The 54876-nt window shown below is 65.5% G+C and carries 59 protein-coding genes and 5 pseudogenes (1 of these 64 only partly in view); 38 read left to right on the forward strand and 26 right to left on the reverse strand.

Annotation, left to right across the window (positions count from 1 at the left end; genetic code table 11):
• Positions 1-1607: 1607 nt before the first annotated feature.
• Complete coding sequence (locus C4K88_RS00010; RefSeq protein WP_146065567.1) at positions 1608-2288, forward strand: hypothetical protein; 681 nt, start codon at positions 1608-1610, stop codon at positions 2286-2288.
• A gap of 78 nt (positions 2289-2366) precedes the next feature.
• Here C4K88_RS00010 and C4K88_RS00015 read toward each other — a convergent pair whose 3' ends face one another.
• Positions 2367-2609, reverse strand: a complete 243-nt coding sequence (locus tag C4K88_RS00015; protein ID WP_104119623.1) for a hypothetical protein — start codon at positions 2607-2609, stop codon at positions 2367-2369.
• A 164-nt stretch (positions 2610-2773) separates the two neighbouring features.
• On the opposite strand from C4K88_RS00015, the gene C4K88_RS00020 reads away from it, so the two are divergent.
• From C4K88_RS00020 to C4K88_RS00045, 6 genes are all read left to right on the forward strand, one after another.
• Entirely contained in the window at positions 2774-3127 is a 354-nt protein-coding gene (locus C4K88_RS00020) for a hypothetical protein (protein WP_104119624.1), read from the forward strand.
• 276 nt (positions 3128-3403) lie between these two features.
• Complete coding sequence (locus C4K88_RS00025; RefSeq protein ID WP_104119625.1) at positions 3404-4825, forward strand: 3' terminal RNA ribose 2'-O-methyltransferase Hen1; 1422 nt, start codon at positions 3404-3406, stop codon at positions 4823-4825.
• Positions 4822-7377 (forward strand): polynucleotide kinase-phosphatase, encoded by a 2556-nt coding sequence (locus C4K88_RS00030; RefSeq protein WP_104119626.1) that lies wholly within the window; start codon positions 4822-4824, stop codon positions 7375-7377. Before C4K88_RS00025 ends, C4K88_RS00030 begins: the two co-directional genes overlap by 4 nt.
• Before the next feature lie 225 nt (positions 7378-7602).
• Positions 7603-8175 (forward strand): ArsR/SmtB family transcription factor, encoded by a 573-nt coding sequence (locus tag C4K88_RS00035; RefSeq protein WP_104119627.1) that lies wholly within the window; start codon positions 7603-7605, stop codon positions 8173-8175.
• Positions 8172-9461, forward strand: a complete 1290-nt coding sequence (locus C4K88_RS00040) for an MFS transporter (RefSeq protein WP_241521629.1) — start codon at positions 8172-8174, stop codon at positions 9459-9461. The genes C4K88_RS00035 and C4K88_RS00040 overlap by 4 nt, the downstream gene beginning before the upstream one ends.
• Positions 9462-9567: 106 nt before the next feature.
• Positions 9568-10317: a class I SAM-dependent methyltransferase gene (locus tag C4K88_RS00045; RefSeq protein ID WP_104120259.1), complete on the forward strand. Its 750-nt coding sequence runs from the start codon at positions 9568-9570 to the stop codon at positions 10315-10317.
• Between the two features lie 113 nt (positions 10318-10430).
• On the opposite strand, the gene C4K88_RS00050 is transcribed toward C4K88_RS00045, so the two are convergent.
• A complete protein-coding gene (locus C4K88_RS00050) occupies positions 10431-10871 on the reverse strand; it encodes an NUDIX hydrolase (RefSeq protein ID WP_104119629.1) in 441 nt (146 codons plus the stop codon).
• A 134-nt stretch (positions 10872-11005) separates the two neighbouring features.
• On the opposite strand from C4K88_RS00050, the gene C4K88_RS00055 reads away from it, so the two are divergent.
• The 3 genes from C4K88_RS00055 (at position 11006) to C4K88_RS00065 (ending at position 13022) form a co-directional block, all read left to right on the forward strand.
• A complete protein-coding gene (locus tag C4K88_RS00055) occupies positions 11006-11467 on the forward strand; it encodes a GNAT family N-acetyltransferase (protein ID WP_206604321.1) in 462 nt (153 codons plus the stop codon).
• Between the two features lie 62 nt (positions 11468-11529).
• Complete coding sequence (locus C4K88_RS00060) at positions 11530-11958, forward strand: nucleotidyltransferase domain-containing protein (RefSeq protein WP_104119631.1); 429 nt, start codon at positions 11530-11532, stop codon at positions 11956-11958.
• Positions 11959-12041: 83 nt separating this feature from the next.
• Positions 12042-13022, forward strand: coding sequence for a GNAT family N-acetyltransferase (locus tag C4K88_RS00065; protein WP_104119632.1), 981 nt, complete (start codon positions 12042-12044; stop codon positions 13020-13022).
• A gap of 616 nt (positions 13023-13638) precedes the next feature.
• Here C4K88_RS00065 and C4K88_RS00070 read toward each other — a convergent pair.
• The 3 genes from C4K88_RS00070 to C4K88_RS00080 form a co-directional block, all read right to left on the reverse strand.
• Complete coding sequence (locus C4K88_RS00070) at positions 13639-14592, reverse strand: manganese catalase family protein (RefSeq protein ID WP_104119633.1); 954 nt, start codon at positions 14590-14592, stop codon at positions 13639-13641.
• Positions 14593-14979: 387 nt separating this feature from the next.
• Positions 14980-15783 (reverse strand): type II CAAX endopeptidase family protein, encoded by an 804-nt coding sequence (locus C4K88_RS00075; protein ID WP_104119634.1) that lies wholly within the window; start codon positions 15781-15783, stop codon positions 14980-14982.
• 67 nt (positions 15784-15850) lie between these two features.
• On the reverse strand, positions 15851-16216 hold the full coding sequence (locus C4K88_RS00080) for a DUF4190 domain-containing protein (protein WP_104119635.1): 366 nt from the start codon (positions 16214-16216) through the stop codon (positions 15851-15853).
• 425 nt (positions 16217-16641) lie between these two features.
• Here C4K88_RS00080 and C4K88_RS00085 point away from each other — a divergent pair.
• A pseudogene (locus C4K88_RS00085) lies at positions 16642-16941 on the forward strand (GAF domain-containing protein); the annotation flags it as partial.
• Positions 16942-17147: 206 nt separating this feature from the next.
• Here the strand turns inward: C4K88_RS00085 and C4K88_RS00090 are convergent.
• The 3 genes from C4K88_RS00090 to C4K88_RS00100 form a co-directional block, all read right to left on the reverse strand.
• Positions 17148-17693, reverse strand: coding sequence for a hypothetical protein (locus tag C4K88_RS00090; RefSeq protein ID WP_104119637.1), 546 nt, complete (start codon positions 17691-17693; stop codon positions 17148-17150).
• Entirely contained in the window at positions 17690-17917 is a 228-nt protein-coding gene (locus C4K88_RS00095; RefSeq protein WP_104119638.1) for a helix-turn-helix transcriptional regulator, read from the reverse strand. Before C4K88_RS00095 ends, C4K88_RS00090 begins: the two co-directional genes overlap by 4 nt.
• Before the next feature lie 424 nt (positions 17918-18341).
• Entirely contained in the window at positions 18342-18539 is a 198-nt protein-coding gene (locus C4K88_RS00100; RefSeq protein ID WP_104119639.1) for a hypothetical protein, read from the reverse strand.
• A gap of 631 nt (positions 18540-19170) precedes the next feature.
• Here C4K88_RS00100 and C4K88_RS00105 point away from each other — a divergent pair.
• The gene (locus C4K88_RS00105) at positions 19171-19533 is read left to right on the forward strand and encodes a DUF2200 domain-containing protein (protein ID WP_104119640.1); all 363 of its coding nucleotides are present in this window, start codon (positions 19171-19173) and stop codon (positions 19531-19533) included.
• A gap of 185 nt (positions 19534-19718) precedes the next feature.
• Here C4K88_RS00105 and C4K88_RS00110 read toward each other — a convergent pair whose 3' ends face one another.
• Entirely contained in the window at positions 19719-20294 is a 576-nt protein-coding gene (locus C4K88_RS00110; protein ID WP_104119641.1) for a dihydrofolate reductase family protein, read from the reverse strand.
• Positions 20295-20470: 176 nt separating this feature from the next.
• Here C4K88_RS00110 and C4K88_RS00115 point away from each other — a divergent pair, with 176 nt between their 5' ends.
• From C4K88_RS00115 to C4K88_RS17655, 6 genes and pseudogenes are all read left to right on the forward strand, one after another.
• Positions 20471-20821: a hypothetical protein gene (locus C4K88_RS00115; RefSeq protein ID WP_104119642.1), complete on the forward strand. Its 351-nt coding sequence runs from the start codon at positions 20471-20473 to the stop codon at positions 20819-20821.
• Positions 20822-21229: 408 nt separating this feature from the next.
• Complete coding sequence (locus C4K88_RS00125) at positions 21230-21979, forward strand: dienelactone hydrolase family protein (RefSeq protein WP_241521630.1); 750 nt, start codon at positions 21230-21232, stop codon at positions 21977-21979.
• Positions 21980-22682: 703 nt separating this feature from the next.
• Positions 22683-23009 (forward strand): GYD domain-containing protein, encoded by a 327-nt coding sequence (locus C4K88_RS00130; protein WP_104119643.1) that lies wholly within the window; start codon positions 22683-22685, stop codon positions 23007-23009.
• Positions 23010-23089: 80 nt separating this feature from the next.
• Positions 23090-23584 carry a GNAT family N-acetyltransferase gene (locus tag C4K88_RS00135; protein WP_104119644.1) on the forward strand — a complete coding sequence of 165 codons (495 nt, stop codon included), beginning with the start codon at positions 23090-23092 and terminating at the stop codon, positions 23582-23584.
• Between the two features lie 135 nt (positions 23585-23719).
• Positions 23720-24406, forward strand: coding sequence for a DM13 domain-containing protein (locus C4K88_RS00140; protein ID WP_241521631.1), 687 nt, complete (start codon positions 23720-23722; stop codon positions 24404-24406).
• 316 nt (positions 24407-24722) lie between these two features.
• Positions 24723-24946: pseudogene (locus C4K88_RS17655) on the forward strand (flavodoxin family protein); the annotation flags it as partial.
• A gap of 127 nt (positions 24947-25073) precedes the next feature.
• Here the strand turns inward: C4K88_RS17655 and C4K88_RS17885 are convergent.
• Positions 25074-25487: pseudogene (locus C4K88_RS17885) on the reverse strand (DUF6855 family protein).
• A gap of 109 nt (positions 25488-25596) precedes the next feature.
• Positions 25597-26319: a TetR/AcrR family transcriptional regulator gene (locus tag C4K88_RS00155; protein ID WP_104119645.1), complete on the reverse strand. Its 723-nt coding sequence runs from the start codon at positions 26317-26319 to the stop codon at positions 25597-25599.
• A gap of 89 nt (positions 26320-26408) precedes the next feature.
• On the opposite strand from C4K88_RS00155, the gene C4K88_RS00160 reads away from it, so the two are divergent.
• The 4 genes from C4K88_RS00160 to C4K88_RS00175 all read left to right on the forward strand — a co-directional run bounded on the left by C4K88_RS00160 (position 26409) and on the right by C4K88_RS00175 (position 30244).
• The gene (locus tag C4K88_RS00160; protein WP_104119646.1) at positions 26409-27215 is read left to right on the forward strand and encodes a DUF4386 domain-containing protein; all 807 of its coding nucleotides are present in this window, start codon (positions 26409-26411) and stop codon (positions 27213-27215) included.
• 5 nt (positions 27216-27220) lie between these two features.
• On the forward strand, positions 27221-27820 hold the full coding sequence (locus C4K88_RS00165) for a hypothetical protein (RefSeq protein WP_104119647.1): 600 nt from the start codon (positions 27221-27223) through the stop codon (positions 27818-27820).
• Complete coding sequence (locus C4K88_RS00170) at positions 27817-28776, forward strand: NAD-dependent epimerase/dehydratase family protein (protein ID WP_104119648.1); 960 nt, start codon at positions 27817-27819, stop codon at positions 28774-28776. Before C4K88_RS00165 ends, C4K88_RS00170 begins: the two co-directional genes overlap by 4 nt.
• Before the next feature lie 703 nt (positions 28777-29479).
• Positions 29480-30244, forward strand: coding sequence for a hypothetical protein (locus C4K88_RS00175; protein ID WP_104119649.1), 765 nt, complete (start codon positions 29480-29482; stop codon positions 30242-30244).
• A gap of 109 nt (positions 30245-30353) precedes the next feature.
• Here the strand turns inward: C4K88_RS00175 and C4K88_RS00180 are convergent, their stop codons facing one another.
• Both C4K88_RS00180 and C4K88_RS00185 read right to left on the reverse strand, forming a co-directional pair.
• Entirely contained in the window at positions 30354-30734 is a 381-nt protein-coding gene (locus C4K88_RS00180) for a DUF6958 family protein (protein ID WP_104119650.1), read from the reverse strand.
• On the reverse strand, positions 30724-31113 hold the full coding sequence (locus C4K88_RS00185; protein WP_104119651.1) for an SRPBCC family protein: 390 nt from the start codon (positions 31111-31113) through the stop codon (positions 30724-30726). Before C4K88_RS00185 ends, C4K88_RS00180 begins: the two co-directional genes overlap by 11 nt.
• Before the next feature lie 131 nt (positions 31114-31244).
• On the opposite strand from C4K88_RS00185, the gene C4K88_RS17575 reads away from it, so the two are divergent.
• The 3 genes from C4K88_RS17575 to C4K88_RS00200 all read left to right on the forward strand — a co-directional run bounded on the left by C4K88_RS17575 (position 31245) and on the right by C4K88_RS00200 (position 32559).
• Positions 31245-31388, forward strand: a complete 144-nt coding sequence (locus tag C4K88_RS17575) for a hypothetical protein (protein ID WP_206604322.1) — start codon at positions 31245-31247, stop codon at positions 31386-31388.
• Between the two features lies 1 nt (position 31389).
• Complete coding sequence (locus C4K88_RS00190; RefSeq protein ID WP_206604323.1) at positions 31390-31674, forward strand: MarR family winged helix-turn-helix transcriptional regulator; 285 nt, start codon at positions 31390-31392, stop codon at positions 31672-31674.
• A gap of 387 nt (positions 31675-32061) precedes the next feature.
• The gene (locus C4K88_RS00200; protein ID WP_104119654.1) at positions 32062-32559 is read left to right on the forward strand and encodes a hypothetical protein; all 498 of its coding nucleotides are present in this window, start codon (positions 32062-32064) and stop codon (positions 32557-32559) included.
• 149 nt (positions 32560-32708) lie between these two features.
• On the opposite strand, the gene C4K88_RS00205 is transcribed toward C4K88_RS00200, so the two are convergent.
• Entirely contained in the window at positions 32709-33230 is a 522-nt protein-coding gene (locus C4K88_RS00205; protein ID WP_104119655.1) for a MarR family winged helix-turn-helix transcriptional regulator, read from the reverse strand.
• Positions 33230-33442 (reverse strand): hypothetical protein, encoded by a 213-nt coding sequence (locus C4K88_RS00210; protein WP_104119656.1) that lies wholly within the window; start codon positions 33440-33442, stop codon positions 33230-33232. Before C4K88_RS00210 ends, C4K88_RS00205 begins: the two co-directional genes overlap by 1 nt.
• A 335-nt stretch (positions 33443-33777) precedes the next feature.
• Between C4K88_RS00210 and C4K88_RS00215 the strand changes: the two genes are divergently transcribed.
• The 4 genes and pseudogenes from C4K88_RS00215 (at position 33778) to C4K88_RS00230 (ending at position 35121) form a co-directional block, all read left to right on the forward strand.
• Positions 33778-34107 carry a PadR family transcriptional regulator gene (locus tag C4K88_RS00215; RefSeq protein WP_104119657.1) on the forward strand — a complete coding sequence of 110 codons (330 nt, stop codon included), beginning with the start codon at positions 33778-33780 and terminating at the stop codon, positions 34105-34107.
• Positions 34104-34469 carry a DUF1048 domain-containing protein gene (locus C4K88_RS00220; RefSeq protein WP_104119658.1) on the forward strand — a complete coding sequence of 122 codons (366 nt, stop codon included), beginning with the start codon at positions 34104-34106 and terminating at the stop codon, positions 34467-34469. Before C4K88_RS00215 ends, C4K88_RS00220 begins: the two co-directional genes overlap by 4 nt.
• Positions 34470-34555: 86 nt before the next feature.
• Positions 34556-34798, forward strand: a pseudogene (locus tag C4K88_RS17665) (P-loop NTPase family protein); the annotation flags it as partial.
• Positions 34799-34893: 95 nt separating this feature from the next.
• On the forward strand, positions 34894-35121 hold the full coding sequence (locus C4K88_RS00230) for a hypothetical protein (RefSeq protein ID WP_167398935.1): 228 nt from the start codon (positions 34894-34896) through the stop codon (positions 35119-35121).
• Between the two features lie 302 nt (positions 35122-35423).
• On the opposite strand, the pseudogene C4K88_RS00235 reads toward C4K88_RS00230, so the two are convergent.
• Positions 35424-36095: pseudogene (locus C4K88_RS00235) on the reverse strand (Type 1 glutamine amidotransferase-like domain-containing protein).
• A 222-nt stretch (positions 36096-36317) separates the two neighbouring features.
• Positions 36318-36608: a Rid family hydrolase gene (locus C4K88_RS00240; RefSeq protein WP_306418587.1), complete on the reverse strand. Its 291-nt coding sequence runs from the start codon at positions 36606-36608 to the stop codon at positions 36318-36320.
• Between the two features lie 397 nt (positions 36609-37005).
• Here C4K88_RS00240 and C4K88_RS00245 point away from each other — a divergent pair, with 397 nt between their 5' ends.
• Positions 37006-37629, forward strand: coding sequence for a hypothetical protein (locus C4K88_RS00245; protein ID WP_146065568.1), 624 nt, complete (start codon positions 37006-37008; stop codon positions 37627-37629).
• A gap of 337 nt (positions 37630-37966) precedes the next feature.
• On the opposite strand, the gene C4K88_RS00250 is transcribed toward C4K88_RS00245, so the two are convergent.
• The 3 genes from C4K88_RS00250 to C4K88_RS00265 form a co-directional block, all read right to left on the reverse strand.
• Positions 37967-39220: an RNA polymerase sigma factor gene (locus C4K88_RS00250; RefSeq protein ID WP_104119661.1), complete on the reverse strand. Its 1254-nt coding sequence runs from the start codon at positions 39218-39220 to the stop codon at positions 37967-37969.
• Positions 39221-39233: 13 nt separating this feature from the next.
• Positions 39234-39584 (reverse strand): YciI family protein, encoded by a 351-nt coding sequence (locus tag C4K88_RS00255; RefSeq protein WP_104119662.1) that lies wholly within the window; start codon positions 39582-39584, stop codon positions 39234-39236.
• Positions 39585-40056: 472 nt separating this feature from the next.
• Positions 40057-40410: a YciI family protein gene (locus C4K88_RS00265; protein WP_104119663.1), complete on the reverse strand. Its 354-nt coding sequence runs from the start codon at positions 40408-40410 to the stop codon at positions 40057-40059.
• A 683-nt stretch (positions 40411-41093) separates the two neighbouring features.
• On the opposite strand from C4K88_RS00265, the gene C4K88_RS00270 reads away from it, so the two are divergent.
• Entirely contained in the window at positions 41094-41960 is an 867-nt protein-coding gene (locus tag C4K88_RS00270; protein WP_104119664.1) for an AraC family transcriptional regulator, read from the forward strand.
• Positions 41961-41992: 32 nt separating this feature from the next.
• Here C4K88_RS00270 and C4K88_RS00275 read toward each other — a convergent pair whose 3' ends face one another.
• From C4K88_RS00275 to C4K88_RS00290, 4 genes are read right to left on the reverse strand one after another with little or no spacing between them, the layout of a single operon-like run.
• The gene (locus tag C4K88_RS00275) at positions 41993-43132 is read right to left on the reverse strand and encodes a zinc-binding dehydrogenase (protein WP_104119665.1); all 1140 of its coding nucleotides are present in this window, start codon (positions 43130-43132) and stop codon (positions 41993-41995) included.
• Positions 43129-44142 (reverse strand): Gfo/Idh/MocA family protein, encoded by a 1014-nt coding sequence (locus tag C4K88_RS00280; protein ID WP_104119666.1) that lies wholly within the window; start codon positions 44140-44142, stop codon positions 43129-43131. The genes C4K88_RS00275 and C4K88_RS00280 overlap by 4 nt, the downstream gene beginning before the upstream one ends.
• Complete coding sequence (locus C4K88_RS00285; protein ID WP_241521632.1) at positions 44139-45254, reverse strand: glycosyltransferase; 1116 nt, start codon at positions 45252-45254, stop codon at positions 44139-44141. The genes C4K88_RS00280 and C4K88_RS00285 overlap by 4 nt, the downstream gene beginning before the upstream one ends.
• 14 nt (positions 45255-45268) lie before the next feature.
• Positions 45269-46240, reverse strand: coding sequence for a glucosyl-3-phosphoglycerate synthase (locus C4K88_RS00290; RefSeq protein WP_104119668.1), 972 nt, complete (start codon positions 46238-46240; stop codon positions 45269-45271).
• A 202-nt stretch (positions 46241-46442) separates the two neighbouring features.
• Here C4K88_RS00290 and C4K88_RS00295 point away from each other — a divergent pair, with 202 nt between their 5' ends.
• Positions 46443-47126, forward strand: a complete 684-nt coding sequence (locus tag C4K88_RS00295; protein WP_167398936.1) for a histidine phosphatase family protein — start codon at positions 46443-46445, stop codon at positions 47124-47126.
• Here the strand turns inward: C4K88_RS00295 and C4K88_RS17020 are convergent.
• Both C4K88_RS17020 and C4K88_RS00300 read right to left on the reverse strand, forming a co-directional pair.
• Positions 47056-47232 (reverse strand): transposase, encoded by a 177-nt coding sequence (locus C4K88_RS17020; protein WP_146065569.1) that lies wholly within the window; start codon positions 47230-47232, stop codon positions 47056-47058. The two genes, C4K88_RS00295 and C4K88_RS17020, sit on opposite strands and share 71 nt — an antisense overlap.
• Before the next feature lie 102 nt (positions 47233-47334).
• Positions 47335-48849 carry a glutamine synthetase beta-grasp domain-containing protein gene (locus C4K88_RS00300; protein ID WP_206604324.1) on the reverse strand — a complete coding sequence of 505 codons (1515 nt, stop codon included), beginning with the start codon at positions 48847-48849 and terminating at the stop codon, positions 47335-47337.
• Positions 48850-49471: 622 nt separating this feature from the next.
• Between C4K88_RS00300 and C4K88_RS00305 the strand changes: the two genes are divergently transcribed.
• The 6 genes from C4K88_RS00305 to C4K88_RS00335 form a co-directional block, all read left to right on the forward strand.
• Positions 49472-49741: an ArsR/SmtB family transcription factor gene (locus tag C4K88_RS00305; protein ID WP_241521682.1), complete on the forward strand. Its 270-nt coding sequence runs from the start codon at positions 49472-49474 to the stop codon at positions 49739-49741.
• A gap of 43 nt (positions 49742-49784) precedes the next feature.
• Positions 49785-50084, forward strand: a complete 300-nt coding sequence (locus tag C4K88_RS00310; RefSeq protein WP_104119671.1) for a hypothetical protein — start codon at positions 49785-49787, stop codon at positions 50082-50084.
• 1202 nt (positions 50085-51286) lie between these two features.
• Positions 51287-52423, forward strand: coding sequence for a hypothetical protein (locus tag C4K88_RS00320; protein WP_206604325.1), 1137 nt, complete (start codon positions 51287-51289; stop codon positions 52421-52423).
• A gap of 155 nt (positions 52424-52578) precedes the next feature.
• Positions 52579-53508, forward strand: a complete 930-nt coding sequence (locus C4K88_RS00325) for a metal ABC transporter substrate-binding protein (protein ID WP_241521633.1) — start codon at positions 52579-52581, stop codon at positions 53506-53508.
• Positions 53501-54286 (forward strand): metal ABC transporter ATP-binding protein, encoded by a 786-nt coding sequence (locus C4K88_RS00330; protein WP_241521634.1) that lies wholly within the window; start codon positions 53501-53503, stop codon positions 54284-54286. The genes C4K88_RS00325 and C4K88_RS00330 overlap by 8 nt, the downstream gene beginning before the upstream one ends.
• A gap of 29 nt (positions 54287-54315) precedes the next feature.
• A protein-coding gene (locus C4K88_RS00335) for a metal ABC transporter permease (RefSeq protein ID WP_104120264.1) crosses the window boundary here: on the forward strand, positions 54316-54876 show its 5' portion. 384 nt of this gene lie beyond the right edge of the window; 561 of the gene's 945 nt are visible here — the first part of the coding sequence; its start codon is at positions 54316-54318; its stop codon lies off the right edge, out of view.

Consider the following 54876-nt stretch of genomic DNA (forward strand, 5'->3'; position numbering starts at 1 on the left):
CGGTCAGATACTGCTGATCGGGCTGATCCTGCACGCCTACCCAGTGATGATCCAACGCATCGTGCGCTACCGGATCATCACCCGACGGGCCAACACCCACACCAGCAGGAGCAGGAGCAGGAGTGCTTATAACCAACAACTGCCCTGAGCCAGACCATGCTGTGAACGTGCCTGACGGCACGTAGGTCTCGGACACGACCCATGGCACACGACACGCCCTCTCGGCGGCCCTGAGCGGGAGTATCTCGTAGACGGTCGTTTCCAAAACTCCCGAAAATCCCGCGCTAGGAACGGCGGCCGAAGCGTTATTGAAACGGCAGGTATGGCTTTGGGCGACTAATCCGAGTGGTGGGCGCGACAGGCATTCAGCCCAACGGCCAGCGGCCAGGAAAGTCAGTGCTAAAACTTGACTATGACCGAGTCAGGAACCACGCAGCCTTTAGTTATCAGTCAATCGCCAAAGCATCAGCTTTCGTCGGTGGGAATCATTGCTGCGTTCCTCTGCGCATAAATCGTGTTGGGCGTCCTCGATGTCCTTGACCGGTGGCTGATGTGGTCCGGGGTGGCGGTATTTGGGACGATCCTCTTGATCGGCCTCTACGGTGTGCTCCGTGCTCGCGCCGCATCGTGGGAACTCCGGTTGGATTCAGACGGGGTGACGGCGCACGGTCACTCGACGACGCCATGGTCTGACCTTGCCGAGGTCCGGGTCACCAGGATGGGTCCGCAGTGGCTCTTCTTGTTCCGGGGCCCACGGGTTGTAGCGTTCATCGGGTGGCCCGGGGTGGACATGCCAAGCTTGCCCTCGGTGGGGGCAGGGGTTCTCGCCAAGCGCACCACTCGACTCCGAGCACGACAGTACGGGACGCAGATGGTGCTGATCCCGCAGACCATCGATGCTTCGACCGAGACCATCGTCACGACGGTCGGACGGTTCAGTAACGTGCCCGTGGTGCGAGAGTGAACCCAGTGTGGTTGCAGTTGCCTGACCGTTCAACCCATGCTGTTCACCGACCCGCTACCGGAGCCTGCGGCCGATCCAAGTAAACAATCCTTCACTAGGACGGTCGTTCACGGACCTTGGCAGTCTGACTACCACCAAGGCCATTTCGACGACAATCGACCCCCAGAGCTCACATCCCGTCGCACGCGCGCTCTGGGCCACCGACGTGCGGGCACCTCTACTCCAACGCCTCATACCCGAAGCAGTGGAAGTGCCGGCGGAGTAGGTTCGATCTATGGCCTACGATCCGACCCTCCTACTCATTGCCTTCAGCATGTTTGCCATCGGACTGCTGGGCCTCGTGCTTTGCGTACTTGGGCTGTCCTGGCTCATCACTCATCCAAAGGAGAACGGAGAATCATTTCGACGAGGCCGGAGGCGCAACATGCTCACTTCTACCATCGCAGGAGTCTTGTTCATTGGAATCGGCGTCCTGCCCTTTGCCCCATCGCCCTTCTAGCTTCACGGTGCCGCGGGTGTCATACGCAGGCGGTGAGTGATCAGAATTCGCCGATCCCCTTGCGAGGTGCCTATGGACTGGCAGAACGGCGCCTGACTGACTAGCGGGATGATCGACAACGCCGTTCTCGACACAATCCTGGCCATGACGCACTCAGCGGTCGGAGGGGACCTGCTTTCCGACGTCGATTCCCTCGCAACCGGGATCGAAGCCGCGGGTTGGGTCCGGGCTGTCAACGGTGGGGACTGGTACTGCCCGGGTGAACCCTCCTGGTCGTTGCTGTCCTCTGATCATGCGCCGAATCTGGCGGTCTTCCTGAGCGACGACGACGCCACCACCGTCTTCACGACGGGCCAGGACCTCGCGCGGAGACTCGACCAGGTTGAGGACCTGCGCCGGCACGGCCCCGACCCGGGATGGCCATCCTGGTCACCGGATGAGCCACGGTGGGCGGAGTGGACCGGGCTCGAAACCGACTGGGTGATGTGGGACGGCGGCCCGGCCCGCATCTCGCTGAACGTCCAGCCCGCCCATCAACCGGGACGCCACTACTCGCCCCCACATCTGCATTTCCAGATCGGACGGCTCGATACACCATCGGAGGGACTCCCCGCGGACCCGGAGCGTGCTCGCCGCATCGTCAGCTCGGGATCACCTATAGCGCGGTGGTACCTGGCAGGAGAAGTCGACCTGCCGGAAGACGTCGTCGACATTCTCCGCCGTGACTCGGACGCCGCCGTCGTGGCAGCCGTCGAATCCGCGGCAAGGTTCCGCACCATGCACACCGCAGCGCAGGACCACATCGGACGACATGACGGGCACTGACTCCAGTAGTCGGGATCCTCGGTGGGAAACTCTCACCGCGCGTCCTTCTAGTCAAAGGATCCTTCGCAGGAACGGCCGTCAGATGTGCATCCGTGCTTGATGCCGCACAACCCTGTGGGCGATGAGTGCGGCGGCGCCCAGGACCAGGCCCAGCACTCCGGCTGCGTACCCGAACAACATGAGAATGCCGGCGCCGATGTTCACACCGCCCTCGCCTGTGTCGTTCGCCAGAGCCCAACTTCCAATACCGACTGTCAGGAAAGCGATCACCAGGAGACAAGTGCAGAAATAGTGCAGGACCTTCGGAACGGGCGCGGCCATGTCGTCTCGCTTTCGGAGAAATGCTTGGTTGGTACTGAAGGCTAACCCGTCCCATGAATGGAATCCGGCACGACCTCCTCAGAGATATCAAACTGCCGTCATCAGTGTCCGCCTTCCGATCGGCCTACGGTCAGCTGTAGTAGGCCGGAAATTAGTTTCGAGCCATGGGAACGGACTGGATCGAACACCGGCGGGGTCGCGACAACGAACTCATCGGCTGGATGGAACCCTCGGGCGAGGGGTTCGTCGCCATCGACCTGCTGGGACGCCGCAGGACCGGCATCGTGGACTGGCTGAGCGCCGAGGAAACCCTCGACGAACTCGGCATCGGCTACCTCGCCGACCCACACGAGCTACGGTTGGACGACGGCGCCTGGTTGCGTGTCCGCATCGCTGAAGTCTCGCCGGCCGAGATTCGAGTGAGAAAGGACGACTGGGGCGATATGGCCGCTCCCCAGCTCTACTACACGGTGCCCTTCCCCGTAAATGATGATCAGCTCCGCCCACTGACCGCATAAGAATCCCACTCGGCCAGACCGGAAACCCTGCTGCGCTCTCCAGAGAATAGGATCCATCGATCCGCTACCAGACTCCGCCAGTCCAGACAAAAGACCCTTCGCGTAGACGGTCGGTCGACGGTCGTTTGTAGAGACGATGGGACTGCCTGCGTTTCGGGTCAGTTCAAGTGAATGCGCAGAACCGAACCAATGCAGCATCGGAACGCTCCTCGCCTTACACGCTGATCGACGCCCATACACTGATGGCTTAGTACCAGCCGCGAATTAAGGGGCCCCGTGCTCGTCACCGTCACTTCGACCGCCCCTGATGCGTCGAATCTGAGCCATCTGCTGAGGAAGCACCCGGATCGTGCGCAAGCGTTTCCTCTCAGCGTCGGTACGGCTCACGTCTTCTACCCCGAGGTGTCCGACGAGCGGTGCACGGTGGCCATGCTCCTGGAGGTCGACCCGATCGGGCTTGTCCGGGATAAGCGCTTCCGAGGAGGTGACGCGGCCACGCTCGCACGGTATGTGAACGACCGCCCGTACGCCTCCTCGTCCATGGTCGCGGTCGCTCTGGGCCAGGTTTTCAAAACGGCAATGAACGGGACGAGCGAGTCCTTTCCCGAACTCGCAACATCTCCCCTGCCCCTCGAGGTGAGCGTCGCGGCGGTTCCGGCCCGTGGACGCGACACCGCCGACCTGGTCACACGGCTGTTCGAGCCGCTCGGTTGGGCCGTCCACGAGACGCCGATCCCTTTGGACCCTCAGTTCCCGGAGTGGGGAGACTCCGTCTACGTCGACCTCGGTCTCCGCGGCAACGTCCGGTTGAGCGATGCGCTTCGGCATCTCTACGTGTTGCTGCCGGTCCTGGATGACGCGAAGCATTATTGGGTGTCCGAGGACGAGGTCGGCAAACTCCTGCGCGCGGGCGAGGGCTGGCTGTCGGATCATCCGGAGCGTGAACTCATCACACGCCGCTATCTCGCGCACCAGCGATCCATGGTGGACGAGGCGACGGAATCGCTCACCGCCGGGTCCCGGCTGGATGACCTCGATGACATTCCGACGCTTGAGCCCGCGACCGAGAGTTCCGAGTCGCGGCCGGCTCCGCTGGCCGCACTGCGCGCGGAGGCCGTCCTTGCGGCCCTCCGCGATATCGGCGCGCGGGCCGTCGCCGATGTCGGGTGCGGGGAAGGCATGCTTCTGCGCCGCATGCAGACTGATCCCGTGTTCACGACGATCATCGGAACCGACGTGTCAGCGAAAGCACTCGCCAGGGCGGAACGAACCCTGAATCTCCGTGAGGCCGGCGACCGCCAGCGCGAGAGGGTGCACCTTCTGCAGTCCTCGGTGACGTACCAGGACGACCGCATCGCGGGCCTCGACGCGATCGTCCTGATGGAGGTGATCGAGCATGTGGACGAGGAGCGGTTGCCGGCACTCGAGGCATCCGTGTTCGGTGCCGCCGCCCCAAACGCCGTCATCGTGACCACGCCCAACGCCGACTACAACGCCCTGTTCGAATCGTTGCCCGCCGGCGGTTTCCGACACGCCGACCACCGGTTCGAATGGTCGCGCGCGGAGTTCACTGCCTGGTCGGAGGGAGTGGCCTCCCGCCACGGATACACGGTCGAATACCGGACCGTCGGCGAGGTCGACCGGGACCTTGGATCACCGACCCAACTTGCCCTGTTCCGAAAGGCCACCGACCGATGACGCGCCTGCCCATCCCCGACATGTCCCTCGTGGTACTCATCGGGGCCTCAGGCTCCGGTAAGTCGACGTTCGCCGCCACCCACTTCGAGCCGTTCGAAACGCTGTCGAGCGACTTCTTCCGCGGCCTCGTCTCCAATGACGAGAACAACCAGGCGGCAACGCCTGCGGCCTTCGAGGCCCTCGGGTTCGTCGCGGGTCAGCGCCTCGACGCGGGCCTCCTGACGGTCATCGACGCCACCAATGTCCAGCCCGATGCCCGCCGCTCCCTCATCTCGCTCGCGCGCGAGCACGACGTGCTGCCCGTCGCGGTCGTGCTGGACGTGCCGCAAAGCGTCTGCATCGAACGCAATTCCGCACGGAAAGATCGAACATTCGGCGCCTCCGTGGTCAAACGCCAGCATGATCAGCTCCGCCGGTCTCTCAAGCACTTGGGCAAGGAGGGCTTCCGCCGGGTCCACGTCCTCTCCGGGGCCGACGAAATCGCCGCTGCCGAGTTCGTGCGCGAACCCCTTTTGACTGACCGTCGTGACGAGACGGGCCCGTTCGACGCCATCGGCGACGTACATGGCTGCCGGTCCGAGCTCGAGACGCTGCTCGGCAAGCTCGGCTACGAGATCACCCGCGACGCCGAAGGGCGCCCCGTCGACGCCGCCCACCCGGAGGGCCGCCAGGCCATTTTCCTCGGCGACCTCGTCGATCGCGGGCCGGATAGCCCCGGCGTATTGCGCCTGGTCATGGGCATGGTCGGGGCCGGACACGCCCTGGCCGTGCCCGGTAACCATGAAGCCAAACTCGTGCGCGCCCTCGACGGCAAAAAGGTCCAGATGAGTCATGGCCTGGCCGAGACCCTCGCGCAGCTCTCGACCGAGACTGACGAGTTCCGGGCCGAGGTCCTGCAGTTCTGCCGCGGCCTGGTGTCCCACCTCGTGCTCGACGACGGCAGACTGGTTGTCGCCCACGCCGGCCTGATCGAGAAGTACCACGGGCGAGCCTCGGGCCGTGTGCGCGCGTTCTCGCTGTACGGCGAGACGACCGGCGAAACAGACGAGTACGGGCTCCCGGTCCGGCTGCCCTGGGCCGAGGACTACCGCGGCGCAGCGACCGTCCTCTACGGTCACGTCCCCACGCTCGAGGCGGAATGGGTCAACGGCACGATGTGCCTGGACACCGGGTGCGTCTTCGGCGGCAAGCTCAGCGCTCTGCGCTACCCCGAAAAGCAGATCGTCGACGTCCCGGCCGCGCAGGTCTGGTACGAACCGGTCGCACCCTTGGAAGGACGAGCGTCCGCGCCGGCCGCATCGGCAGGATCATCGACGCGCAACCCCAGTCTCCTGCGCATCGATGACGTCCTCGGCAAGCAGATCATCCAGACGCGGGCATTCGGCAAGGTCGGCATCCGCGAGGACAACGCAGCCGGGGCACTGGAAGTCATGAGCCGCTTCGCCACAGATCCCCGCCGGCTTGTGTACTTGCCGCCGACCATGAGCCCGCCGCACGTCTCCAGCATCGAGGGCATCCTCGAGCACCCGGCCGAGGCGTTCGCGGCCTACCGTCGTGAGGGCCTCGACCGGCTTGTCTGCGAGGAAAAGCACATGGGTTCGCGGGCGGTCGTGCTGCTGACGCGTGACCCGTCCCGATTCGGCGCGCCCATGGGGTGGCGCGGAGCCGTCCACACCCGCACGGGCCGGCCGTTCTTCGACGAGGCGACCACCGACGAATTCCTCACCCGTCTCGATCGGGCCGCCGACACCGCAGGACTCTGGGCCGAGCTCGGAACGTCCTGGCTCCTGTTCGACGCCGAGCTACTGCCCTGGTCGCTCAAGGCGGGCCCCATGATCCGGGAGCAGTACGCCAGCGTCGCTGCGGCCGCCACCTCGGCCCTGCCCGCCGCGTCGCGGATCCTTGAGACGGCCGCCGGTCGCGGCGTCGACGTCGCCGACCTGCTGGCGCGAACGAGACGCCGTGCCGCGAACGCCGACGCGTACCGCGACGCATACCGGCGGTACAGCCAGCCCGTGACGGGGCTGGATGGTGTGCAGCTCGCCCCCTTCCAGCTTCTCGCATCAGAGAACGCCAGCCACCTCGGCCGAGATCACGCCTGGCATCTCGCCGTTGCCGATCGTCTCGCCGACGCCGACGAGGTTCTCATTCGACGCACCCGGCACGTCGACGTCGACCTGGCATCACCAGAGTCCGAAGCCGCTGCCACCGAGTGGTGGGAGGAAATCACGGCAGCAGGCGGCGAAGGAATGGTTGTGAAGCCGGCGGCGGGCCTCGTCCGCGGGACGCGGTCCCTCGCCCAGCCCGGCATCAAGGTACGCGGAGCCGAGTACCTACGGATCATCTACGGGCCCGACTACCTCGAACCAGCCAACCTGGCTCGCCTACGCGACCGGGACACCGGACACAAGCGCTCCATGGCACTGCGGGAGTACGCCCTCGGAGTCGAAGCCGTCGAACGATTCGTCGCCGACGAGCCGCTATGGCGAGTGCATCAAGCCGTCTTCGGCGTCCTCGCCATGGAATCAGAATCAGTGGATCCCCGGCTGTAAGAACATCATCAGTACCGACGTCGCGCACATAGTCCCCGCGCGGCCCCAGGCCGACTACCGCTGCAAGCAGCGCCTCCCACCCCTGCGACTCACGGGTGCACCGACCCGCAGGCGAACCGCGCCAACCATCCAGTCAAAGCATCCTTTGACTGGATCGCGATAGCGTGACCGCTTCAAGCCCACAAGAGATATTGCACAACTTATCTTGTGCAGTAAGGTGGCGAGATGGAACCTCGCCGCAACGTGCACGACGCCTCTCATCTGCGTGTCCTCGCCCACCCGACCCGCCTACGCGTTCTGGGCCTGTTGCGGGAGCTAGGGCCTCAGACCGCGGCGTCGTTGGCTGAGCATGTCGATGAGGCTCCCGGGACCCTGAGTTATCACCTGACGAAGCTGGCCGAGGCAGAGTTCATCGAGCAGGACCTCCGGCCGGAGGGTGATCGGCGGGAGCGCTGGTGGCGGGCGTCGCAGGACCAGACAGTGTGGGATGACGCCGATTTCGCCAATGACCCGGAGAAGTACGGGGTTGCCAAGGACTTTTACCGGATCCTGTGGCAGCACTATGCGCGCCAGTACGAGGCATACGTCGAGTCGATGCCGCACCTCGATCGACAGTGGATCGACGGCGCGGTCAGTAGCGATCGCCGGCTCCGCCTGACCGTGGAGCAACTGCACGAGATGCGCGAGGACTTCCACGCGCTCGAGCAGAAATGGGTGCGGGCCAGCGCGGAGCACTCCCCCGGCGATGGTGCCGAAGAAGTGTTCCTCCTCCTGCAGGCCTTCCGCAGGGCCACGTGAAAACCCCGGCCCACGCCTGGGCCTCCCTCCCGGCGCTGATCACGGCGCACACCATTTCGCGCACCGGAAACGTCGTCGCCCTGTTCACCATCCCCTTCCTCGTCCTCGAGACCGGGGGCGGACCCGTCCAGGTCGGTATCGCAGCAGCCGCAGCCACCGCCCCCGTGGTGCTCGGCGCACCCTTGGGCGGTGTGCTCGTCGACCGGATCGGATACCTGCGCTCATCGGTCATCTCCGACGTCGTCAGCGGCACAACCATCGCCCTCATCCCCCTTCTCGCCGCGACCACCGGGCTCCCGTTCCCCGCCCTGATCGCCCTCGTGTTCCTCAGCGGCCTCCTCGACACGCCGGGAGAAACCGCACGCCGGGTACTGCTCCCGAACCTCTCCGCGCAGGCGCGGATTCCGTTGCAACGCTCCGTCGGGTTCCTCGACGGCTCGACCCGCGCCGCGACCCTCATCGGCGCACCCTTGGCGGCCGTGCTCGTCGCAACCCTAGGTGCTTTCCCGGCGCTGCTGGCCACCGCCGCGGCCTTCGTACTCTCCGCCCTCATCTCCGGAACACTCATCCGCACCTCCTCATCACCGGCCGGCCCCCATACCCCTCCCACCAGCACGGATTCTGACACGAACGACGGCACGGGTGGTTACTGGGCGGATCTTCGCGACGGACTGCGCTTCGTCCGGACGGACCCACTGCTGCGGCCTCTGATCATCCTGGTCCTCATCACGAACACCCTCGACGCCGCCCGAAGCGGCACCCTTCTTCCCCTCTACGCTAGCCAGGAACTCAACGGCCCGGCCTCGCTGGGCATCATCGCCGGCGCCTTCGGCGGAGCAGCCCTCACCGGGTCCATCGTCTTCGGCTTCATCGCCCACCGACTCCCCCGCCGGGCACCCTTTGTCATCTGCTACACCCTCGTCGCCTGCTCATCCCTCGGACCGGCACTCGGCCTCGGCACCGGATGGCTCGTCGGATTCTTCATTCTGTCCGGCCTCGCCGCCGGTGCCATCAACCCCATCATCGGAGCCGTCGAACTCGAACGGATCCCACCACACCTCCGAGCCCGGGTCCTCGGACTCGTCACCGCCGGGGCCTGGGCCGGCATGCCCCTCGGTGGGCTCATCGGCGGGATCTCCGCCAACACCGCCGGCCTCACAACAACCTTCACCGTCATGTTCCTGATTTACCTCGCCGCGACCCTCACCCCACTACGCGGCGGACCCTGGGAACTCATGGAGCGCAACACCGCCGACACTGCCGACACGAAAACAGCACGGTCATAGCGAAACGCCCGCGGTGCACGCGGCGTAGCCGGAAGCTCCGTCGATAAGGAGGTTGCGTGTCTTGCCGATGCGCCACTGCTACCGGTATTCGGGGTACCGTCTGTGGATGCCTGATGCTCTCTTCGACCATCCGCGGGTTGCCGGCGTCTATGACGCTCTCGATGCTGACCGCAGCGACCTGGACACCTATCTGGACCTCGTCGACGAGTTCGGGGCAGGATCGGTCCTGGACGTCGGCTGCGGCACGGGTGCCTTCGGCTCCCTTCTGGCGGAGCGCGGCATCCGGGTGCTGGGTATCGACCCGGCCGGGGCGTCCGTCGATATCGCCCGCACCAAGGCCGGCGCCGACCAGGTCACGTGGGTCGTCGGGATCGCCCCGGATATCGCCGCTGACCCCGCCCACCACGACCGGTTCGATCTGGCGACGATGACCGCCAACGTCGCTCAGGTCTTTCTCGACGACAAGGAATGGTCCGCCACCCTGCGGGCCATCCGAACCTGTCTGCGTCCCGGCGGGCGGATCGCCTTTGAGACCCGCATTCCCTCCGACCAGGGCTGGAAGCGGTGGACCAGAGACCGCACCCATCGGGTCGTCGACGTCGAAGGCGAAGGACCAGTAGAGGACTGGGTCCACGTCACCGACCTGAACGGGGAGTTCGTGACGTTCGAATCGCCCACCATCTTCCTCACCGACGGTGAACGCATCGACTCCACCTCCACGCTGCGCTTCCGCACCCAGGAGGCACTGACCCGATCACTGACGGAAGCGGGCTTTACCCGGACCGAGGTCCGCGACCTCCCCTACGCGCGGGGCCGCGGATGGCTCATCATCGCCCAAACCCAACAAACCCGATAACGCCGCCGACACGGGGGACGCACGATCGGCCGCCCTACGGGCGCTAAGTAGCGCAGGGATCAGCGGGTCGATGCGGCGAGGTCGCGCTTACTCTGTTCGGTCATGATGGTGCTTTATTGCGTTAGAGCGTCGGCCTCACCGAGGGAGCGAAGTAGATCCTCCACCCCAGCCGGGTAGAGAGGGCGGTCAAGCCTGTCGATGCGTCTCCACCCCACGGGACTGCCTTCATCGAGCACGCGCAGGGTTGCGTCCAGTGGGATGGCATCGATCTCTTCAGACTGCACGACGAAGACATGCACTATCTCGTGACCAGGTTCTCCCTCGTAGTGGAAGATGTTCTCCATAACGCCGAGCAACTGCACGGTGGTGAGAGTCACCCCGAGTTCCTCTGCGAACTCACGCCGCACGGCCGTATCGGCTGTCTCTCCGAACTCGATACCTCCGCCGAGAGCTCGATGAAACACCTCGCCCTTCATGGAGTCTGTCGCATCCGACACGAGAACGTATCCATCGCGCACCGGCAGACCCACCGCAAGATTCCGGATTGTCGGCATGCATCCGATCCTAAGTTCGCACCACGCGGGTGGGGATCGGCATACGGTCCGCCGTCCACTGATGAGTTCCTTCGGTAACGTCCTGTTCCATGATCGACCCACCGGTGGCACCTGCGCTGTGTCATCCATCGACGATGGTGAAGACGTCGTACCTTGTCGGCGAGCAGGCTGACATGCTGCACCGAGGATCGGACACGGCGTGGCTGCGGGCGGCGAGTCGCGATTTCGGGGGGTTCGTGGCAGACAGGGTGGGTATACGACAACGGTGGGGTGTTCCTTCCGAGCTGTTCTGGTTCACCTCCGGGGAGTACTACCTCGGCTCCCTTGTCATCCGTCACCGGTTGACCGACGACGAGGGCGGCGGCCACATCGGCTATCACGTCGTCTACCCATGGCAGCGCCAGGGCCATGCCACCCAGATGCTCCGGGATGCTCTCCTGAAGTGTTCGGCCCTGGGCATCGAGCGTGCCCTCCTGACGATCGCCCCGGGAAACGCCGCCTCGCTGACGGTGGTGCACCGCAACGGAGGAGTAGCTGACGGGATGAACGACGAGGGCGAGCTTCGCTTCTGGATCGACACTCCGTCCGTGAGCTAATCGACCCCGAAAGGGGTCCGTCGACGGAGCTGTCGCGCATTCTCAACGGGTAGCCTCCCCGTATGACATCGAGGCTGAAGGGGCGCCGACGAGCTGCCCATCGGATCATCGGTGACGTTGCTGCGTGGGCAGCACAGGAAGACAAGGTCAGAGCCCTGGCTCTGGTGGGCTCGTATGCCCGGGGAGCTGAGCGGATGGCCAATGATGTCGATCTGGTGGTGCTGAGCGACACGCCCGAGAGTCTCGACGACGCGGCATGGTTCGAGCACCTCGCCCCTGGCGCACGCCTTGTTCGCTCGCAGGAGTGGGGGCCTGTACGCGAACGCAGATTCCGGCTGGTATCAGGATTGATCGTGGAACTGGGCATTGCTCCCTCGAACTGGGCCGCTGTCCCCTTGGACCAGGGAACCCGTCGCGTCCTCAAAGACGGGCACCGCGTCTTGTACGACACACGGCTCCTCGGAAGGGCTACCGCAGCCGTCGCCGGGTAAGCACCGGGCCGCCGCACTATTGCCGCAAGAGATTTCTCTCCGGCCGCGCGCGGAACGCTACGGGTGTCCGATAGATTCGCCAAATGGAGTTCCGCCCAACGACACCAGAGGATCTGCAGACCATTCTCGGCTGGGTGGGAAACGACCGGGACATGGTCCTGTGGTCGGGTCCGACGTTCACCTGGCCGCTCACCCTCGACCAGCTGCTGACCTACCTCGAGAACCCGAAGCGGACCTACTGGTCCGCGACCGACCGGGGCTCCCACGCGCTGGTGGGGCACGCGTCTCTGCTCATCGACGAAGGTGCCGGGCTGCTGCGGATCGGGTTCATTATCGTGGACCCGGGCCTCCGAGGCCGCGGCGCCGGCCGATCACTGGTCGACGGCATCGTGCGCCGCGGCTTCGAGACCTCCACCATTCCCGCCATGACACTTGCCGTCCTCGCCCACAACCGGCTGGCTCGCGCATACGCCTTGTACAGGTGGTGGCGGCCCGTCCTGACACTCGCCGTCACAGCGGTGGCTTACGGCATGTTGCTGCTCGCCCTCGTGGTGGCGGCCATGATCGCCTCCGCCCTCGACCCAGCACTCGGCATCCTCATCGACGATGCGATGGACCCGTCAGCACCACTGGACATGAACAACCCCAGCGCGGCACTGCTGGCCATGCTGATGCTCGCGATCGGGCTACCCGCGGCCCTACTCGGAGCGCGCATCGGCGGTTGGCGGCCCGCCGGATCGGTGTCCTCGGTCCTCGGGCGACTGCGCTGGGGGTTGCTGGCCCGCTGCCTGGGCCTGGCCGCCGGATTGCACCTGATGCTCACCCTCGGTGTGACCTTCACCGGGGTGGCCTTCACCGGCGCTGGGACGTCGCAGGTGACGGCGACCTGGAACCAACACAGCGGCTGGATGCGCGCAGTCGCGCTCCTCGTCGTACCCTTCCAGGCCGCCGCCGAGGAATACGTATTCCGCGGCGATCTCATGCAGACCATCGGATCCTGGCTACGTCACCCGGCCTGGGCCATCCTGCTACCGGTGCCCCTGTTCGTCCTGGGCCACGAATAGGCTGGGTCGCACAAATCGACATCGCCGTCTTCGCCGTCGCCGCCGGCTGGCTGACCTGGCGCACCGGAGGCCTCGAAGCCGCCATCGGCCTGCACATCATCGGCAACTGCCTCGCCTTCGGCTTCGGCGCGATCGGCCTCACCGACCTCAACGCCACCGACATCCCTACGGTCTCGGTCGCTCTCTCCATTGGACTCACCCTCACCTACACGGCACTCATCACCCGACACCACACCTGGTGGCACATCCCCGCACCCACCTCCGCGGAATTCTGCGCCGACCCTCGGACCTGATAAGCCACCGCGAACCCCACCGCTCAACGCGCACGCGCTCCACCAATGCTGAACTGCCATGGCAGCCGGCAGCTGGGGTCACCCACGAACAGGCAGGCCACACGGTGACGGCCGCACTGGCATCTGACACGCGAGCCGCACTGATGATCATCCAGGCATCCTTGGCATCCCAGGCATCCCAGGTGTCGCGGAGTGCAAGGGCCGATCAGGGGTGGTGCGCCTCCTGACCATCTCGAGCGGTGCTGGTTTTGGGCTGTCCGCACGGAAGGGGCACCCCCGTGACGTGCGTGGGTGCCCCTTTCCGTATGTTCCGGGTGGGGGTGCTACTTGCCCATCGGCCCGAAGGTGGCGTCGATGTCCGCCATCTCCATGTCCGCGGTGGCCTGAATCAGCTCGAGCAACTCGGGGTCGAGTCCGGGCGCAAATTCTTCCAGTCGCTCGGGGGCGATCTGGGATGGCACGCCCTCGGGGGCCTGCTCACTGGCATCGAGGGTGGTGCCGTCCTTTGACGGCGACAGCCCCTGGTAGATCTTCCCGGCCTCCGACTGGCCCTTGAGGTCGAAGGTGTACTGCTTGCTCTGCAGGCCGAGGTCCAGGAGCTTCTTGACCTCGGGGAATTGCTCGGCATTGGTCTTCGGGATGGGAAGGAGCGACTTCCAGTTCACCCCGAGGGTTTCCAGGGCCCTGGCGTACCCGTTCTCGTGGGCCTGATCGCGGACGATCAGGTAGGAGATGGTGGAGCGCGCCGTCTTGTTGTCCGTCATCTCGTACATGCGGCACTTCTGCAGACGACCGGTGGCCTCGAGCATCAGGTTGTACAGCAGGTCCAGTGGCAGGTTGCCGGAGTTGTAGACATAGCTGCCGCTCCACGGGTTGCCGGCCGAGTCCACCGGCATGGCGCCCTGTGCTCCCACAAGGTAGTGGTGGATGTTGCCCTCGGACAGGGCGAGATTCAGGGGGATCGAGCCGCCGGCGCCGGGGGTGTCCAGGGGGTCGTCGAGTTTTCCCTGGTAGCGGGGTGAGCCGTCGAGGAGCCGGGAGATGGTGGTGCCGATCAGCTCCACATGGCTGATCTCCTCGGTGCCGATGCCCTGGATCAGGTCACGGTACGGTTTGGCCGCAGGACCGCGGAAGTTCATGCTCTGGAACAGGTACTGCATCATGGTGCGCATCTCGCCGAACTGCCCGCCGAGTCCTTCTTGCAGGGCATTCGCCGCAGCCGGGTCCGGCTCATCGGGGATGATCTCGTTGATGAGCTGCTGAACGTGGAAGAACATAGGGCCTCCTAGTAGAAGGACGGACGAAAGACCGCCCTTCGTTTCACCCTTCACGGCCCACCCTGACATCACAAGGGCAGGGACCAGGCAGCCCATCGCCTTGCGCTTTACACGAGACCGAGAACGAGACCGAAAACGAGAACGAGCATGAGCGCGGGTGCTCGTCGTTGGTCAGTAGCTGGACCTCCCTGTTCTGGGCGACGGCGATATTCGTGGCCTCACGCGAGTCGTCATGGACGGAAGCGGTGACGTCGGCGAGGACGCCCCGTACCCTCGCCGTCGAAAGCACCGCCGCTGAACCCTACACACCGTTTATCGGACAGTCCGCGCCCGAGCATTTCGTCGGGGGCTGTCCGATAAACGGTGTGGGGGCAGTGGTGGAGGGTTTCAGGCGGGTGAGGGTGCGTGGCGGTCTTTGATGGCGATGGTGACCAGGGCGATCAGGCCGAGGACGGGAACGATGACGAGCATGGCGAAGGAGATCAGCGATGATGTCGTGGTGGGTTCTGCGGGTGGCAGGAAGAGGGAGATGTCCCACAGGCCGTGGGCGATCATCGCCGGCAGGAGGAGTCCCCGCATCCTGCGGAAGGAGTACAGGATCGCCCCGGTCGTGGTGGCCAGGAGTACCTGGTTCAGGACGGCCGGTGCCGGGGATCCGGTGATGAGGTTGGTCAGGTGGAAGAGCCCGAAGATCACCGATGTGCCGATCGCGACGGTCGCCTCGGTCCGGCCGTCGGCTCGCAGGCCGCGCAGGAGGATGCCGCGGAACAGGGTTTCCTCGCAGAACCCGACGAGGATTCCCGTGACGAGGATCGGGATCAGCAGGTCCACGCGGAGTCCGGACCAGCCGACGAAGACCAGGTGCACGATGATCCCGACGATGAACGCGATCGCGGCGATCCTCAGGATGATCGGGACGGGGAGGCGTTCCTTGTCGTGGAAGACGTGGTCCCAGCGGGACCACCAAAGAAAGCCGACGAGCACGATCGCGCCGAGCACGAGGGGCAGGACGGCGCAGCGCCACACGTTCGCACCGGAGGCGAACCAGTCGGTGTAGGGGATCCCGGAGCTGGTGGCAGTGGCGGTGAAGACGGCCGCGTAGAGGATGACGACCAGCAGAGCGGGCCCGGTCGAGGGCCGTATCCGGGGAGTGCGCATGCGGACGGAGGAAGAAGTGTTCACGTCAGACATGAGCCGATACCTTCGGGGAGGGTCCGCCGGGTCAGCGGACGGTGAGGAGGAATCTGTGCGCGGGGTGCTACCGGTCGATGGTGCTGCAGGCGACTTCCCTGCCGTCGACGGTTACGGTGCCGGTGAAATCGACGGCCTGACAGGCTTCCAGGGCTTGGGCTGCGAACGCGGCGGCGGACGCGAACGTGATGATCGCGACGACCGCGACGACGGTGAGGATCGCGCCGATGATGATCGCCGCGACGGCCGGCCCGTTCTTGTAGCCTGCTTTGCGGCTCTGCATGAGCGCGACGATGCCGAGGATGAGGCCGATGACGTTGAAGAAGATCGCTAGGACGAGTGCGACGATGCCGAGCGTCTTACCGGGCACGGCCTCGGTCGACGTCGGCGAGGCGGTGACAGCGGGACGCGGGGCGTCCGTGGGAGAAGCCACAATTCCTCCATGATGTGAGTGGTGTGTGCTTGCGCCTCAGAGCGTAGCGACGCCCGGGGGCCGCCAGTATCACCCGCCCCGGGTGAGACGTCTGCGCCAAGCGGCGTGATGCCCGCTGCGGGATCCGCTTGTGAACGAGGAGGAGCTCACTTGGCGGCAGCGGCAACCCTGGCTTAGGGCTGCCCCATGCTGGAGGTCCGTCCCAACTGCGAATGCTGCGACCATGACATCGCTCTTCCGAAAAGGCATACAGGTGCGCTTGGTCCCCGGACTGCGTGGACCGCTTCGAACTGGTACGAAGCGTAGAGACGCTGTCTGCGTGTCGGGCTGTGTGCGGCAGTCATGGACACGGCGGCGGCGCGCGACGGCCAGTGACCTTTGCCGTGCGTCGTTCCTAGCAGTACCTTAAATCCTTCGTCGGCCCGCTCCGCCGCTACCTGGAGCGGAGTACTGCTTTGTGCAATGTGACAATTCAGCAGGATGAACCGCTGATCATCACCGATACACGGGCCGACCCTCGCTTCTCGACCAACCCGTTGGTGCTGGCCGCACCGTTCATCCGGTTCTACGCCGGCGTCCCCTTACGCGGCCCGGGCGGATCGTTCGTCGGCAGCTTCTGCATCATGGACCAGACCGCTCGGGACTTCTCTCGTCATGATCGACAGAAGCTCCACGCACTGGCCTACCAGGCAGAAGCCGAGCTCAACGCCGGGCTGCTCCCCTGATCCTGCGCATCGCCGCAGCCATCACCCGGCACCTGACACACCCAGGTCGCTTACAACAACGTGGGAAATGCGGCCAACTCGACTCCTCATACACTCATCGAAGGCTGATTTCCTCATTCCTCAGAAACCCCGCAAACCACCGGCTAGGACTCCCTCGTCGGGACCTGTCGGAAGTCCTCCGGGTACGACCGTGGTCAGCTTGCTTCTCAGCGGTCACGCGCCTCTCGGAGGCGGTTCGCGCGTCGGAAGCTGAGCAGACTTCCGATGATCGCGGCGAGACCGCCGATCATGCCGCCGACGACGGCACCCTGTGCCATGCCGCCGAAGAATCCCTCGCCGGGGGTCACCTCGATGCGAGAAATGGTCAGCAGCGGTTGGCCGGCGAAGATGGTGTACGCCATGGCCGCAAAGGTCAGGGTCATCATGGCTCCGAAGACAACGGTGCTGACCATCGTGGACCGGGCGCCCGCGGTCTCGGCGAGCATCTGCACGTTCACGTTCCGCCGCCTGGCGTACCAGACGGCGGCACCCGATGGCAGGAGTGTCACCACCAGCAGGACTACCGGCAGCAGCAGGAACCCGAAGACGGACGCAAGGAAGGCGCTCACCAGACCTGCGTACAGTGCGGTCGTCAGACCGAAGGTGCTGGCCTCCATGAACACCGCCCGTTCACGCTCATCCCCGTAAGCGGGGCTGTCGAGGTCCATGATTCGTTCGGCGACCCGATCCAGCTTGTTGGGCCTGTGAGTCATCTGCTGTCTCCCGTCTCATTGGTGAAGAGTTCCTCGACAGTCCTGTCCAAAGCCTTGGCGATCCGTAGGGCGAGATACACCGAGGGGGCGTAGTCGCCCTGCTCGACGGCGATGATCGTCTGCCTGCTGACGCCCACCAGATCGGCAAGCTCGGCCTGAGTGAGGCGATGCTCTTTCCGGCGCTCCCGCACCGGGCTTGCCCTGTCAGTGTCCCCGGGAACCATGGCTTGATGTTAAGGATCATTGACATGCAGTGTCAAGGATCATAAACATGCGGTGACGTGCTGACGGCTGGACACAAGAGATCGCCCATGGCCGCTCCCCCGCGCCGTTTCACTTCCCCACGGAGTCGCGGACTGGCCATCTTCATCCCTATTTATGGGTGCTGGGTGGCCCGGACCGGACGCGGCCCGGAGGAACAGGCCGGGTACTGGGGGTTATCTCTCGTCCCGGGACAGCATCCACCGGCCCGCTGATAGCTCCTGCCACCAGTCCAATCAAAGGATCCTCAGGCTGGAACCCGTGCTGCAGTACGGATGTCAGTTTCCTGCGAAAAGGTGAAGCTTCCAGGGGTGGATGGGCGTTCCTCGTGGTGAGAGCGACTGTCGTACCAGCAGGGGTACGCGCCGGGCCGAGGATCCTGCCTTCTTAGGCCGCCTCTACGTCGATGACCAGCAGCGGTGAGGGCAGCGTCAGGACCGGGGCGGGACGACGCTCACGCAGGGCTATCTGGATCGGCAGCGGCGGCATCAACCGACCCCGCTCGATGAGCTCGAGGGTCCGCCGGGACTGCGGGACGGGTGTCTTCGAGTCTGCGTCGTGGTACTCGCCGGGGTGGGTGATCATGGCTGGCTTCTCTTGCTGGTGTTGAGTCTGTCCATAGGCTATTCGTCGCCGGTGACAGTTAAGCGGGGTGCTCCCGCAGTGAGAATCGTCATTACGGCGGCGATCTCCGGCTGCTACTGGGCCCCCGGCAGGCTTGGTGACGCCGGTGATCATCCGGTACCGTCGGCGCCGAGGAAACCAGGACGATGCCGCCGATAAGCTGCTCTGATGGTGGTTACGGGAGTCATTCGAGGCGCTGAGCTGGACCAGGTGAACGCCGAGGGCGCGGCGTACGAGGACGCTGAAGCGCAGGTGCTGTCCCGAGTGCCAGAAGGATTTTTCCTACTTGCGATCTACACGGACCGGGACTCGTAGGACATGGGCCTCTTAGGCAACGAGACGGAGTTGGACCGAAGGCCATTGGCCTCCTGCGAGCCGCCCTCGAGCAAGAGCGGAGAGAAATAGATCCCCGCTCCTTTCAAGACGCTGGGCGACCGGTTCGTTGCGTCTGTCATGCCGGCAGGACGCGAAGGAATGGCAGGTGAGTCAGATGCTCGTACGACGGCGGGATCGCGAACACGATCCGCGTCCTGAAGGCCGCACTAAGCGAAGATGCCGAACCGGATTCACCATCCGACGGTAAGATTCCGGCATGAAGACGGACGAGAAGACCCTGACCCGGGTCTACCGCATGCCGTTCTCCGCGGTGTATCCCCACTACGTCACGAAAGTGGAAAGGAAGGGCCGCACGAAAGCCGAGCTGCACCAGGTCATCACGTGGCTGACCGGCTTCACTGACGCCGACCTCGAACGTCATCTAGCGCGGGAGACCTCGTTCGAGGCGTTCTTCGCCGACGCACACCTGAACTCCAACGCCCCACTGATCACCGGCGTCGTGTGCGGAGTGCGGGTCGAAGACATCGACGACCCCGTGATGCAGAAAGTCCGCTATCTCGACAAGCTGGTCGATGAACTGGCCCGAGGCAAGACCATCGAGAAGATCCTGCGATCCTGACCCCTGCCCCGCCACTCACCCGCCCGCCGGAAGATCCTCATCGTGCGGTTGGGTCGAGGCGTGGACGGTGATGGCGGTGGTGCTGACGATGGGCGAACGCGCCGCCGTCGATGCCCCGCGAAGGGACGCACCATTGAGTAAGGTACCCGGCGCCTCGAGTGGTGCCGTGCAGCCCCTCACCGCCCTCAGCGAATGACGTCGTAGATGGACTTCATCACGCCGTTCGCGTAGGCCTCCGACTCGCGCAGGTGCAACTGCTGCCGCTGCCGATCCTCCGCGCTGAACAACCTCTTGCCCGCTCCGAGCAGGACCGGAAACACCAGAAGGTTGTACCGGTCGATCAAAGCCGCGTCGGCGAGGGTCCGCGCGAGCTCGGCACTGCCATGAATGAAGATCGCACCCCCGTCGCCCTGCTTGAGCGCCGCGACGTCCTCGACGGATCGCAGGATCTGCAGGGGACCCCACCCATCGATGAGAGCGTCCTCGTCAAGACTCGACGACACGACGTACTTGGGAAGGTCCTTGTACGCCGCGTGATCCTCGGATCCGGCCCACACCGGAGCGAACGCCTCATAGCTCCGCCGCCCGAACATCAGCGCTGTCGTCTCCTCCAGCTCCTCGCCCTTCAACGCGAAAGCCTCCGGCAGGAACTCGGTGCTCAACACCCATCCGCCGCCAGGGTGCCCCTCTTCAACGCCGCCCGGCGAGTCCACCACACCATCCAGCGACATGAACCCCGTCCACACCAATTCCCGTGCCATCCGATACCTCCATTGCCTCATCCAGTTGACCTATACGTACAAAGTAGACGCCACACGCACCACAGACTCATCGCCCCGGTCAATCCCTCCGAAACCAGCCGAGCCAGAGCCACCAAAACCCAGCACTATTGGCCCTCCAGAGAGCTGCAGCAGACCACCGTACATAAACTCGGGCGATGAACGAAGCCGCCACGATCCGGGAGCCCTCCCGGAAAGCGGGCCGCCTTGGCCTGCTGGTCGCCGGCGCGCTGGGGGTGCCCTTTATCGCCGCAGTCCTGCTGGCGGCGGCTCCCTTCATCCCGGCGACGGAGAGCGGCGTGACCGGCGCCATCGTGTTGGGCTCCGCGCTCGGTTGGGCGCTCGTGGCGGTGTTCTCAGCGAGGTTCAGCGACCAGTCGCAGCAATGGGCTGTGGCTCCCGCCGTGTTCCTGGGTGTGAGCGGGCTGCTCCTGGTGGTGTTTGGCGCCCCGATGCAGGAGGCGCTTGCCTGGGTCTGGCACCCGACCTTGCTGGTGCTGGTGATTTGAATGGGCGTCATGATGCGGCGGCAACTTCACAGCCGGAGTGCGCGGACGATGCAGGACAGCGCCCCGATCGCCGCCGACCTGCGCACGCTGCTGCAGCGCGGGAACGAGCCCGGCCCCTATGTGCTGGCCGGACACTCCTTCGGCGGGCTCACGTCCTCACCTTCGCGGCCCGCTGCCCCGACGAGGTCGCCGGATTGGTACTCGTGGACTCGACCGCGCCGGCTCCCGATCCCGTGTCCGGTGCAACGCCCTCCCGTTCGATGGTTCGGCTCCCGGAGCGACATGACGTGCGCGTCGGCGGGTCGGCGGGATGACCGGGCCGCGAGCTGTGATGCTTGTTCGGTGGCAGAGCTGCACCGGATCTGGTCCTTCTCTGGCCAAGAACCGCGGTGTCTTTCACACTGAGCTATGGACACGACATCACTTCTCGAGATCGATACCGGTCGTGGGTCGATGAGCGCCTATGCGGCGGTGCCGACGACCGAACCACCGTGGCCAGGCGTCGTCGTGATTCACGACTTCACGGGGATGAGCCAGGACCTTCAGGGCCACGCCCGCTGGCTCGCCGGGGAAGGTTTCCTGACGATCGCACCTGACCTCTACTACTGGGGCAGCAGACTGCGCTGCCTGCGCACGATCATGAGAGACCTTGGCCCGCGCCGGGGTCGGTCCTTCGACGACATCGAGGCAGCACGGCAATGGCTCCGGAATCACGACGGGTGCACAGATGTCGTCGGCGTGGTCGGGTTCTGCATGGGCGGCGGGTACGCCATCGCCTTGGCCGAGGGCCACGATTTCAGTGCTTCGGCCGTCAACTACGGCGGCTGCCCCTCGGATGCCAGGACCTGGTTGACGCAGGCGTGCCCGGTCGTGGGTAGCTTCGGAGGTGCTGACAGGTCCCCACTGGGCGCCCGCGCCGGTGAGCAGCTGGACGAGCTGCTCACCGAGTTCGAGGTGCCCCACGACATCAAGATCTACCCGGGGGTGGGCCACGGATTCATGAATGACCACGCACCCGAGGATCAGACGCTGTTCCTGCGCTTCCTCGCCCGCATCTCCGGCACCAGGTACGACGAAGCCGCCACCGCGGATGCCCGCGGGCGGATCATCCGGTTCTTCACCACACACCTGAGCCCAGATACACCCCCGTGTCCATGAGCACGGGCAACGACTGATCCGACCCGACGGCCCAGGGCAGCACTCACGACTTAGGCAGGTTGCGGGCCACCCTGTACCGTGGCGCAATCGCGACCCCCGCGCTCGACAATGGATTGCCTCGCACCCCCGAGACGACTCCGTAATTCTTTGGGTCGTGGAGAAGCTGTAGAGGTGAAGGCACATCACCGGAGCGAATCTTGCCGTTGGCGGACGAGCCCACATCGCCGCGCGGCGGGAGGGGACCAGGCGTGACGAAGCGGACCTCATCACCGTGTACCTGCGCCTGACCATAGCGGCGGGAGCGCTGACCAAGACTTCACCCCAGAACGTCAGGCCAAGGCGTCATCGCCCACCCACGCACCGGTGACCGAACTGCCCAGTCCGCATGTGGTGAGAAGGCACGGAACGACACGGTAACCGCGCTGCGTTTGTCTGCTAGGCCGAGAGTTCTCAGCCTTCAATCAAGACATCAACACTTCCCTCTGCCGAATGGAGGGGTGGCGATGGCGGGCCGCCCGCTCCCCCGATCCTGGACTTACCGACCGATCAGGGGGCCTTGCCGCTGATCCATCAGGGGATCCTCTGCTCGAAGCACGGCCGCATGCGGGCGGCAGGAGTTTCTCGGTGACTCATTGCTGACCCGACAGCGGGCTGTCATTCTTGCCGGATCCGCACTTCCGACGGTGAACGAGAGGAAGAAACGATGCCGCTCTATTTGTCGAAGTTCAGCTACACACCGGAGACCTGGGCGAGACTGATCAGCAACCCCGAAGACCGCGGAAAGGCCGCCCAGGCTTATATCGAGTCGGTTGGAGGGAAGCTCCACGGATTCTGGTACGCCTTCGGGGCCCATGACGGCTATAACCTATGGGAGGCTCCCGACAACGTGTCCATGGCCGCGGTCGCACTGGCAATCAGCGGAGGCGGCGCCCTGAGCTCCTTCGAAACGACAGCGCTCCTGAGCGTCGACGAGACGATGGAAGCCTTGCGCAGCGCCGAGCAGATTCGGTACCCACCTCCCGGCGCCTGACAATCCCCGCGCACCTGCGCCACGGCCAGGTGCCTGCATCCATCCGCTCACCCTGCGTGTGCGGTGGATAGTCTTGCTGCGTGCAGATTGTTCCCTTCACCGAAGAACATCGCGAACCGCTCCTCGCTCTCTCACTGCGTGCGTGGGAACCCGTCTTCCCGCTACTCGAACCGGCTGTGCCGGCATTCGTCTACGAGACCTTCTACCCCGAGGGGTGGCGCAAGCGGCAATTCGACGACTTGAGCGCCACCCTCGACACCGAGCCGCAGAACGTGGACGTCGCGCTGATCGACGGCCTACCTGTCGGCTGGGTCTGCACCCGCCTTCACCCCGAGGACACCATGGGTGAGGTGTACGTCCTCGCCGTCGACCCACCGCACCAAGGAAAAGGGGTGGGCGCCGCGCTCATGCAGCATTCCCTCGAACGAGCAAGATCAAACGGCATGCGCATGATGATGGTCGAGACAGGCGATGACCCCGGCCACGCGCCTGCACGCCGTGTGTACGAGGGAGCCGGTTTCGAGCGGTGGCCTGTCGCTCGCTACTTCAAGGACATCACCCCAGCGGCTGAGTGATACCCCGGCGTCATCCTGCCCGGTGCAGCATGAACTGGAACGCGCTCAATGTCGTACAACCGTGGGATGCACGACAGGAGGCCGAGACGCGGCTGCCATCCCGCCCTCCCGGGTCGCGGCCCGCGATGAGCGGTCGTGTCAGCGTGCCCGGGTGGCGAGTTCCTCGAGGATCCGGAAACCCTGCCAGTCGACGGACCGGTGGACTGCCTCATCATCGGCGGCGTCCTCCTCATCGGAGGGTCGGCGCTGGCCTTACTCCTGCTTATCGGTGCTGCAGTCCTGTTCAAGCCCTGGCTGCTGTTCATCGACGTCAGGGTGGACGATGACATCCCCGTTGTCGCAGCAGCACCGACGACCGGAACGGACACCACCGCCCCGGACCCGGCGGGCTCCGGAGGCGACAGCGGACCAGCCACCACGACCAGCCCGTCGACACCCCTGCCCACCCAGAGCGCTGCCGGCCCAGCCCTACTGAGCCAAGGCACCTTCATCGACCACGAGCATCCGACGTCGGGGACCGCCAGCATCATCCTCCAATCCGACGGCTCACGGCTACTGGCTATCGAAGGGCTTCAGACCACGAACGGACCTGACGTCCATGTCTGGCTCAGCGCCGCGGACGTCGTCGAGGGCGTCGACGGCTGGTACACCGCCGGATCAGCGGAGCGCGTGGACCTCGGCCCGATCAAGGGCAACCAAGGCAATCAGGTGTACCCCATCCCTGACGACATGGACCTGGACCGGTTCCCAACCGTCGACCTCTGGTGCGTGCAGTTTGGGGTGTCCTTCGGCGCCGCGCAACTGTCCACCACTCCGAGCTGATAGATGCCGCTTCTCCTCATCCACGAGTGGTTCGGCGGACGCGTTGGGTGAACTCCTGGTGACACGTTCGACGGCCCTTCGGGCTTCGAGGTCGACCTTGGTGTAACGGACGTAGTTGGAGAGCCGTCCGGTTAGGGGGGCCGGGTGGGACCCGGGCCTGGTCTGCGCTTCCTTGACGATGATCTGCAGGGCCTCATGGTGGCACTCGCGCAATGGATCCTGAGATCGGTCGCGTACGCGTCTACGATCTCCGTACCGGCGGTGACGGAGGCCAGGCTGGCGCAAATGAGGACACACGCACGGGATGCTGCTCCTGGGCTGGATCGGGGAAGCCGGACCCGGCCCGAGCTACCTGGACGAAAGCTCCGGCGGCCCGGACAACGACTTCACGAACCGGAACACCACCTTCACGACCTGGAACCTGCTCCACATGGCACGACTGCTGAATCAGCCGGAGGCATCCCCGCCTAGGGTAACCTTCCCGGCGCGTGGAGCGACGGCAACAGGTTCGGCCTCGAGGCCAATCCGGGATACCGGTAAGACGCTCGCCCGACATTCATCCTCACTCGGTTGATCTCCCCCGGCACGCAATCGCCTAGACCCAGCCGGTGAATGTACTGATCGGGTTCATGCGCTACGACTCAACGGAAGCGACATAAGCGGGACGTCATCCAGGCGGCGCTATGGCGCGGACCTTATTGTTGCGCCTGTCATGGGTGAGTTCCACCATCCCCATCGCTTCCAGCAGGGGCGGCAGGTACATCCCGAAGCGTCCCCGGTAACCGGGCCTGAGCCCGTACCAGCCACCGACCGGGTTCGAGGGATCCCTACCCCAGGACTCCACGCTGCCCTCCGCTGCCGGCCTGGTCTCGTCCGACGCGCCCAGCGGCACCCAGCCGCCCTGCTACAGCAACCACGCGTGAAGGTCCTCCACAGCGCTCATCCGGTATTTCAGGGTGGTCGACCCCACTTGGCACACCAGGGCCGGCGGGTCAGTCTCAGGATCCCGATACATCGTGTAGGCGGATGACCACGGAGCCGTCACGAGCCGCCATGGATCATCTTTCGTACCTGCGACCACCTCGGGCCTCCCTGCTCGTATCGGACGGGAGCCTCAGCGTACGCCGAGAAGCCGCACACTTCTGCCCCCACCATGTCCGAGGAATCACACATGATGATGGCGCGCCTTGTCATGTGGCGGCGGCAGCCGTCGCGGAGTCTGGTTTTTGGGGCAGGGGGTGGGTGAGCCCGTCGAGGACCCGGTGCAGTCCCCAAAGATACTGTTCGGTGGACACGTAGCGGGCCATGACCTCGGCGGTCGACGCGGAGAGCGGGTAAGTCTCGGCCGTTATCGAGGAGAAGCCTGCCTGCCTTGCCTTGATGCGTTCGGCTTCGGGAGGTGCCTGGCGGATGTCGCCGAGATCCGCCACGTCCAGGGCGATCGACCCGAAGACGTAGACGACCAGCAGGTAGGCGGCTTTCGCCGCGTCCGTGGGTGAGAGCCCTGCACTGGCGAGGACTTCCATCAGCCGCTCGTTCAGGGCGAGGGCGCGAGGACCGTCCATGGGGCCGCCGATCATCAAACCGACTGCGCCCGGATGGGCCTTGAGGCGCTCCCGCAGTTCGATGGCGATGAGTTCGATCCGCCGACGCCAGGGAATCTCCGGGTCCGCGAACGCCGCGTGATCGACCTGCCCGAACAGATGCTCGACGGTCGCCTTGACGACGGCGGCCTTGTCCGGGAAGTACGTGTAGACCGCGTTCGGGGCTACCCCGATCCGTGCCGCGATACCCCGGATGGACGCAGCAGTGACGCCGCCTTCGTCCAACAGACTGAGGGCGGCCTCCACGATGTCCTGCTCGGTCGAGACCCGTCGTGGGCCGCGACGGAAACCCTTGAACTGCTCTGCCACGTCCGGGGCTCCTTACCCTTGACACTGTTCTGTACAGGGTACACGATTTGTACACCGTACAAATTTGGTCTCGGGAAGCAGCTTTCACCATGAGAACTACCAGTACTACCGGGCGCCTGGGCCGGCTCACGGGCCTCCTCTTCGTGATCAGCGCCCTCGCCTTCGCGGCGGCGGCAACACTGCTGACCATCGCCTTCGACTGGCCGGACATCCTCCGGGAACCGGCAGAGGTCGTCCTGCAGGCCTTCGCCGCCGGCGGACCCGGTCTGGTCTGGCTCTGGTTCGCGACGGCCTGGGCCTACGGCCTCCTCGCCGTTCCCGTCCTCCTCCTCCCCGCCGCCCTGGGCCTCCGATCCAGCCCCGCGCTGCAGGTAGCAACCTCGGTGGGCGCGGTCTCGGTGCTCGTCTCCCTCATCGGATTCCTCCGCTGGGTGTTCGTCGTCCCACCCCTCGCCGACTCCCACGCGACCGGCGATGCCCAGACCCAGGCGGCGGTGGAGGCAGCCTGGACCGCCCAGCACCAGTTCGGAGGAGCACTGCTGGGAGAACACCTGGGCCAACTGCTCGTCATCGGCTGGTCGGTCACGCTCAGCGTCATCATCCTGCGCAGCGGGGCCCTCCCCCGCTGGCTCGGCGCCGCAGGCATCGCCGCCAGCGCCATCTATCTGCTCAACCAGGGCGACATCCTCTCCACCGCGGTGCCCGGATTCCCCGTCTGGGACCTGGCGGGGCTGATCGGCAGCACCGCCTGGGGCCTCTGGATCGCCGCGCTCGGCGTCACCCTGCTCACCCGGACCGCCCCCGGGCACTCCGACACCGCCGACGAACCGGCCCCCGCGTCAATCCCCCGGACCCCCACCACCGGCGGGCCGGCTCACACCGGCCGTAGGAACTGATCCTCATGACATACACCCCCACCTCCCGCGCCCCTTTCCTGCGCACCTGGCTCATCTGGGTCGCCGGCTTCCTTGCGTTTCCCCTTGCCGGGCTCATCGGCACCCTCGTCATCGGCCGCGTCGACGACCCGATCGCTGCGCTGACCGGCGGCGCGATCACCGGGCTCGTCCTCGGCACTGGCCAGACCCTGACCAGCAGCCACCGCCTGCGGGCCAGCAGATGGATACCCGCGACCACCGTGGGCCTGAGCGCAGGCTTGCTCGTCGGCACCTCCGCCGTGGATTACCGCACCTCCCTCGCCGACCTCGCCCTGATGGGTGCCCTCAACGGCCTCGTCGTGGGCGCCTGCCAGGCGGCCGCCCTACCACCCGGGGGACGCAGGCGCTGGGTCTGGACCCCGATCGCGTCGATCCTGTGGGCACTGGGTTGGACTGTTACGACCCTCCTGATGGTCAGCGTCGACGAACAGTTCATCGTCTTCGGCGCCAGCGGAGCCCTCGTCTTCGCCGCGCTCTCCGGGCTCGCCCTGTACTGGCTCGTCCCCGCCCGGACCGACGCCGACACGCCTGCAGAGTTTCCGACGACGACGGCGGCGACGCCATGAGCGCCGGGCTGCACGTCATCTTCGGCACCGGAGCGGCCGGTCTCGCCACCTTCGACGCGCTCCGTCGCCGCGGCCGCACCGTGCGACTCATCAACCGCTCCGGCCACGCCCCTGTCGGCGCCGACGTCGAGGTCCTCGCCGGCGACGTCAGGGACACCTCGTTCGCCATCGACGCAGCCCGTGGCGCCGCCGTCGTCTACCAGACCCTCAATCCGCCGTACTCCCAATGGAGTCAGCAGTTCCCAGCCCTGCAGGCCGGCGTACTCGCCGCTGCCGAAGAGGCCGGCGCACGCCTGGTGAGCCTGGAGAACGTCTACATGTACGGGCGTCCCGCAGGACGCCCGCTCACCGAGGACCGCGAGAACAACGCCCACACCGTCAAGGGGCGACTCCGGGCGGGTATGGCCGAGGAACTACTCGCAGCGCACAGGGCCGGCCGCGTCGAGATCAGCATCGGCCGGGCGTCGGACTACTTCGGCCCCCGCGGCGGGGCCCAATCCAACCTCGGCGACCGCGTCTTCCCCGCCGCACTCAACGGCAGAACCGCGACGGTCCTCGGTAACCCCGACCAGCCGCACACCTACACCTACCTCCCCGACATCGGTGAGGGCCTCGCCCTGCTCGGGGAACACACTGATGCCCCAGGGAGGATCTGGCACCTGCCCAACGACCCCGACACCCGCACCACACGCCAACTCGTCCACATCATCTACCGGCAGGCCGGCCACGACCACTCCAGACTCCGTGCCGTCCCACCGCTGCTGCTCCGCGCCCTCGGCCTGGTGAACCCCACCGTGCGCGAACTCCTCGAGATGCAGTACCAGTTCGAGGAACCCTTCATCGTCGACAGCAGCACAATCGCCCATCACCTCGGCATCGCCGCCACCCCGATCGAACAAGCCATCACCGAGACGCTCGAGGACTACCGCGAGACACCCGGCTCGCCCGCACCCTGAATCGATGCGCACATCCGAGTGCTCTTCGGCTCGGTGAGCCCGCTCGTGCCGGCACTGATCGCGATCGGACTCACGGCCATGATCGTGTGGGGGTACCTGATGCGGATCAAACACCGCCCCACCCGCTGCACCGACGGCGAGCGACTCCGTCTCGGTCGGCCAGCGGCCCGAGGCGTCCTGGAGGCTGTACCCCTCTGGGACACCGCGCTTGGCACTGTCGCTAGCCTTCGTCATCGGACTCTTCACACCACTGCTGGGCCTCAGCCTCCTCGCATTACTCGCCATCGACACCCTCATCGGTTATCAGCAGCACCCGACAGAGGGGGCGCTGAAGGTTGGGCCGCCCGCGAAACAATCTCGAGCGCGGGTGCCGAGAATGACATGTGGTGTTCCCCGGACCGTGTCCTGGAGCTACGTGCTGTTCAACTCGCCGCCGGTACAGTTCGAGTCATGGCAGCAGTCGGTCACGCGCGGATCTCGATGCCCATCCTGCGCACGCGCTCCGGGCATTGAAGACCAGAAACTTGCAAATCATCACCCTTTTCGTTCGGGAGGGCTACGACAGTGCCGCTACCGCGCAAATCCTGCGTTCTGCCCAGGGGACCGCGCAAACCAGAGTGCGCTGGGCCAGGCATCGACTACGCGCCCAGCTCCTGAACCCTTCACCGACACGACCACTCACACGGTCCCAGGAAGGACAGCCATGACAATCGACCCGATGGATCCCGTCGTCGGCGAGAAAGGGCGCCTCGCCCTGGTCGAGCACGTCGCCGTCACCTCACCGATCCGCAGGCGCCAGCGGTGGTGGTGGATCGGGGTCGGCGTGTTCGCCGGCGTCGGACTCATCGGGGGCGTCGGAGCAACCGCAGCAGGTTCCCTCATCGAGCCGGGCGCGGACATCGTGACCGGCTACGGAAACCCGGTCACCGGGACCTACACCGGCTCCCACACCATCGAACTGGGCGGCACGCCCGACAGCGCGACCTCCATCATGGTCGAACTGACCTGCCTCAGCGGCGGCATCGTCTACCTGCCTGACGGAACGGGCACCATCTGCCCAGACCTCGGGGCCGGCATGACATCTCGGACTCCCCTGACCTTATCGGCGGAGCAGGATTCACTCGAGGTCAGGACCAGCGATCCGACTGTCGGCTTTCACGCACACATCATCTATACGGGCATGACCCCGACGGAGTGGGCGGTGAACGAGAACAGCGACACCTACGGTGCCACCAACACCCGCGGCGAGCCGGACCTCATCTCGGTCATGACCACCGAGGGGCGCCTCGGCTACATCTACGCCGACCAACTCAGCGAGGCATCCGGCCGGACTGCAGCCAAAGACTTCACCAGCCCAGCCGCCGCCCTCGCCTGGCAAGAGGAGCGAGAAGGAACAGCGGCAATGATCGCGATCTACGAGTCCGACGGCCAGACAGTCATCGGCGAGTTCGAAGCTGGACGCTGGTAAAGACCTACTTCCGTCAGGACAGCGGCCGACTCCCTTCGAAACCCGCAACGGGACCCGCTTGTAGAGCGCTTCGTCTTTCTCCGGTTCAGGATCGTTACTCGTTGCCGGGCTATGCGGGTGTTCTGCGGACGCGTTGGGGTGAGCTCCTGGGGATGCGTTCGACGAGTCCGCGGGCTTCGAGGTCGACTTTGGTGTAGCGGACGTAGTTGGAGAGCCGCCCGGCGGGGAAGGCCGGGTGGGAGCCGAGCCGGGTTTGCGCTTCGTTGACGATGACCTGCAGGGCCACGGTGCCGTCGTCGGCGGCGAAGGCGTCGATCGTGGTCAGGATGACGTCGACGAGCAGGTCGTACTGTTCGAGCGCGATGGCCCAGCCGTCCAGGCCATCGGGCCGGGTCGCGTTGAACATCTGCACGCGCCCGCGTTCCCGGGCGAGTGCGTCCTCGGCCCACGCCCGCGGGCTGACTGCCGCCGAGTGCGGGTCAGCGGACATGCGTGGCCTCGACGAGGTCCTTGAGTTGCTGCAGGTCCTTCACATGCAGCGGGCGGATCGTGCGGCGTAGCCACCGGTTCGCCAAGGGCTTCACGATGCGGGGCACGGGAGGTTCGACCTCGAAGGCCAGGGACACCCGGGTCCGTGCCGGCGCCACGGGATCGATGTGGAAGTCGACGCGCGGGCACACCCAGCGACCCCGGGGGCCCCGATTGCGCATCACGTTCCGAATGACACCGGGGTTCGCCGAGACCAGGGTCTGGCGGCCCTGCTCGACGCCCTTCGAATCGGTGAAGACGATCTGCGAACCGGGGCTCGTCCCGTCCCCGTCGACCCGGCAGGTGAACCCGGTGGCTTCGGGCCACGCCGACCATCGCATCAGGGTGTTCTGATTACGAACAACCTGGTGGACGACGTCCCGGGGGCTTCGATGATGATGGTCTCGGTCCACCCCATGACACCCTCCCAAAGCTTGTAGTCGAATTAGTTGACTGCAATTTTGTCGAGCTAATGGACTTTGACACGCAGCATCTTTTGCTTCTGGCCTGTCGGGCGCGCGGGGCGGCCTTCGACGCCCATGACGCCCTCGTGGCCCGGCAGTTGGGGGTGTCGCGGACCGTGCTGCGGCTCCTCAACCGGTTGGAGGGCGGGTGACGTGCAGGTGGACCTTGCGCACCACCTGCACGTCACCCGCGCTGCGGTGACCACGATCGTGGATCGTCTGGCCGCGGCAGGGCTGGTTGTCCGCGAGTCGTCTCCGGTGGATCGTCGGGTGAAACTGGTGACACTGACCCCGAAGACGTGGCAGGTCTTGGGCCTGCACTACCGCCCTGCCGGCCAGCGTGTCCTCGCGCTCACCGAAACAATGCCACCGACGGACGTCGACCGCCTGACTCAGCACCTCTCATCAATCACCGAGGCGCTCACCTCAGACTCCTGAAGATTTGCCTGTCCCCGCTGGGGGCTCCCTAAGCGACAACGCCCAGGAGCGCGGGCGAGTTCGGACTCGACGCGTACCTGCACGGCATGTATCTGCTAGCAGCCGCGGACCGAGACCTCATCGCTATGGCCCTGAACGAAATGATCGACGACCTGCTCCAACACCCCAGGGCGGCCTGCTCCTACGACACCCCCGCGAACCTGGGAACCGTTTTTCCGACAGCCTCTATCCATCGCGCGTTGTTCAGTGTCCAGCGAGGCACGGGTGAGAGCGGGGCAGGGCAAGAGCCGGGCTTCACTTCTTTGTTCGGCAGTAGGCTGATCGTGACAGGTTGAAGTGGTCCCGGTGAGGCGGGCACCGCCTCTCGATCCTTCAGGAGGATTTGCCATGACTGGAACATCGCGACTGGCCGGCATCGCCAGGGCCGCGGGAACCGGTGCCGCAGCCGGGCTTGTGGGAGCGGGAGCGATGGTGGTGAGCGAAAGACTTGAGCAAGCGATCACCCACCGGCCCAACTCTTACGTGCCGGCCCGTGCCCTGCTCACCCTGATCGGTCGACACCCCAGCGATGAGGCCAGCCCGCCCGGGTGGAACAACATCATGCACTGGGCCACCGGCGGTGCTCTCGGCGCGCTGCGCGGGGTTTGGGCAGTGACCGGCATTCGCGGCGCCCAAGCCAATCTCTGGCACACTGTGGTGCGCTTGGCTTTTGATCAAACCATTGAAAACGCCACCGGCGTCGGAGCGCCGCCTGCCTCGTGGCCTGCCGAGGAGAAGATCGTCGACATAGGCCATAAGGCACTATATTCCGTCGTCACGGGGATAGCGGCAGACCGGATGCTGCCCCCTTCGCTGGCCTCGACGCGGGGACGCACCAGCCACTGATGACCCGGCCAGAGACTGGCTTGGGACTCCGGTCCCCCACGAGCCGACATGGGACCGGTATGGACGACACGACCGCGGACTGAGCCCTGTTCGTTGTGGCCGGCGCAGCGTTCCTTCCGGAGCTGATCGAAGCATCCGGCGCGAGGAACTTACTGTGTGGTGTGGCGGTCCTCAATAGGTGCCTCGGTGCCAGTAGTGGCGACGATCAAGGCGCGCATGGCGCGATTCAGGTCGTCGACGTTTTCTCGGGTCAGGTTCAGGCGTCTCATCATGATTCCGGGTACCGAGAGTGCGCGCTCCCGAAGATCAGTGCCAGCTGTAGTGAGGTCTACCGCTAGGGCACGTTCATTGCCTTCAACTCGTTGCCGCGTGATGTACTCCAACGCTTCGAGGCGTTTGAGCATCGGGGACAGGGTCGCCGATTCAATGAGGAGATCATCGCTCAGCGATTTCACAGTCCGTGGATGGCGTTCCCAGAGAGCGAGCATTACCAGGTATTGCGGGTGGGTGAGATTGAGCTCCTGCAGCACAGGACGGTAAGAACTGACCACGCTGCGCGAGGCCACTGACAGCGCAAAGCACAATTGGCGTTCAAGCAGGAGGTCGTCGTCCGCGTTGGGGCCGAAACGGCTAGGATCCTCAGCGCGAGCTGCCTGAGTGGGCGTACTCATCACTCGGGCGTGCGGGTGGTCAGGTAGGTCGAACCATCAGCATTGCGAACGACCTGCCACTGCTCCAGTTCATGCTGGCGCCCCTGCTGAGCCGCATCATTGCGATACACCACCGAACCTGCGGTGGTGCCCTGGGCTGCTGGTCCGAAGAACATCTGCAGTTTGCTGGTGGCACTCATGAATCGGTGCACGAACGACGACTTCTGTGCCATGGGGCTTCCTTCGTAGAGCGGCGCGCACCAAGATTGTTAGTGTGCTAACTATTAGTATACAGGGCGATCACTGCAAGAGATCCCACCTCGCGGCGAGGGCTCCTGCAGGCACGCCGCGCTGTGACAAGACACCACTCACTCCGGCGACCCACCGCAAGAGCTCACCAGCCATCCACTGGACACCTACGACGGTCCAGTCGAAGGATCTTTCGCAGGAACGATAGATTTCGCGACGCCAGCGAGTTCTTATCCATTCAGTTCTGCCTCTTGCTACGCACCACTACCTAGTGTTACTTTCTACCAGTACCTTGTGATACAGACTAGCGAGGAGCGGCATGGGTAAGCAGGCAACCGAGATGCTCAAGGGCACCCTCGAGGGCATCATCCTCGCCATCCTGGCGAGCCGATCGGCGTACGGCTACGAGATCACGGCGTGGCTTCGGCAGCAGGGTTTCTCGGAAATCGCAGAAGGCACGGTCTATGCACTCCTTGTCCGAGTGGAGCAGCGCGGGCTCGTGGACGTGGAGAAGGTGCCGTCTGAGAAGGGTCCACCACGCAAGGTGTATTCGCTGAACACCCAGGGACAGGAATATCTCACCGAGTTCTGGAGGACCTGGAGCTTCCTCTCCGAACGACTCGAGCAGCTCCGCGATGGAGGCAGATGATCATGTGGATCGAAAAGGTGGTCGGGGGTTTAGGCGACAAGAAAAAGTATCGCGAGTACAAGCAGCGTGTCCGGCGACTGCCGGACGGCTACCGGCAGACCGCGCGGGCGCTCGAACGTTATCTGATGAATTTGGGCCCCACGGGCAACGGCAAGAACCTCATCATCATGCTGAATGATCTCGCCGACCTGCTCGAGCAGAGTGCTGCCGCGGGAACCCCACTGCGCGAGGTGGTCGGGACCGATCCGGCGGATTTCGCCGAGGAGTTCATGCAGAACCATGCAGGTGGCAGCTGGATCCGGTCGGAGCGGGAACGCCTCGGCAGGGCCATCGACCGGGCCGAGGCGGAGCAGCGGCCATGAGCACGACCACCGCGATACGGGTGCGAGACCCACAAAATCCTACAAGGAGCTGAACGTGCTGCGTGGGGTGGACCTCGACGTCGAACAAGGTACGGGAATTCATCAACCTCACCGGGCAGTTCACCGCCGTCGACGAAGTAGTCAGCGGACGAGAGAACCTCGTGCTCATCGCACACCTACGCCACCTCGGCAATCCAGGACCGATCGCGGACGACCTGCTCCAGCGTTTTGCCCTGAACGACGCAGGTGGACGCCGGGCCAGCACCTACTCAGGCGGAATGCGCCGCCGCCTCGATATCGCCATGAGCCTCATCGGATCACCCGAGGTCGGGGCGACGCGCCCTCGCAAGTCTCCCGCTGGAGCATCGAGACCGTCTGCAAGTATGGGCGGATCGGCATCATCGGCGTCTACAGCCCACAGGCAATGTCCTACCCCATCGGGCAAGCCATGAACAAGAACCTCACCATCCGCATGGGCAACTGCGACCACCGATCCGTCACCCCTCCCCTTCTGGACCTCGTCGCATCGGGTGTCTTCGACCCCACCGCGTTCATCACGCAGCACAAACCGATCAAGGACGTCGTCGATGCCTACCTGAACTTCGATCGTCGCGAGGAGGGCTGGCTCAAAACGGTCCTCACCACCCAATAAGGCCTTCTTACATCCCGCGGCCTCCTGCTCATCAATCGACCACACACAATGTGCTCCCGCGTCGAAACCCACACGTGAGCAACAACCGAGATCAGCCAAAAATGTACGACCAATGTGCCTCACGGTACGTAGCTCTCGGACACGACCCATAGGACACGACACGCCGTTGTCGGCGCTCATAGCCGGAAGTGTTCCGTGGACGGTCGTTCGAAATACACAGAATGCCGGGATGATTGGGGGCGGTGAGGAGCTTGGCTTGCAGGTTCACTAAAGGACGATCGTCATGTCGGCCGCACCCCAGTTCAAGAATTCAGTTGTTGCCAATGCCCTTCGGAGATGACCTTCACGGTTCCGTCGATGACGGAGATCGCCGTCTGGTCGTCGATCGCGTAAGCAGGCCCTGCGATGTCCGTCGCCCACGCGCGCGCCCTCTCGAGGGTGTTCGTGGACCAGCCCGGATAGTTCAGGTGCGGGAAGATGGAGAAGCCGACGACGCCCAATCCTTCGTCGGTGTCCGCCAGGTTCCAATCGACGAACTGCTTGCCGATGCGCGGGGTCATGACCATACTGCCGGCGCTCACCCCGACCTAGACGGTATCGGGCAGAGACGGCAGCAGATCGGCCAGACCGGATTGCTGCATCCAGTGGCAAAGGTAGATTGCCTCGCCCCCGTCCACCAGCAGCACGTCGGCGTCTCTCACCCACCGCACCCAGCGTTGCTCGACGATGCTCGGCAGTGCCGTCAACTCGAGCACTCCGATCGACTTCCAGCCCAGCTCGCCCAACCCGCGCTGGTCGGACCCCCTGCCGGAGGTCGACCGCCACACCGACTGCGGCGAGCACAGGGGATGACCCCATTGTGCGGTCGGGATAATGAGTGCGTCACACTCCTCAATGGGTTTGCCCACCGCGTCGATCAGAGCGTTACGCATGGACGTGTTGGTCACTCCTCCAGAGGTCAGTAGAAGCTTCAATGATTCACCCTTTGCTCGCTTGCCTATGTCGGGCTGGACCGTACCCAGCCCGATCGTGGAGCCATCCCATCGGATTGGACCATCCTTCGCAAGGCGTCATCCCCCGTTCGGGCAAAGCTCGAAGACATCGCTGCATCCCGATGCGATCCACAGATGCTGCGGATCTCGATGAGCTGATGCTCGTACCCGAGGACGGTCACACCCAGGAGAGTGGTCGGCGCCTCATGCCCGGCGAACGCATCGCGGACAACATTCCAGAAGGTCGGCTCGGTCCGTGGAGGCGACCAGGACGCAGGTACTGATGACTTCCATCACGGTCGCGCCGGCCTCGGCCAGGGCAATCGTCATGTTCTCGATGCATCGGGCCGCCTGCGCCGCGTGATCGCCCCGACCGACGGTGACCCCGTCCTCGTCGAGGGGGCACGCTCCTGCGATGAAGGCCAGCCGTGCATCGGGTTCAACCGTGGCCGGCCGAACCGGGTCTAGTGTGCAGACGGACAGCTCGAGCAACACCGAATACATCAGTAGAAAAGCATGCATGCGGACGACGACGAAGGACTATGCGGCCGCTGGGCTGCTTGCACTCGCTGTAGGAGTTTTGGCCACGGCCTGCACGACCAGTGCAGAACCGACAACAGAAGCCGCCGCTACCAGCAGCTCACCCGCCGAAGCGACGGGATCGGCCATCCCATCCGCGGCTTCGACTCCCAGCCCGCCGGCGACACCTTCCCCCTCATCATCGCCGCCGAGCACACCCGCGCCGCCCCCTACTGCCGAGCCCGCGCCACCCGCGCCGCCGGCTCCATCGGTGGAGGGTGTGCGCATCGATCACCCGTACGGGCCGTTCCTACAGGTCCCGTTGCCCGAGGGTGATAAGGCGTACGACGTTGCCGGACCGAGCTTCGTCTCGATGCCCGACCTTGGCCGGATCTTCCCCACCGACGTCTTCACGGCTGAGGAGATCGGCTCCGCCCAGAGGACCGTCAGTGACTTCATCGCCTCCGAAGGCGTGAACTCCATCCTCAACAACTCCGCCGCACTCCCGCCGCAGGAGCTCGCCGCCCTCCGCAACGCCTGGTGGGAAGAACACGCGGCCCTCTTCGCCCCCGATCAGCAGTCCACGATCAAGCTCAACCTCTCCGGCGAGTCCCCCGTCCTCGAGATGGAGCCATGGCAGAAGGACTCCCCCAATTACCGGTACCTGTACGGGGAGAACGAGCCACGAGTACGCGACCTCAACATCAAGACCCAGCAGATCTGGGCAGGACCAGGACAAAGCCTCACCTTCGTCGTCGCCGTGACCTACACCGCCGACGTCACCCTGGACGGTGCAGCCCTACCCCTCCCACAAATGTCCTACGGGAACATGTCCTACACCGTCGTCTCCGACGGAAGCGACGGATGGCTGATCAGCGACTACGGCGCCGGCGTGACCGTCGACATGACCACCATCCCCGGGTCAACGACCACCAGCACCGAAAGAACCGAAGCCGAACAGTTCATCGAAGCCCTCAACCGGACGACACCGGTATGAATGGATCATGCCGCCGCCGCTGTGCAGGGCGTACTCAACCGCAACGCTTCCACCGACACCAACCAAGCCCAGCTCACTAGATCCCTCACCACTCGATGAACGGAGGAGGATCGCTTACCGAGAACCCTGGAAACCCCGCAAAGTACCACCGCAGTAGGTCTCAAAGAGCTCTGCAGAATCGTCGAGGCGCCAGGAGTCCTTGGCTTCGAGGGTGCTCGCGCGACGGCATGACCACGGTGGAGCGATGGGTATCGGCGGCCCTTGCGCCGGTCGAGGCTTGATGTCCTCCCGAGTGGCGCGGACGCCGAGGCGCCGGGCGCATCGCGGCGAGCCCGCCTCAGCGATCGACCCGCGCCTCCAGCAGACGCCGCTCGGCGTCGTTCGCCGTGAGTTCGAGGGCGCGGAGGTCCTCGGCCATCGCCTCGTCCCGACGGCCGACGTGCCGGAGCATCCGCGCGCGCACTGCGTGCCAGAGGTGGTATCCCGTGAGTGCGGGTCGGAGCGCATCCACCTCGTCGAGCGCGGCCTCCGGTCCGTCGACCTCAGCGAGGGCCACTGTGCGGTTCAGCCGTACGATGGGCGAGCGGTCGTATGCCAGCAGCATGTCGTAGAGCGTGAGCACCTGGAGCCAGTCGGTATCGCCGCCGTCGCGCGCGTCGGAGTGGCATGCGGCGATCGCCGCATGCAGCTGCCAGCGTCCCGGGCGTCGTAGCATCGCCGCCGTCTCGAGCACGGCCTGTGCTTCGGCGATCAGTCGGCGATCCCACCGCGCCCGGTCCTGATCGGCGAGCAGGACGAGTTCTCCATCGACGGCGCGTGCTCCTTCGCGTGCTCGGTGGAACAGCAGCAGTGCGAGCAGTCCCTGTGCCTCCGCCTCGCGTGGCAGTTCGTGTGCGATGACGCGCGCGAGCCACAGGGCGTCGTCGGCGAGGTCGCGGTCCGCGGCGGCGTCTGCGCCCGCGACCAGATGGGCCTCGCTGTACATCACGGAGACGACGGTCAGGACGACACCCAGGCGCGCGGCCCGCTCGGATCCCTCGGGGATCCGCAGGGGGATGCCGGCGGCACCGATCTTTCGCTTGGCCCGCACGATCCGCTGCGCGACCGTCGATTCCGGGGCCAGGGTGGCACGCGCGATCTGCGCGGTCGTGAGGCCGCAGATCGCACGGAGCGTCAGAGCGAGCTGCGCGTCCGGCGAGAGAGCGGGGTGACAGCAGCCGAACAGGAGCGGCAGTCGCTCGTCGGGCTCGTTGGTGCCGGCGCGTGGTGCGGCCTCGGCCGGATCGGCGAGCAGGGCCAGCTTCTCGCGGTACCGCTTCTCGCGCCGCAGGCGGTCGAGGGCGTTGTGGCGGGCCGCCTGCGTCAGCCAGCCCCCGGGATTGGGGGGCACCCCGGCCGTGCGCCACTGGCGCACGGCCTCCTCGATCGCCTCGGCGACCGACTCCTCCGCAAGGTCGAGGCTCCCGAGCCAACCTGTGAGCGCCGCGACGATCCGCGCGGACTCCTCGCGGATCACCCTCGCGAGAAGTCGATCAGTTGCCGCGGCGCGGGCCCGCCCCGACTCCGCGGCCGCGCCATCCGATTCGTTCACGGCTCGAGGTGGCTTAGTCGACGACGATCGGGCGGATCTCGACCGAAACGCCGGGCAGCTCGAGCAGCGGCCACGTCTTGACGATGGCTATCGCCGCGTCGAGGTCGGGCACGTCGATCACCTGGAATCCGCCGATGACCTCCTTCGCCTCCGAGAACGGCCCGTCGGCCACGACCGGCGCGTCGCCGCCGTGGGTGACCGTGGTCGCGGTGGTGACCGGCTGCAGCTGGGCGCCGGCAGCGGTCAGCACCGCGCGGTTCGTGCCGAACCAGTCGTAGGTGCGGCGATAGACCTGCTCGGCGTGCTCGGGCGACACCGCTGCGTCGAGTTCAGGCGTGGTCGTGAACATGATGACGTACTTCACGGTCGTGTCCTTTCGTTATGGGAACCGTTGCACCCCTCCAGCGAACGGGCAAGCCCGAAATCGACACGAACCGCGGAATCCGCGTCAAAGAATCGAGAGCGGGTTGAAGAGGCCGGCCGGAATCGGGGCTGGCGCCCATTCCGATCAGCGCGATCACCACGACGAATGTGACCGCCGGCTCTGCGAGCAGCGGGAGCTTGCGCGGGAGGGTGACCTCGCGATGCAACCGGTACAGCGCCTGGTTCCGCGCCGCCGTAATCAGCCACCGGGCCGCTCCGGGACGCCGTCCCGGTCCAGGCCTGCAACGCGCTGACCTCCTGCGCGTACTCCTCAACGACGTCCAGGTCGCCCGCGTCGCGCACCGTGGCGGACAGCACGAAGGCCCACTCGGAGCAGTGGGCCTTCGCCAGTGCCGGAGCTGACCGCGGCCGCCTGGATGGCGGACGCGGTCGGCCCCATGTGCGGTGACTGATCAGAGCCGGCCTGTTGACGGGTCGTGCAGCGGGCGGAGCTCGACGCCGCCGCCGGTGGCCGGGGCCAGCTTGGCGAGCTCGATGGCGTGGTCGAGGTCGCGCGCCTCGCCGGTGTAGTAGCCGAGGAAGGACTCTTTGGACTCGACGAACGGGCCGTCCGTCACCGTGCCGGCCTTGATCTTGAGGGCCGTCGTCACGGGCTTGAGCGCGCCGCCGCCCGTGATGGACCCACCGTGCTCGACGACCCCCTTGGTGAACACACTGTGCGCCTCGACCACCGCGGGCCACCCCTCGGGCGGCAGGGTCTCGTAATAGGCCGGGTCTTCGTAGATGAGGATCGCGTACTGGGACATGGGATTACCTCCTGCATTCGCGGACCGGCTTGTCCGGCTCCGTCATAGTGACAGCGAACGGCCTGCCGCCCAATCGACAGTCAGTCCGACTTTTCTTCAAGATTCTTCCGGCGTCGCCGACGTCGTGCGTGCCGGAGTCCGCTTCGCGTGCTGACGTGCACTCCAGCGGACCCACCTGACGCTCCGTCTCGTCGCCCAGCGGCGGGACGCAATGCCGCCCGCCGACGGCAAGGTGGCTGTTGTGCGGCAATACGGCGACGCCGCCGAGGCGGTCGGCCCAGCGGTCGACAAGCTGCTCGGTGACTTGGGCGGCGACCCAGTCGGACCGGGTGCCGGCGGCGCGGTAGACGTTTCCGGGCGGCGGCGTACCTGTGGTGGCGGTGAGGTCGGCGATGACGTCCAGGGCGGCGGTATGACGCGTCGCCGGGCTGAGGCCTGCGCGACGAGGGGGACCGCGCCGGGACCGTGGGCGAGCCTGACGTCCTGCCCGGACGCGATGTCGCACCCGTGCTCGCAGCGGACGTACGGAAAAGGATCCTCATCGTGCACGGTTGGGTGCGCGGTACCGTACGTTCGACTACCGGGTTGCGGAAAGTGTGTGACCGGTGAGGTGATCGAATCGGACCGCGATAGTAGGATCCCGATGACGGAGACCCGAAAGGCTGGACGGTGAAGGGAGAGCCGTGATCGCTGAGCTGAACAGACTCATTGAATTGGTCGAGGAGAGTCTGACCGATGACCTGGACGTGTCCGTCATTGCGATGAGTCTCGGGACGACGGAGTACCACCTCCGTCGGATGTTTTCCTCGCTGGCCGGCGTCCCGTTGTCGGAGTACGTTCGACGCCGACGCATGACCCACGCCGCAGCGGACGTCCTGGGCGGCGGTGACCTGCTGAGCATCGCGGTGCGCTACGGCTACGGCTCGACCCAAGCCTTCGGCCGGGCTTTCCGGTCCGTGCACGGCGTAACGCCCGGCGAGGTACGCCGGGACGGCGGCCCCCTTCGCACTCAATCACAGCTCAGGTTCCGCCTGATCGTAGAAGGGAATATCACCATGGACACCCGCACCACAGAACGCCCGGCCTTCCGCCTCGTCGGCCACGCAGCCCAGGTGCCGCTCATTCACCAGGGCATCAACCCGCACATCCAGGCGCACGTCGCATCCATACCCGCCGATGAACACGCACGTCTCAAGAGCCTGGGCAACACCGAGCCGGCCGGCCTGCTGCAGGTGAGCAACAACGTCGACCCCGATTACTCAGAAGGTAGCGAGCTGACCTACCTCCACGGAGTCGCCATCACCGAGCAAACCCGCGCGCCCGAGGAACTGGACGTCATCGAAGTGCCGGCCGGGATTTGGGCGGTGCTCCGGACCGAGGGCGAGTACCCGGCTGCCCTGCAGTCCGCGTGGGCGGCTACTGCCACGGACTGGTTCCCCTCCAACCCATGGCGTCTGCGCCCGGGCCCATCCATCGTCTCGGTCCTCGAGCGAGCCGACGATTTCAGCAGAGCCATGTGCGAACTGTGGCTCCCTGTGGAACACGCGTAATCGGCCAGCCCGCCGGCGGTTGCACGATTCCCTTACGGAATTTCTCGACGTGACGGCACATGCTCATAAGTGTGGGAGTCCACAGCGAAGACGGCGGTCATGACGTGCTTTCGGCGCTGGGAGACCTCGTACATCAGCTGCGGTGCGTCGTCGTAGGGTACGACGTCGGTGATCAGGTGCTTGCGGATCATGTCGCCGTCAGAGTGAAGCAGCTTGATGGTTTCCGCGGAGAGCCGGGCACGGTCCCATTGACCTGCCAAGCCGCGCGGAACCCGGCCTATCTGTGCACAGCGCAGGCTAAGCCCGTTGTGGTGAAACTCCTCGCCGAGACGCACGGCGTCCGCTCCGCTGGTATAGAAGGCAAGATCGATGATGTTTCCTTGGGGGCGGGCGGCACGGAGGGCGGCATGGAGTGCTTCGGGGCGTCCACGGCATTGGAAGATGACGTCCGCCCCCCGGTCTGCTGGGCCATGGCGCCACCGTGCCTTCAGTAGCCTGCCGGGATCATCCTCCAGATCCAGCGCGAGGAAACCCAGTTCTTCCGCTGTTCGGCGGCGGCGGGGGTCCGAGTCTGTGACCACGACCTCGCGTGCGCCGAGGGCACGGGTGAACAGTGCGGTGAGAAGCCCGATGGGACCGGCTCCGGTGATCAGCACCTGACGTCCTTCCACACCGTCGCCAAGACCGCGGACCATGCCGCCGGTCGCCTCCGCTGCCGCATGCAGTAGACCGTTGGCGCAGATCGGCCCGAGGTGCGCCACGAAGACGCCCAGCAGCGGATCGAGGTCCTCGCCCAATAGCACCAGATGCTCGTTGAGCGGATCCGCCACATGCATGGTGGCATGCCCGTAGGCGCAGGCGAGGACGTCTCCCTCTGCGAGCGCGTCAGTTCGTGATTCCGCTACCCGGGCGACTTCCATGTAGCCGAGCCTGCGGATCGGGTAGGCGGTGCCGGCGGAGTGCGGCAGGAAGAGGCCCAGGTCGGGATCAAGCCGTGATCGCAGCCCTGGATGGTCTCCCTTCACGAAGGCAAGTTCCGTACCCGCGGACAGACCGGTGACGAGGGTTTCGAGCAGCAGTCCGCCCTCGGGGATGTCGGGCAACTGCTCCTCTATGATTTCCAGGGAGCCAGGTGCCGGGATGATGAGATTGCGGCGGCGCTTCACGCTCATGCCCCGTAAGCCGCGGACCGACCTTGGGGGAGCTTCACCGGCAGTCCGAGGCGGGCCGATTCGGTGATGGCGCAGCCGAGCCGGTGACTGCTCAGGGCCTCGGCATAGGGAGTGCGTGTGGTTTCCCGCTCACCTAGGACGGCTTCGATGAATTCCCGGTCCACCGTGACCCGTGGATCCTCCGCGCTTTCAAGATCCGTTCGTGAGGTGCCGATGAAGCTGCTGAGGCCGGCTTCGGACACCTCGAGGTACAGGCCGCGGCTGACCGTATGTAGAGCTGCCCGGTGTTTGGTGGCCAGCACGGACGTCGCAGCCATGGTGGCCACCGCTCCGGAGGCGAAGCGCAGCGTGGCCGCAGTGGCATCGTCGACGTCGTCCGTTTCGCGGCTGGCCCTGCCTGCTGTCTGCGTCCCGGTTTCCGCCGCACGGCGGATGCCGGCGGCATAGACCTCGACGACATCGCCGAGGAGGAAACGGGCGGCGTCGAGAACGTGGGTCAGCTGTTCTACGACCTGCCCGCCGGAGCGGTCCACCCGACCCCACCACGGGACCGGCGGGCGCTTATCGAGCCAGTAGCCATTGGCCAGCAGGGCAGGTGCCTCCGCCAGCAGGTCGCGTGCGTGCTCCATGGTGTCCGCGCAGCGCCAGTGGTATCCGGTGCCGGTGATGACACCTGCAGCCTCGACGAGCACTCCGATCTCCTCCGCGGTTTCCCGGCCCAGGCCGACCGGCTTCTCGACGAACAGAGGCAGATTCCGGGAAAGCGCGGCGCGCTCTCCTGATCCGTGCGCGAAAGGAGGAACGCAGACATAGACGGCATCCGCGTCCGTGAGGTCCAGCGCATTCTCGGGGTCCGTGAAGGCTCGTACGTCCAGTTCTCGGGCCACCTGTTCCGCAGCCGCCGGATGGGTATCGGTGACACTGGTGATCCGCACGCCGAGGTGCTTCAGGGTGCGCACGTGGCGTTGCCCTACGGAACCGGCCCCAACAAGAGCTACTTTGACGGTCACGCAACCTCCTGGAGAGTCCGTTCGTACAACCGCAGGTAGCTGGCAGCCATGGCCTCCGGTGTCCAGACGGACGCCGCCTCGATGCAGTCCTCGGCACGGATACTGTCCAGCTTCTGCAGGAACCCTGCGAGCTCCGGTTCACCGGCGGCAAGAAACCCGGTACGGCCGTGCTGCACCAGCGAGGGCAGCACCCCTAGCGGTGTGCCGACGACGGGGACACCCCGTGCGAGGGCCTCCACCACCCCTGTCGCTCCGGGCTCGGCCCATCGGTTGGGTGCCAGGAGTACCCGGGCGGAACGCAGGACGCGTTCCTTCGCCTCACCACCGACTCCCCCGATCCACCGGTACCGGTTGCCATCGAGCAGCGGACGAACCTCGTCCTGGAAGTAGATGACATCAGGGTGGGACGTCAGCTGGGCATCACCAGATGTAAGACGGCGGTCCAGTTCAGCAGGACTATCGATGCCGGCGACTGGCCCCGCGAGTACGAGCGGCAAGCCGGCCTGTCGGCAGATCCGTACGGCCGCATCCTGCCCCTTGTCCCTGGTGATGCGGGCAAGCACCAGGGCATGATCTGCTTTGTCCGCCCAAACCTCCAGTGCCGCCGGAACCGCAAGCGGGACGACACCGATTGTCTGGCGCCGTAGTGCCTCCGGGGCGCGGTCCAGCTGGGACTGCGATACCGCGGCGAACCGGACACGACCACGACCGTCGAAGGATTCGTAGAACGCGCGATGCTTGGCTAGATCCCAGTGCAGGGTCTGCAGCACTGGGGGGGCTGCAGTGCCCATCGCAGCAAAGACCGCGGGTCCCACGACTTCGAGGTGATCATGGACAAGATCCCAGGTGCCGCCGTCGTAGATGGCCTGGACGATTCCCTGCATTTGGGCGTGCGCGATACCTGAGACCTGGTTGTAGGGCCGGGCGATCGAGGCGATCTGGGGCCCGGCCAGCGGATACAGATAGCTGTCGGCTTCGATCGTGCTGGTCCCGACGGTCGCCAGCGTGACATGAAGACCGGCCCGGCGCAGTTCGGGAATCAAGGTGGCAATGACCGTTTCGATGCCACCGTAGCCGGAGGGCGGGACGGGCAACCACGGGCCGGCATTCACGAGAACTCGCATCTTCAAGCCCGCTCGCCGGTCATGGACCGGTGCTGACCGGCGTCCAGCATGGGGGGTCGTTCGGACACCCCGACGATGGCGGTTTCACCAATATAGCTTTCCCCGTTCCGCAGGAACTGGGTCAGTTCCACGGTGCTTGGAACGGCCGAGGCAAGACCGCGCCGATGAAGCCGTGATTGAACGGTGAGCTGGATCTGCATCGCCATCTTGGCCAGTTCGCCATCGGTCGAGTTGCGGTGGCGGCGTTTTCCGAGGTCCACCTGGGCCATACCGTCCAGGCCCACCGTTTCCAGCACATCGATCAGCATGCCGATCTCGACGCCGTAGCCGGAGACGAACGGTATGCATTCGAGTAGGCTGCGGCGGCCGGCGTATTCTCCGGCCAGCGGTTGGACAACCCCGGCCAGCTCGGGCCAGAACAGATTCAGCAGGGGACGCGCTACGAGCTCGGTCACCCTGCCACCGCCGCATGGCATGACCCTGACCCCATCATTGAGGGGGCGGTCGTAGTAGCTCTTGACGAAGTGAACCTGCGGATTGGTCAGCAACGGGCCGAGCAGACCAACCGCGAACTGCGCGTCGAACTCCTGCAGGTCGGCGTCGATGAACACGACGATGTCCCCCGAAGCGATCGCCAGGGACTTCCACAGCGCTTCGCCCTTGCCGGGGATGCACCCTGTGTCCGGCAGGATCTGGTCCTGGTGTGCGATCGTGGCTCCAGCGGCCGCCGCTAGCGCGGAGGTATCGTCCGTGGAGTTCGAATCGATGACGATGATTTCGTCCAGCAGCGGCAGCTCCTCCATCAACTCGGTACGCAACGCGGTGATGATCGCCCCGATGGTTGCCGCCTCGTTCTTCGCGGGGAGCACTACGCTGATGCGCTGACCTTGCTTGCGTGCCCCTAAGTCCTGCCGGTCGAACGCGCGTCCCCGGAAGCTTCGGGCCGAATACCAAGCCTGAACCTCTGCACGCATGCCGGTTCCCTCTCGCCGAGCCTGCCGGTCCCCTCCGGCCTGGCTATCGATAGGATCAGATCGAAGCCTACGGTTCCGCCCGTCCCTTGGGAATAGATCGAAGCTGCGTTGGTCCGGGACCGCAGACCTCCTTGACAGAAATGGGACGGGCTTGGATCAAGGCCGGAAGCCCTTGGGGAACGAGCGGCAGTGGGGAGAGCTGATGCACCAGATACCGGCCGCCGGGACACGTCCCCGCCTGGTGTTGTGGAGGCACGGCCAGACTGAGTGGAACGTGCTGGAAAAAGCACAGGGCCACGCAGACATCCCGCTCGATGAGACCGGGCGCCGCCAGGCACAGCAGGCAGCAGAACTGTTGGCCACCTTCAAGCCCTGCTTCATCTGGTCCAGCGATCTGGAACGCGCCCGCCAAACCGCCGTCGAGCTGGCCCGACTGACCGGTCTGGAACCTGTGTTGGACGAGCGGCTGCGCGAATACCACGTGGGCATCCGTCAAGGCACCACCTTCGACGAGTTCCGGCAGCAGCACCCGGACATTCATAGGAGGTTCTTCACGGAGGACAACTACCGGGTTCCCGGTGCCGAACTGCCCTCGGAAGTGAACCAGCGGATGAAGTCCGTGATGGTGGAGGCGGCCCTAGCCCTGCGCGACGGTGGCACCGGTGTACTGGTCGGACATGGGGCAGCCCTGCGCAGCGGACTACTGGCCTTCTTCGACGCCCCAGCCCACATGCGCGAAATGTTCGCCGGCATGGCCAACTGCGCTTGGACAGTACTGGAAGAACACACCGACCGCGGCTGGCAGATCATCGACTTCAACGCTCAAACCTTGCCAAATACGTCAGTGCCACTAGCCGACGACATGCCGACCCAACACGACGCCTAGGACCAGCAACACCGACGGTGCAGGCCCGGGTATTCAGGCACCGATGGCGGGAACCGTTGCGCTGCGCAAGACGACTCGGGCTATGGTTTGCCCCCTCGGTGCCCATGACCGCGTCTGCACCAGCACAGAGGGGCGTTGATCACGGTCTGCAGCAGCTGCGCATCAGATTCGGGGGAGCTTCGCGGTGGAGGTATGGAGCAGGCGGAGCTCAGCCGACGTGCCAGTGACGGCGGATGAGGTCCTCACGGATAGCGTCGTCCTTCTCGGGCCCCTCGTCGGATGTGGCGTCGGTATCGCGGAGTCCCTCGAGCAAGGCGTCGATGAGCGTGTCAGGGAAGACGCCGTCGGTCTCGAACATTTCCCGTTCAGCCTCGAGCGCGTCGGCCGACCCGGTGCAGGAGGTGGGTAGCTGCTCGAAGTCGCCATGGGTAGCGGTGCTGAGCCGCTCGGCCACCTCCAGGCTTCCCGGATCACTCAACCCGCGCCTCGCCGCGACGGCCATCCCTGCCATGAGCAGGTGTACGTCTGCCGAGCCGTCGGCGAGCCGGAGCTCGACGGTCTGGGGGTCGATAGCGGGTTCGGGGACGGGCTCGACACGGCCAGGATTGGCGTGCGCAACCATGTCGGCCAGCACGTCCCCGCCCCAGGCCAGTGGGACCCGAACCAGTCCGGTGCGGTCCTTCTCACCCCAACAGATGCTTCCCGGTGACTCGTCACCGTCAGCAAATCGCAGGTAGGACGTGGGAACCGTGTTGCCGAACGCCGTCAACGCCGCGGCCGCCGAGAGGTAACCGGCAATCAGCCGGCGCCCGGTGTCGTTCATCCCCTCCGCGCCGACCATGGCATTGGCGCCGTCGCGTACCAGCCGACTGTGGATGTGCAGGCCGTTGCCTGCGCCCTTGCCGCTCACTGAAGGCGCGAAAGTCGCCTCGATACCGCGGGCATGGGCCACCTCGCGCACCACCCACTTCGCCAGAACGAGGTTATCGGCCGCCTGCTCCACGGGCACGGGTTGGAGCTCTATCTCGTGCTGCACCAGCTGCCGGCCGTCCTGCAGGATATTGCCCACCTCGCCGTGGGCATACTTGACCGGCACTCCCATCGCGCAAAGGTGACCCAGTACCTGCTCCCGCACGCGCTCACCTTTGGAGAATGGCCCCGACTCCTGGTAGCCGCGCTCCTCCTCGACAGGGTAGATGTGCTCGGGCTCGTCTTCGAGGTAGTACTCCAATTCCCCGAAGGCCTCGAGCGTCATGCCGGTCTCCTGCGTCAGCACCTCGGCAGCGCGGCGCACCACCTGCTCGCGGGCATGGGACAAAGGTTGTCCGGCCTCGTCGTAGAAAGAGCACAACACATCGAGCGACGGACGATACCCAAAGGGATTGACGAAGGCGGTGCGGTGACGCGGGACGATATACACATCACTGCTCACGGCCCCAGTGCCAGTAAAAACACTCGAGCCGTCTACACGCTCGCCCCGGGTCAGTACCTCGGTAATGTGCTGACGCGAATTGATGGGGAACGCCACGGTCTTCAGGCGCCCGTCGCCCCCGACATAGCGCAGGTTCACCTGCTGCAGCCCCAACTGCTCGATCGCTCGCACGAGATCACCGCCGGTGAAGTCGGCCGAGGGCTTACCCAGCAGACGGACAATCGGATGAGGTTCGAACCCGTCGATGACCATGCTCTGTTCTACCAGCGCCACACAGAGTTCCACCAGCATCAGACACAGCGTTGATTGCGGAAGTTGGGACTGCCCCGCAGCGCGACCGTGGCGGGATCCTGCTGCGCTCCTAGAAATCTGCATGCTTGGGGTCGATTCGTACGTGGGTGGCAAAGAAATGTACGACGACCGCATTGTCCTCGTAGGCCAGCCGCCTTCGTGCTGTCTGATACTCGAGAAACCAGTCCACGCGCTGGCCTTCGGTCAGGACAAGCTCTCCTGGGTCTGCCCCGAGCGCTGCGGTGAAGGGGTTCTCGGTTCCGTAGGACCTGCCACCATCACCAAAGCCGACCCCGAAACGCTGAGCTTCCTCTCCCCCGATAGGTATCCCACCGGTCCCGCGAACCGAACGGACTGGCGGCACAGTACGGACTCGCACAATCGGAAGTCACCACCGCGTTGACACGGTGGAGCGACTACCTGATCGCCCATGGTCTTCGACGAGCCCCAGCCGCCCCCTCGATGTAGCCACCCTCCGGTTGCCCGTACGGTGAACCAGTCAAACGAAAGCCGTCGTATCGGCGCAGTGCGGTCACCTGAAGTCCAAGTGAAGAATCCTTCTCCGAGAAGCATCTACTTACTCGGCATCGTCACCTTCTCCGACTCTCCCTCGCATACTTGTATGCATACGTGTTTATCTATTGGTGTGACCGATGACGCTCAGCTCGAGAAGGTAGCAGATTTGTCTGAGGCGCTCAGCACCGTCTCGAGATTGAGGATCCTGACCTCTCTTGCGGGTGGTGCGGGGTCAGTGGGGTCACTCGTGGAAGCCACGGGGTTGTCCCAGCCCTTGGTATCGCAGCATCCGCGGGTGCTGCGGAGTATGAACTTGGTAACTGTCAGCAGGTCGGGGTGCGATGCGGTTGACGCGCTGACCGATCACCGGCACTAGCCATCCACCGGATACGGGGCGTACCCGCACCAAGGAGAGCACCATGAGCACCGAGATCAAGGCCGAGCACACCGTCGACGAGCACAGGCACGGTAGCGCCGGCTGCACCCACGAGACGGTTCAGCATGGCGACCACACGGACTATCTCCATGACGGTCATCGTCACGCCGAGCACAATGATCATTACGACGAGCACGACGCACCGGCCGAGCACGGCCTCGCCGATCACACCCACGGTGCTGCGGACTGCACGCATGAGGCGGTCAGTCACGGCGATCACACCGACTATGTCCACGATGGTCACCGGCACGCGGTGCATGGCGACCACTACGACGAGCACTAGGACGCAGCTTGTCCGCAGGAGCGGGCAGCTCCTCCACAGATCGGCGCCCGCCTGGTTCTTTGTGCCCGGCTCGCGGCAGTAGGAGCAATCGGTTGTTGAGAAAGGGAGTGGATTTTTTCGACCACACCGATTATTCCAAGAGGTTCAGGTATTGGCCTCAAGCGGATGGGCGCGCCGATGCCGATCACGGCGCTGCTCAGACTCAGAGGCAGCCTACTTGCTCGCCCCTCGCCGGGCTGCCACTGCTCGATCCACCGTCCGAGCGCATGAGGGCGCCCGACGTCGTTCAGGCCACCCAGCCAGATAGAGGGCCCGGTGATGTCGGCGTCCGAGGCGCGGACCGCGACGGCCCCGACCGCCCCTTCGGCACAGTGCTGCAGGCAGGGCGCGGAAATGAGAACACCGTCCCTGGAACGGGCGACCGACGCTGCAAGATCTCCGTCGCCGGATTCCTTGGCCAGCGCCGGTGGCCAGTACGGTGCCGGCGAAAAGGAATTCGCCGACCAGGAATCCGTCAGGGGTTCGCCCGTCCTCGGGGACGGCGGTGTAACCGGATCCGAAGAGGGTGTGATGGTCCCAGAGTTGGTCCTCCGCATCATCAGGCCGTACCGCCAGCGCCACGGTGTCGAGGACGAAAGCGCGTGGAACGACGGAGTGCAGGCCGTTCATCGCGTTCTCGGCCGTCGTCCCGGGTGGCAAACCGACGATGGCGCGACTCACCCCGGTAGCCGCCAGCCGCAGCAGAGTCGGAGCGAGGTCGAGCCGGACTGTGCAGCTCACACACCCGTGCTCCAGCACCGTCGATCCACGCTCCACCAACTCCTCGTCCCGGTGGACGCGCCGCATCACCACACCGTCGTCGAGCAGGTCGTGCAGGATCACCGGCACCCACGGAAGAGCACGCTCGACTCATTTTGCTAATGATACTCACTCGCATCTAGGGTGGGCGTATGTCCAGTTTCAGATCACCTCTTGTCCTTTCCGTAGCTGTCGCTGCGGCCCTTCTGTTGTCGGCGTGTTCCACCGCCGCTCCGTCCACCTCCTCCGACTCCACTGACTCCGCTGCGTCAACCTCCTCGACCTCGTCGGCATCAGAGTCAGCCTCGGAATCGGCGTCCGAGGAATCCCTCGCCGCGGTCGAGGGCCAGACGGAGGTCGCGGCCCTCGCCCCCAGAGCCGTGCTGACGTACGACGGTGGGGTGATGACCGTCGACACCGAGTCCGGCGATGTCGTTGCCACCACCGAGATGGAGGGCTTCCTCCGCCTGAACAACGCAGGAGACGGCCGGCATGTCATGGTCAGCACCGGCGAGGGCTTCAGCCTCTTCGATACCGGGCTGATCGCCCAGGGACATGGGGACCATGACCACTACTACGTCAGCGATCCCCAGCTCACCGACGTCACCATCGAGGCGCCGGAGCCCGGCCACGTGGTCGTCCACGACGGGAAGACGGCATTGTTCTCGGATGGCACCGGTGCCATCACGGTGATGGACTCCGAGGCCATCCACGACGGAGAGATCAGCGACGACGAGATCGAGGAGCACTCGACCGAGACGGCCCACCACGGTGTCGCCGTGCCGCTGAGCAGCGGAGAGCTCCTGCTGACGCAGGGTACCGCCGACGCCCGCAACACCGTGCAGGTGCTCTCCCCCGCCGGAGAGGTCGTCGCCGAGACCACGGACTGTCCCGGCGTGCACGGCGAGGCCGCAGCGAAACCGACGGCCGAAGGGGACGTCGTAGCGCTGGGCTGCGAGAACGGACCGGTCATCTACCGGGACGGCGCGTTCCACAAGGTCGCCGTGGAGGAGGACTACCAGCGCTCCGGCAATCTGTTCGGCCACCACGACTCGTCGATCATCCTCGGTGACTACAAGATCGACCCCGACGCCGAGCAGGAGCGTCCCACTCGCATCGGCCTGTTCGACACGCTGACCGACTCGGTGACCACCGTGGACCTCGGATCGTCCTACTGGTTCCGGTCCCTTGCCCGCGGCGCCGACGGCGAAGCCCTGATCCTGACGTACGACGGACAGCTGAACGTCCTCGACGAGGAGACCGGCGATGTCATCCATGAGATCGACGTCGTCGAGCCGTGGGAGGAGCCGGAGGAGTGGCAGCAGCCCGCCCCTCTGGTCAAGGTCGGAGCCGACGGCTTCGCCTATGTGACCGATGCCGCCGCCCAGCAGCTGCACGTCGTCGACATCGAAGCCGGCACCGTCCTGGACAGCATCGACCTGCCCGAGACACCCACGGAGCTCGCCGTCGTCACCGGGGACCCGGAGTCCGCAGGCCACGACGAAGACCACGCAGGCCACGACCACGAGGACGAAGACTAGAACCCGCAGCCCCGTCCAGGGCCGGACGGCGCACCGCCAGGCTGCGCACTGCCAACTCTGCACTGGACGTTGCTCGATCCATCACGACCTTCCCGGCGGTCTCGGTTGCTTCGAGGCCGCCGGGTCTGGTTGTACCTACCCTGATGAGGACACCGATGATGACCGCACTGCGTCGCTCACTAGCTCTACCCGTCGCCCTGACCGCACTGATCCTGTCCGGGTGCGGCGCCGCCGACGACACCGCTGAAGGTGGCGTTGCGGGTGATGGGGCGTCCCTGGACGCGCTGGCATCGTTCTACCCCCTGCAGTTCGTGGTGCAGACCGTCGGAGGGGAGGCCGTGGACGTCGGTTCCGTGACACCAGCGGGGGCCGAGCCCCACGACCTGGAACTCTCCCCCGCGATGGTCAGTGATCTGGCCGATGCGTCCGTCGTCGTATATGCCTCCGGCTTCCAGCCGGCCGTCGATGCAGCCGTGGAACAGACAACCCCGGACCACGCCCTGGACGTCGCCGGGTCGGCGGACCTGCAGACAGGTAACGGGACCAGCCTCGGCGGCGAGTCAGCTGACTCAGCGGATCCGCACTTCTGGCTCGACCCCCAGCGCCTGGCCGCGGTCACCGAGCAGGTCCAGGACACGCTCAGTGAGATCGATCCGGCCAACGCAGAAACATATGCGTCCAACGCCGACCAGCTCACCCAGGACCTGGCAGCACTCGACGAGGAATACACCACCGGCCTGGCCACCTGTGAGCGGCGCACGATCGTCGTCTCCCATGAAGCCTACGGATACCTGGCCAGCCGGTACGATCTGGAGCAGACCGGCATCGCCGGAATCGACCCCGACGCAGAACCCGCACCCGCCCGGGTGGCCAAGATCCAGCGGGTGATCGAGGGCGAGGACGTGACGACGATCTTCACCGAGTCTCTCGTAAACCCGAAAGTGGCCGAGACGATCGCCGCCGATCTAGGGGTCCGGACCGCCGTGCTGGATCCCCTGGAAACCCTCGCCGACCCTGGCACCGACTACCTGTCCGTCATGCGCAGCAACCTCACTGCGCTGCAGGAGGCACTGGGTTGTGAATAGCCCCACGACGGCCGTGCTGGTCGAGGATCTCTCGGTCGACCTCGGGACGGGTCCGATCCTCGACGGGATCGACCTGCAGGTGCCCGACGGGCGGGCGCTGGCCCTGCTCGGCGCCAACGGGTCGGGCAAGACCACCCTGGTGAAGGCCCTGATCGGACTGGTGCCGCCGGCCTCCGGTCGGGTGAGTCTCTACGGAACGGAGGTCTCGGCCCGCAGGGCCGTGCCCTGGTCTCGCATCGGATATGTCCCCCAGCGCGTCAACACCAGCCCCCCGATGGCCGCAACCGCCGAAGAGGTCGTGCTGTCAGGGCTGCTCACCGGCCGGCGCCTGCGCCCAGGACCGGGAAGTCGCGGGCGGGTACGGGACGCCCTCGCGGAGGTGGGCCTCGCCGACCGGGCGGGAGAGAGCGTGCACCTGTTCTCGGGAGGTCAGCAGCAGCGTGTCCTCATCGCACGGGCCCTCATCCGGAAACCGGACTTGCTGATCATCGATGAACCACTCTCAGGGATTGATCGAGCGTCCAAGCTTGCCCTCGCCGCCAGCCTGCAGCGACTCCGCAGCGCCGGAACCACCATCATCGTGGTCCTGCACGAACTGGCCGAACTGGGCCCCCTGATCGACCGCGCGGTGACACTGGACCAAGGGCGAGTGATCCAGGACGGAGCCCCACCATCGGCCCCCTCGGACGACCCTGGCCACCACCACCCGGACACGCTCCAAGGTGCCTTCATCCACCGGCACCCGGTCCCCGACCTCAGGGCACGGTGGCGACTGTGACCGCAGAATTCTGGGACACGTTCGCCGCCATGCTCGGCAGCCCACTGATGCAGCGAGCCCTGCTGATTGCCGTGCTGGTCGGAACCGCGGCACCGGTCATCGGGACCTACCTGGTCCAGCGACGCCTGGCCCTGCTGGGCGATGGCATCGGACACGTGGCCCTCACCGGTGTGGCCATGGGATGGCTTGCCGGCGCCGGAGCAGGCAGCGCATCCGTGGAAGCGTGGGCGGTACCCGGGGCGGTCGTCGCCTCCATCGCCGGTGCCCTGCTCATCGAATACGTCCGGGAGAAAGGCACCAGCAGTGCCGACGTCGCCCTCGCCCTGCTGTTCTACGGGGGCATCGCCGGCGGGGTGATCCTGATCGGCCTCGCCGGCGGAACGTCCGCGAACCTGACCGGATACCTTTTCGGCTCCATCTCGACCGTGGACGAGCTGGATGTCTGGCTGACCGCCGGGTTGGCCGCACTGATCCTCGGAGTGGGACTCGGCCTTCGGCCGGCCCTCTTCGCCCTGTGCCACGACGAGGAGTTCGCCCGGGCCAGCGGACTGCCCGTCCGCGCCCTGAACATCATCGTCGCGATCACCGCA

The sequence above is a fragment of the Arthrobacter pityocampae genome, from assembly GCF_002927275.1.
GTDB lineage: Bacteria > Actinomycetota > Actinomycetes > Actinomycetales > Micrococcaceae > Arthrobacter_D > Arthrobacter_D pityocampae.

Excerpts from the sequence above, each read along its gene's own strand:
- C4K88_RS00010 (WP_146065567.1), top strand. The coding sequence starts at position 1,608 with ATGACGCACTCAGCGGTCGGAGGGGACCTGCTTTCCGACGTCGATTCC.
- C4K88_RS00015 (WP_104119623.1), bottom strand. The coding sequence starts at position 2,609 with ATGGCCGCGCCCGTTCCGAAGGTCCTGCACTATTTCTGCACTTGTCTC.
- C4K88_RS00020 (WP_104119624.1), top strand. The coding sequence starts at position 2,774 with ATGGGAACGGACTGGATCGAACACCGGCGGGGTCGCGACAACGAACTC.
- C4K88_RS00030 (WP_104119626.1), top strand. The coding sequence starts at position 4,822 with ATGACGCGCCTGCCCATCCCCGACATGTCCCTCGTGGTACTCATCGGG.
- C4K88_RS00035 (WP_104119627.1), top strand. The coding sequence starts at position 7,603 with ATGGAACCTCGCCGCAACGTGCACGACGCCTCTCATCTGCGTGTCCTC.
- C4K88_RS00045 (WP_104120259.1), top strand. The coding sequence starts at position 9,568 with ATGCCTGATGCTCTCTTCGACCATCCGCGGGTTGCCGGCGTCTATGAC.
- C4K88_RS00050 (WP_104119629.1), bottom strand. The coding sequence starts at position 10,871 with ATGCCGACAATCCGGAATCTTGCGGTGGGTCTGCCGGTGCGCGATGGA.
- C4K88_RS00055 (WP_206604321.1), top strand. The coding sequence starts at position 11,006 with ATGGTGAAGACGTCGTACCTTGTCGGCGAGCAGGCTGACATGCTGCAC.
- C4K88_RS00060 (WP_104119631.1), top strand. The coding sequence starts at position 11,530 with ATGACATCGAGGCTGAAGGGGCGCCGACGAGCTGCCCATCGGATCATC.
- C4K88_RS00065 (WP_104119632.1), top strand. The coding sequence starts at position 12,042 with ATGGAGTTCCGCCCAACGACACCAGAGGATCTGCAGACCATTCTCGGC.
- C4K88_RS00070 (WP_104119633.1), bottom strand. The coding sequence starts at position 14,592 with ATGTTCTTCCACGTTCAGCAGCTCATCAACGAGATCATCCCCGATGAG.
- C4K88_RS00075 (WP_104119634.1), bottom strand. The coding sequence starts at position 15,783 with ATGTCTGACGTGAACACTTCTTCCTCCGTCCGCATGCGCACTCCCCGG.
- C4K88_RS00090 (WP_104119637.1), bottom strand. The coding sequence starts at position 17,693 with ATGACTCACAGGCCCAACAAGCTGGATCGGGTCGCCGAACGAATCATG.
- C4K88_RS00095 (WP_104119638.1), bottom strand. The coding sequence starts at position 17,917 with ATGGTTCCCGGGGACACTGACAGGGCAAGCCCGGTGCGGGAGCGCCGG.
- C4K88_RS00100 (WP_104119639.1), bottom strand. The coding sequence starts at position 18,539 with ATGATCACCCACCCCGGCGAGTACCACGACGCAGACTCGAAGACACCC.
- C4K88_RS00105 (WP_104119640.1), top strand. The coding sequence starts at position 19,171 with ATGAAGACGGACGAGAAGACCCTGACCCGGGTCTACCGCATGCCGTTC.
- C4K88_RS00110 (WP_104119641.1), bottom strand. The coding sequence starts at position 20,294 with ATGGCACGGGAATTGGTGTGGACGGGGTTCATGTCGCTGGATGGTGTG.
- C4K88_RS00115 (WP_104119642.1), top strand. The coding sequence starts at position 20,471 with ATGAACGAAGCCGCCACGATCCGGGAGCCCTCCCGGAAAGCGGGCCGC.
- C4K88_RS00125 (WP_241521630.1), top strand. The coding sequence starts at position 21,230 with ATGGACACGACATCACTTCTCGAGATCGATACCGGTCGTGGGTCGATG.
- C4K88_RS00130 (WP_104119643.1), top strand. The coding sequence starts at position 22,683 with ATGCCGCTCTATTTGTCGAAGTTCAGCTACACACCGGAGACCTGGGCG.
- C4K88_RS00160 (WP_104119646.1), top strand. The coding sequence starts at position 26,409 with ATGAGAACTACCAGTACTACCGGGCGCCTGGGCCGGCTCACGGGCCTC.
- C4K88_RS00165 (WP_104119647.1), top strand. The coding sequence starts at position 27,221 with ATGACATACACCCCCACCTCCCGCGCCCCTTTCCTGCGCACCTGGCTC.
- C4K88_RS00170 (WP_104119648.1), top strand. The coding sequence starts at position 27,817 with ATGAGCGCCGGGCTGCACGTCATCTTCGGCACCGGAGCGGCCGGTCTC.
- C4K88_RS00175 (WP_104119649.1), top strand. The coding sequence starts at position 29,480 with ATGACAATCGACCCGATGGATCCCGTCGTCGGCGAGAAAGGGCGCCTC.
- C4K88_RS00180 (WP_104119650.1), bottom strand. The coding sequence starts at position 30,734 with ATGTCCGCTGACCCGCACTCGGCGGCAGTCAGCCCGCGGGCGTGGGCC.
- C4K88_RS00185 (WP_104119651.1), bottom strand. The coding sequence starts at position 31,113 with ATGCGATGGTCGGCGTGGCCCGAAGCCACCGGGTTCACCTGCCGGGTC.
- C4K88_RS17575 (WP_206604322.1), top strand. The coding sequence starts at position 31,245 with ATGGACTTTGACACGCAGCATCTTTTGCTTCTGGCCTGTCGGGCGCGC.
- C4K88_RS00200 (WP_104119654.1), top strand. The coding sequence starts at position 32,062 with ATGACTGGAACATCGCGACTGGCCGGCATCGCCAGGGCCGCGGGAACC.
- C4K88_RS00205 (WP_104119655.1), bottom strand. The coding sequence starts at position 33,230 with ATGAGTACGCCCACTCAGGCAGCTCGCGCTGAGGATCCTAGCCGTTTC.
- C4K88_RS00210 (WP_104119656.1), bottom strand. The coding sequence starts at position 33,442 with ATGGCACAGAAGTCGTCGTTCGTGCACCGATTCATGAGTGCCACCAGC.
- C4K88_RS00215 (WP_104119657.1), top strand. The coding sequence starts at position 33,778 with ATGGGTAAGCAGGCAACCGAGATGCTCAAGGGCACCCTCGAGGGCATC.
- C4K88_RS00220 (WP_104119658.1), top strand. The coding sequence starts at position 34,104 with ATGATCATGTGGATCGAAAAGGTGGTCGGGGGTTTAGGCGACAAGAAA.
- C4K88_RS00230 (WP_167398935.1), top strand. The coding sequence starts at position 34,894 with ATGTCCTACCCCATCGGGCAAGCCATGAACAAGAACCTCACCATCCGC.
- C4K88_RS00245 (WP_146065568.1), top strand. The coding sequence starts at position 37,006 with ATGCCCGACCTTGGCCGGATCTTCCCCACCGACGTCTTCACGGCTGAG.
- C4K88_RS00265 (WP_104119663.1), bottom strand. The coding sequence starts at position 40,410 with ATGTCCCAGTACGCGATCCTCATCTACGAAGACCCGGCCTATTACGAG.
- C4K88_RS00275 (WP_104119665.1), bottom strand. The coding sequence starts at position 43,132 with ATGAGCGTGAAGCGCCGCCGCAATCTCATCATCCCGGCACCTGGCTCC.
- C4K88_RS00290 (WP_104119668.1), bottom strand. The coding sequence starts at position 46,240 with ATGCGTGCAGAGGTTCAGGCTTGGTATTCGGCCCGAAGCTTCCGGGGA.
- C4K88_RS00295 (WP_167398936.1), top strand. The coding sequence starts at position 46,443 with ATGCACCAGATACCGGCCGCCGGGACACGTCCCCGCCTGGTGTTGTGG.
- C4K88_RS17020 (WP_146065569.1), bottom strand. The coding sequence starts at position 47,232 with ATGGGCACCGAGGGGGCAAACCATAGCCCGAGTCGTCTTGCGCAGCGC.
- C4K88_RS00300 (WP_206604324.1), bottom strand. The coding sequence starts at position 48,849 with ATGCTGGTGGAACTCTGTGTGGCGCTGGTAGAACAGAGCATGGTCATC.
- C4K88_RS00305 (WP_241521682.1), top strand. The coding sequence starts at position 49,472 with ATGCATACGTGTTTATCTATTGGTGTGACCGATGACGCTCAGCTCGAG.
- C4K88_RS00310 (WP_104119671.1), top strand. The coding sequence starts at position 49,785 with ATGAGCACCGAGATCAAGGCCGAGCACACCGTCGACGAGCACAGGCAC.
- C4K88_RS00320 (WP_206604325.1), top strand. The coding sequence starts at position 51,287 with ATGACCGTCGACACCGAGTCCGGCGATGTCGTTGCCACCACCGAGATG.
- C4K88_RS00325 (WP_241521633.1), top strand. The coding sequence starts at position 52,579 with ATGATGACCGCACTGCGTCGCTCACTAGCTCTACCCGTCGCCCTGACC.